This is a genomic window from Alicyclobacillus tolerans (assembly GCF_900142255.1).
GTDB lineage: Bacteria > Bacillota > Bacilli > Alicyclobacillales > Alicyclobacillaceae > Alicyclobacillus_I > Alicyclobacillus_I tolerans.
The window spans coordinates 115,343-168,407 of the sequence record NZ_FRAF01000002.1; the positions used below are offsets into that span (position 1 = coordinate 115,343).

The 53,065-nt window shown below is 43.6% G+C and carries 45 protein-coding genes (1 of these 45 only partly in view); 38 read left to right on the forward strand and 7 right to left on the reverse strand.

The genetic code is table 11. The annotated features are described in order from the left end of the window. From BUA75_RS01785 to BUA75_RS01825, 9 genes are all read left to right on the forward strand, one after another. Nucleotides 1-922 carry the 3' portion of a bifunctional cytochrome P450/NADPH--P450 reductase gene (locus tag BUA75_RS01785; protein WP_072872865.1) on the forward strand. It extends 2,261 nt beyond the left edge of the window, so 922 of the gene's 3,183 nt are visible here — the last part of the coding sequence; its start codon lies off the left edge, out of view; its stop codon occupies nucleotides 920-922. 291 nt (nucleotides 923-1,213) lie between these two features. Then, nucleotides 1,214-2,080 (forward strand): inositol monophosphatase family protein, encoded by an 867-nt coding sequence (locus tag BUA75_RS01790; protein WP_242650226.1) that lies wholly within the window; start codon nucleotides 1,214-1,216, stop codon nucleotides 2,078-2,080. Nucleotides 2,081-2,126: 46 nt separating this feature from the next. Beyond that, nucleotides 2,127-3,647: a nicotinate phosphoribosyltransferase gene (locus BUA75_RS01795; protein ID WP_255567366.1), complete on the forward strand. Its 1,521-nt coding sequence runs from the start codon at nucleotides 2,127-2,129 to the stop codon at nucleotides 3,645-3,647. A gap of 65 nt (nucleotides 3,648-3,712) precedes the next feature. Continuing rightward, a complete protein-coding gene (locus BUA75_RS01800) occupies nucleotides 3,713-4,663 on the forward strand; it encodes a 4-hydroxy-3-methylbut-2-enyl diphosphate reductase (protein WP_072872867.1) in 951 nt (316 codons plus the stop codon). Nucleotides 4,664-4,690: 27 nt separating this feature from the next. Further along, complete coding sequence (locus BUA75_RS01805; RefSeq protein WP_072872868.1) at nucleotides 4,691-5,605, forward strand: proline dehydrogenase family protein; 915 nt, start codon at nucleotides 4,691-4,693, stop codon at nucleotides 5,603-5,605. A 262-nt stretch (nucleotides 5,606-5,867) separates the two neighbouring features. Beyond that, nucleotides 5,868-7,472 (forward strand): APC family permease, encoded by a 1,605-nt coding sequence (locus BUA75_RS01810; protein ID WP_072872869.1) that lies wholly within the window; start codon nucleotides 5,868-5,870, stop codon nucleotides 7,470-7,472. Between the two features lie 167 nt (nucleotides 7,473-7,639). Beyond that, nucleotides 7,640-8,443, forward strand: a complete 804-nt coding sequence (locus BUA75_RS01815) for an enoyl-CoA hydratase/isomerase family protein (RefSeq protein WP_072872921.1) — start codon at nucleotides 7,640-7,642, stop codon at nucleotides 8,441-8,443. A 21-nt stretch (nucleotides 8,444-8,464) separates the two neighbouring features. After that, complete coding sequence (locus BUA75_RS01820) at nucleotides 8,465-9,079, forward strand: flavin reductase family protein (RefSeq protein ID WP_072872870.1); 615 nt, start codon at nucleotides 8,465-8,467, stop codon at nucleotides 9,077-9,079. 47 nt (nucleotides 9,080-9,126) lie between these two features. Continuing rightward, on the forward strand, nucleotides 9,127-10,215 hold the full coding sequence (locus BUA75_RS01825) for a M24 family metallopeptidase (protein WP_072872871.1): 1,089 nt from the start codon (nucleotides 9,127-9,129) through the stop codon (nucleotides 10,213-10,215). A 78-nt stretch (nucleotides 10,216-10,293) separates the two neighbouring features. On the opposite strand, the gene BUA75_RS01830 is transcribed toward BUA75_RS01825, so the two are convergent. From BUA75_RS01830 to BUA75_RS01840, 3 genes are read right to left on the reverse strand one after another with little or no spacing between them, the layout of a single operon-like run. Further along, nucleotides 10,294-10,611: a DUF1811 family protein gene (locus tag BUA75_RS01830; RefSeq protein ID WP_238413509.1), complete on the reverse strand. Its 318-nt coding sequence runs from the start codon at nucleotides 10,609-10,611 to the stop codon at nucleotides 10,294-10,296. 16 nt (nucleotides 10,612-10,627) lie between these two features. Continuing rightward, complete coding sequence (locus BUA75_RS01835) at nucleotides 10,628-11,035, reverse strand: hypothetical protein (protein WP_129583476.1); 408 nt, start codon at nucleotides 11,033-11,035, stop codon at nucleotides 10,628-10,630. 41 nt (nucleotides 11,036-11,076) lie between these two features. Next, nucleotides 11,077-11,406, reverse strand: coding sequence for a YtrH family sporulation protein (locus tag BUA75_RS01840; RefSeq protein ID WP_072872874.1), 330 nt, complete (start codon nucleotides 11,404-11,406; stop codon nucleotides 11,077-11,079). A gap of 122 nt (nucleotides 11,407-11,528) precedes the next feature. Between BUA75_RS01840 and BUA75_RS01845 the strand changes: the two genes are divergently transcribed. The 6 genes from BUA75_RS01845 (at nucleotide 11,529) to BUA75_RS01870 (ending at nucleotide 18,154) form a co-directional block, all read left to right on the forward strand. Then, entirely contained in the window at nucleotides 11,529-14,537 is a 3,009-nt protein-coding gene (locus BUA75_RS01845) for a DEAD/DEAH box helicase (RefSeq protein ID WP_072872875.1), read from the forward strand. After that, on the forward strand, nucleotides 14,534-15,265 hold the full coding sequence (locus BUA75_RS01850; protein WP_072872876.1) for a hypothetical protein: 732 nt from the start codon (nucleotides 14,534-14,536) through the stop codon (nucleotides 15,263-15,265). Before BUA75_RS01845 ends, BUA75_RS01850 begins: the two co-directional genes overlap by 4 nt. Before the next feature lie 229 nt (nucleotides 15,266-15,494). After that, nucleotides 15,495-16,526: a phospholipase D-like domain-containing protein gene (locus tag BUA75_RS01855; protein WP_129583477.1), complete on the forward strand. Its 1,032-nt coding sequence runs from the start codon at nucleotides 15,495-15,497 to the stop codon at nucleotides 16,524-16,526. Between the two features lie 66 nt (nucleotides 16,527-16,592). Further along, the gene (locus BUA75_RS01860; protein WP_072872877.1) at nucleotides 16,593-17,129 is read left to right on the forward strand and encodes a phosphatase PAP2 family protein; all 537 of its coding nucleotides are present in this window, start codon (nucleotides 16,593-16,595) and stop codon (nucleotides 17,127-17,129) included. Between the two features lie 105 nt (nucleotides 17,130-17,234). Then, nucleotides 17,235-17,606, forward strand: a complete 372-nt coding sequence (locus BUA75_RS01865) for a cupredoxin domain-containing protein (protein ID WP_072872878.1) — start codon at nucleotides 17,235-17,237, stop codon at nucleotides 17,604-17,606. A gap of 86 nt (nucleotides 17,607-17,692) precedes the next feature. Continuing rightward, nucleotides 17,693-18,154 carry an OsmC family protein gene (locus tag BUA75_RS01870; protein ID WP_072872879.1) on the forward strand — a complete coding sequence of 154 codons (462 nt, stop codon included), beginning with the start codon at nucleotides 17,693-17,695 and terminating at the stop codon, nucleotides 18,152-18,154. A 58-nt stretch (nucleotides 18,155-18,212) separates the two neighbouring features. Here the strand turns inward: BUA75_RS01870 and BUA75_RS01875 are convergent, their stop codons facing one another. Beyond that, complete coding sequence (locus tag BUA75_RS01875) at nucleotides 18,213-18,557, reverse strand: histidine triad nucleotide-binding protein (RefSeq protein WP_072872880.1); 345 nt, start codon at nucleotides 18,555-18,557, stop codon at nucleotides 18,213-18,215. A gap of 290 nt (nucleotides 18,558-18,847) precedes the next feature. Here BUA75_RS01875 and BUA75_RS01880 point away from each other — a divergent pair, with 290 nt between their 5' ends. The 7 genes from BUA75_RS01880 to BUA75_RS01910 all read left to right on the forward strand — a co-directional run bounded on the left by BUA75_RS01880 (nucleotide 18,848) and on the right by BUA75_RS01910 (nucleotide 29,575). Continuing rightward, nucleotides 18,848-21,253 (forward strand): 3-hydroxyacyl-CoA dehydrogenase/enoyl-CoA hydratase family protein, encoded by a 2,406-nt coding sequence (locus BUA75_RS01880; protein WP_072872881.1) that lies wholly within the window; start codon nucleotides 18,848-18,850, stop codon nucleotides 21,251-21,253. Between the two features lie 110 nt (nucleotides 21,254-21,363). Further along, entirely contained in the window at nucleotides 21,364-22,542 is a 1,179-nt protein-coding gene (locus tag BUA75_RS01885; protein ID WP_072872882.1) for an acetyl-CoA C-acetyltransferase, read from the forward strand. 33 nt (nucleotides 22,543-22,575) lie between these two features. Next, the gene (locus tag BUA75_RS01890; protein ID WP_072872883.1) at nucleotides 22,576-24,345 is read left to right on the forward strand and encodes an acyl-CoA dehydrogenase FadE; all 1,770 of its coding nucleotides are present in this window, start codon (nucleotides 22,576-22,578) and stop codon (nucleotides 24,343-24,345) included. Between the two features lie 236 nt (nucleotides 24,346-24,581). After that, nucleotides 24,582-26,111 (forward strand): NADH dehydrogenase subunit 5, encoded by a 1,530-nt coding sequence (locus tag BUA75_RS01895; RefSeq protein WP_423219863.1) that lies wholly within the window; start codon nucleotides 24,582-24,584, stop codon nucleotides 26,109-26,111. Between the two features lie 6 nt (nucleotides 26,112-26,117). Continuing rightward, nucleotides 26,118-28,811: a DUF2309 domain-containing protein gene (locus tag BUA75_RS01900; RefSeq protein WP_072872885.1), complete on the forward strand. Its 2,694-nt coding sequence runs from the start codon at nucleotides 26,118-26,120 to the stop codon at nucleotides 28,809-28,811. Then, on the forward strand, nucleotides 28,804-29,169 hold the full coding sequence (locus tag BUA75_RS01905; RefSeq protein ID WP_072872886.1) for a Na-translocating system protein MpsC family protein: 366 nt from the start codon (nucleotides 28,804-28,806) through the stop codon (nucleotides 29,167-29,169). The genes BUA75_RS01900 and BUA75_RS01905 overlap by 8 nt, the downstream gene beginning before the upstream one ends. 88 nt (nucleotides 29,170-29,257) lie before the next feature. Further along, on the forward strand, nucleotides 29,258-29,575 hold the full coding sequence (locus BUA75_RS01910) for a MazG-like family protein (protein WP_238413506.1): 318 nt from the start codon (nucleotides 29,258-29,260) through the stop codon (nucleotides 29,573-29,575). A gap of 113 nt (nucleotides 29,576-29,688) precedes the next feature. On the opposite strand, the gene BUA75_RS01915 is transcribed toward BUA75_RS01910, so the two are convergent. Next, on the reverse strand, nucleotides 29,689-30,582 hold the full coding sequence (locus BUA75_RS01915) for a deoxyribonuclease IV (protein ID WP_238413505.1): 894 nt from the start codon (nucleotides 30,580-30,582) through the stop codon (nucleotides 29,689-29,691). A 151-nt stretch (nucleotides 30,583-30,733) separates the two neighbouring features. Here BUA75_RS01915 and BUA75_RS01920 point away from each other — a divergent pair, with 151 nt between their 5' ends. The 4 genes from BUA75_RS01920 (at nucleotide 30,734) to BUA75_RS01935 (ending at nucleotide 38,235) form a co-directional block, all read left to right on the forward strand. Continuing rightward, the gene (locus BUA75_RS01920; RefSeq protein WP_072872888.1) at nucleotides 30,734-32,761 is read left to right on the forward strand and encodes a peptidoglycan D,D-transpeptidase FtsI family protein; all 2,028 of its coding nucleotides are present in this window, start codon (nucleotides 30,734-30,736) and stop codon (nucleotides 32,759-32,761) included. 62 nt (nucleotides 32,762-32,823) lie between these two features. Further along, on the forward strand, nucleotides 32,824-33,453 hold the full coding sequence (locus BUA75_RS01925) for a TetR/AcrR family transcriptional regulator (RefSeq protein ID WP_072872889.1): 630 nt from the start codon (nucleotides 32,824-32,826) through the stop codon (nucleotides 33,451-33,453). A 124-nt stretch (nucleotides 33,454-33,577) separates the two neighbouring features. After that, a complete protein-coding gene (icmF, locus tag BUA75_RS01930) occupies nucleotides 33,578-36,874 on the forward strand; it encodes a fused isobutyryl-CoA mutase/GTPase IcmF (protein ID WP_072872923.1) in 3,297 nt (1,098 codons plus the stop codon). A 68-nt stretch (nucleotides 36,875-36,942) separates the two neighbouring features. After that, the gene (locus tag BUA75_RS01935) at nucleotides 36,943-38,235 is read left to right on the forward strand and encodes an MFS transporter (RefSeq protein WP_072872890.1); all 1,293 of its coding nucleotides are present in this window, start codon (nucleotides 36,943-36,945) and stop codon (nucleotides 38,233-38,235) included. 97 nt (nucleotides 38,236-38,332) lie between these two features. Here BUA75_RS01935 and fdxA read toward each other — a convergent pair whose 3' ends face one another. Next, the gene (gene fdxA, locus BUA75_RS01940) at nucleotides 38,333-38,569 is read right to left on the reverse strand and encodes a 4Fe-4S ferredoxin (protein WP_072872891.1); all 237 of its coding nucleotides are present in this window, start codon (nucleotides 38,567-38,569) and stop codon (nucleotides 38,333-38,335) included. A gap of 532 nt (nucleotides 38,570-39,101) precedes the next feature. Here fdxA and yfmF point away from each other — a divergent pair. Next, entirely contained in the window at nucleotides 39,102-40,400 is a 1,299-nt protein-coding gene (yfmF, locus tag BUA75_RS01950) for an EF-P 5-aminopentanol modification-associated protein YfmF (protein WP_072872893.1), read from the forward strand. Continuing rightward, on the forward strand, nucleotides 40,397-41,677 hold the full coding sequence (gene yfmH, locus BUA75_RS01955) for an EF-P 5-aminopentanol modification-associated protein YfmH (protein WP_072872894.1): 1,281 nt from the start codon (nucleotides 40,397-40,399) through the stop codon (nucleotides 41,675-41,677). Before yfmF ends, yfmH begins: the two co-directional genes overlap by 4 nt. A 31-nt stretch (nucleotides 41,678-41,708) precedes the next feature. On the opposite strand, the gene BUA75_RS01960 is transcribed toward yfmH, so the two are convergent. Continuing rightward, the gene (locus BUA75_RS01960; protein WP_072872895.1) at nucleotides 41,709-42,470 is read right to left on the reverse strand and encodes a tRNA threonylcarbamoyladenosine dehydratase; all 762 of its coding nucleotides are present in this window, start codon (nucleotides 42,468-42,470) and stop codon (nucleotides 41,709-41,711) included. 224 nt (nucleotides 42,471-42,694) lie between these two features. Here BUA75_RS01960 and BUA75_RS01965 point away from each other — a divergent pair, with 224 nt between their 5' ends. The 10 genes from BUA75_RS01965 to BUA75_RS02010 all read left to right on the forward strand — a co-directional run bounded on the left by BUA75_RS01965 (nucleotide 42,695) and on the right by BUA75_RS02010 (nucleotide 52,612). Then, nucleotides 42,695-44,311 carry a DHA2 family efflux MFS transporter permease subunit gene (locus BUA75_RS01965; RefSeq protein WP_083574008.1) on the forward strand — a complete coding sequence of 539 codons (1,617 nt, stop codon included), beginning with the start codon at nucleotides 42,695-42,697 and terminating at the stop codon, nucleotides 44,309-44,311. Nucleotides 44,312-44,435: 124 nt separating this feature from the next. After that, nucleotides 44,436-45,362, forward strand: coding sequence for an MBL fold metallo-hydrolase (locus BUA75_RS01970; protein WP_072872896.1), 927 nt, complete (start codon nucleotides 44,436-44,438; stop codon nucleotides 45,360-45,362). 103 nt (nucleotides 45,363-45,465) lie between these two features. After that, nucleotides 45,466-46,548 carry a threonine synthase gene (gene thrC / locus BUA75_RS01975; RefSeq protein ID WP_072872897.1) on the forward strand — a complete coding sequence of 361 codons (1,083 nt, stop codon included), beginning with the start codon at nucleotides 45,466-45,468 and terminating at the stop codon, nucleotides 46,546-46,548. Next, nucleotides 46,548-47,483, forward strand: coding sequence for a homoserine kinase (gene thrB, locus BUA75_RS01980; RefSeq protein WP_072872898.1), 936 nt, complete (start codon nucleotides 46,548-46,550; stop codon nucleotides 47,481-47,483). The genes thrC and thrB overlap by 1 nt, the downstream gene beginning before the upstream one ends. Nucleotides 47,484-47,485: 2 nt before the next feature. After that, nucleotides 47,486-47,941, forward strand: a complete 456-nt coding sequence (locus tag BUA75_RS01985; RefSeq protein WP_072872899.1) for an MgtC/SapB family protein — start codon at nucleotides 47,486-47,488, stop codon at nucleotides 47,939-47,941. Nucleotides 47,942-48,059: 118 nt separating this feature from the next. Continuing rightward, complete coding sequence (locus BUA75_RS01990; protein ID WP_072872900.1) at nucleotides 48,060-49,685, forward strand: long-chain fatty acid--CoA ligase; 1,626 nt, start codon at nucleotides 48,060-48,062, stop codon at nucleotides 49,683-49,685. Nucleotides 49,686-49,808: 123 nt separating this feature from the next. Next, the gene (locus BUA75_RS01995) at nucleotides 49,809-50,897 is read left to right on the forward strand and encodes a phosphotransferase family protein (protein ID WP_072872901.1); all 1,089 of its coding nucleotides are present in this window, start codon (nucleotides 49,809-49,811) and stop codon (nucleotides 50,895-50,897) included. 31 nt (nucleotides 50,898-50,928) lie between these two features. Beyond that, nucleotides 50,929-51,333: a hotdog fold thioesterase gene (locus tag BUA75_RS02000; protein ID WP_072872902.1), complete on the forward strand. Its 405-nt coding sequence runs from the start codon at nucleotides 50,929-50,931 to the stop codon at nucleotides 51,331-51,333. A gap of 34 nt (nucleotides 51,334-51,367) precedes the next feature. Next, nucleotides 51,368-51,793, forward strand: coding sequence for an acyl-CoA thioesterase (locus BUA75_RS02005; protein ID WP_072872903.1), 426 nt, complete (start codon nucleotides 51,368-51,370; stop codon nucleotides 51,791-51,793). Nucleotides 51,794-51,838: 45 nt separating this feature from the next. Next, complete coding sequence (locus BUA75_RS02010) at nucleotides 51,839-52,612, forward strand: SDR family NAD(P)-dependent oxidoreductase (protein ID WP_072872904.1); 774 nt, start codon at nucleotides 51,839-51,841, stop codon at nucleotides 52,610-52,612. Nucleotides 52,613-53,065 lie beyond the last annotated feature (453 nt).

Below are 53,065 nucleotides of genomic sequence, written 5' to 3' on the forward strand. Positions count from 1 at the left end.
GCCAGTTGCTTTGGTCGATCTTCTTCAGAACAGTGTTGAACTTCAAGAAGCGGCGACACGCGCTCAAATCCGTGAAATTGCCTCTTATACGCTATGTCCACCGCATAAACGAGAGTTGGAGAATCTGTTGGAGAAGGGTATTTATGAAGAACAGATTCTCAAAAAACGAGTTACTATGCTCGATTTGCTTGAAAAATATGAGGCTTGTGAAATTCCTTTTGAACGATTTTTAGAACTTTTACCGGCACTCAAACCACGATATTATTCAATATCCAGTTCTCCGCGGATAGATCCTCATCGACTTTCCATTTCCGTGGGTGTGGTTGCAGGCCCAGCATGGAATGGTCAAGGCGAATATTATGGAGTTGCTTCTCATTATCTAGCTGAACGTCAGCCGGGAGAACATGTGGTTGCCTTTATTCGCACGCCAGAATCAGGCTTTCAACTTCCTGAAAACCCTGAGACTCCTATTCTTATGGTGGGAGCGGGGACTGGCATCGCTCCTTACCGGGGATTTTTGCAAGCTCGATCTGTTCTGCAAAAACAAGGTAAATCGTTAGGTTCGGCCCATCTTTACTTTGGATGCAGAAATGAAGCGGATTTTATTTATCGTGAGGAATGGAAAGAGTTTGAAAGGAACGGCCTTGTTAAGCTTCACATGGCATTTTCCCGTAAGGAAGGAATGCCTAAAACATATGTTCAACATTTACTGGCTCAGAACGCTCAAGAAGTGATATCCATTCTGGAAAAGGGTGGACGGCTATATGTTTGTGGAGATGGAAGGAAAATGGCACCTGAAGTAGACCAAGAGATGATTCATAGCTATCAAAAGGTGTATGGTGTTCAGGAAAAAGACGCTGAAAATTGGCTGCAGCAGCTCATGGACAGAGGTCAGTACGTCAAAGATGTATGGGCTAATTAAGTTGGATGTAGCTTATGCACAGTTGGGTTAGCTGGTGAAATCTGCAGAACTTGTAAAAATCATATGTATTTCTGCTTCGCGGGTAGCTTGAGAGATGATGTTCTCGTCGAGTCCCGCTTTTTTCTTTCATATTTAGAAGATGGCAAGGAAAAGATTTTCGTAAACAAACTTTTATCGAATCTGCGGCACAATGTGCTAGGATACAGTAGCGAGAATGAAAAGGACAGGACCTTCGAATGTGTGGATCATCATGAGAAAGGAACATGCAGGGTGCAAAATTCCTCGATTTCTTTGGATACATTACTTTCAACAGCAGCTGGGGCTGCACTGCAAGCTGGACGGATGTTCTCTGTTCGACTGGGCACCGCGCTTGAAATTAGAGAAAAAACTTCATTGTCCGATGTGGTGACAGAAGTAGATAAAGCAGCAGAAGCAGCCATTCGTGCTTGGATAGAAAAACATCATCCAAACCATCAAGTTCTGGGTGAGGAGGGAGTAGAGCCTGGTCGCGAGGCAGCAGCAAAAGCTCTCTTCGAGTTAGCAGACGAACCGCATCTTTGGCTGGTCGATCCGCTTGATGGAACCACCAATTTTGTTTCCGGTATGCCGCTTTCTGTCGTTTCCATTGCCTACGCTTCTCATGGTAAAGTACAAACAGCTTGCATTTACGATCCATATCGTCATGAGATGTTTTTGGCAGCTCGTGGGCAAGGAGTTTATTTAGCAGAAGACACTGCAGTTGAAGCATGGCTTGAGCAGCCACAGAAAGAGTTTCCTGGACGGCGTGTGACAGTATCAGCAACTACAGAATTGCGCCGCGCTGTAGTAGCGACAGGAATGCCTGTACGTATTGCGCCACGCCTTGAGCGGACAAAACGGGTAGCAGAAGTAGCTGTGGAGGCTAAAAGTTTTCGGGCTTTGGGTGCGGCTGCGCTGCATTTAGCTTATGTCGCGGTGGGTCGTATAGATGCGTTTTGGGAGTTTGATTTAAATGTGTGGGATTTGGCAGCCGGAACGTTAATGGTAGAAGAAGCTGGGGGTACCTTGATAAGCTTGGAAGCCAACCCGCACTCTTTACATACTCGCGATATTCTTGTTGCGGGGAAAAGTGCCTTGGCTGAACAAATATACAATATTATCCAAAAACCATTCGATTGACAAAATCTATCTCACATGACATGGAATGAATGAGGAGAGGTGTAAGGTGAAAGAACCTTCGTCACTCGCTGCAAGAAAAGCGACGGAGCGAATTTTGGAAATTTCTCGATTGCCTGTTTATCGAAACCGCCATACAACGCTTTTGACCGATCTCTATCAGCTTACCATGATGTATGGCCATTTTTGTGCTGGGCGACATCAGCAACGAGTTGTTTTTGATATGTTTTATCGCAGTAATCCCTGCAACAATGGATTTGTCATAGCAGCTGGACTTGAACAGGTAGTTTGGTATTTACAGCATGTGCGATTTTCTGAAGAAGATCTGGAATATTTACGTTCATTGCATTTGTTTGGTGATGATTTTATAGAAGCTTTGCGCCATTTTCACTTTACAGGAGATCTTTATGCTGTTCCGGAAGGAACCATCGTTTTTCCTAATGAACCTCTGCTTCGTTTTGAGGGACCGATTTTTGAAGTCCAACTCATTGAGTCAGCTGTACTTACATTTGTCAATCATCAAAGTTTGATAGCAACCAAAGCTCAGCGTATTGTTGATGCCGCTAAAGTCAATCCGGTTGCGCCAAACGCACCTGTGATTGAAATGGGTCTTAGACGTGCCCAAAACCTTGATGCGGCAGTTTTTGGATCGCGCGCAGCTTACATTGGCGGATGCACTTCTACAAGTAATGTTTTGGCGGGACAATCTTTTGACATTCCAGTAGCTGGAACGCAAGGACATAGTTGGATTCAGAGTTTTCCAAGTGAATTGGAAGCGTTTCGCGCCTATGCTCGTACATTTCCAGATGCTACGGTTCTTTTGGTGGATACCTACGATGTGCTCAATAGTGGAGTTCCAAACGCTATTATAGTGGGTCACGAATTGCGCAAAGAAGGCCGTTCACTGAAGGCTATTCGCATTGATAGTGGTGATTTGGCCTACCTTTCCAAACGAGCGCGGCAAATGCTCGACGCTGCTGGATTGACAGATTGCGGTATTGTAGCATCGAGCGATCTCGATGAATGGACGATTCGTGAACTCGCTTTGCAAGGTGCTCAGATTACATCTTACGGTGTTGGTACGAGTTTAATTACTTCGAATAACTGTCCAGCGCTGGGCGGCGTCTATAAATTAGTAGCGCACGAGATGAATGGAAAATTGGAACCGTGCATTAAAGTGTCTGAAAATCCAAGTAAAGTTACCAATCCCGGAAAGAAAAAAGTATTACGGTTACTAAAAGACGGGATGGCGGTTGCTGATTTAATTGCTCTGGACGATGAAGAGCTGAATCCTGAACAGCCGTTGACGCTTTTCCACCCAATTCATACTTACAAACGCAAAACTATAGTGCATTATGAGATAGAAGAATTATTGCAACCTATTGTTATCCAAGGAGAATTAGTATATACACTGCCACGATTGCCAGAAATTCGCAAACGGGTAGAGGATGGACTGTGTCGTTTTTCTTCAGAAACTTTGCGACATCTTAATCCGCACGAATATCATGTTGATCTTTCCCAGCCACTTTGGGATTTAAAGCAGCGTCTACTGCACGAATTGCGGGGTTAATGAATCTATCATGGGTTGATAAGGCTTTCAATTCGCTCATCAGCTTATCATTGGAGGTGAAGAAAATGGAAGTGATTAAAATCAGTCCTCGCGGCTATTGCTATGGCGTTGTGGATGCCATGGTACTCGCCAGACAGGCAGCAGACAATCCTTCCTTGCCAAGGCCAATTTACATTTTGGGAATGATTGTGCACAACGCACACGTCGTGGAAGCATTCTCTAAACTGGGGATTCAAACATTAGATGGTGCGAATCGTATGCAGCTTCTGGAACAAATTTCCGAAGGAACAGTGATTTTTACAGCGCATGGCGTTTCGCCAGAAGTCAAGGAACGTGCTCGAGAGCGTGGGTTGACAGTTTTAGACGCCACGTGTCCGGATGTCACCCGCACACATGATCTGATTCGTGAAAAAACTACGCAGGGCTATGAAATTCTCTATATTGGACGTAAAGGTCATCCTGAACCAGAAGGTGCAATGGGAGTTGCTCCAGGTAAAGTACATCTTATTGAAAGCGAGCAAGACATTGAACGATTGCAAGTAACCGCAAACAAATTAGTGATTACGAACCAGACAACCATGAGTCAGTGGGACACAAAAGCCTTGACTGAGGCGTTACTGCAACGATACCCACAAGCAGAAGTGCATAATGAGATTTGTCTGGCCACACAAACGAGACAGCAGGCAGTGGCAGAGCAGGCTAAAGGAGCAGATCTTTGCCTGGTGGTGGGTGATCCGCGCAGTAATAATTCCAATCGTTTAGCTCAAGTTGCTATAGAAATAGCCCATGTGCCTGCCTATCGAATTGCTGATGTCAGTGAAATTCAACTTTCATGGTTACAGGGAGCCAGGAAGGTGGCGGTTACTGCAGGTGCCTCCACTCCTACGGCAATTACTAAAGAAGTGATTGATTTTCTTGAACGGTTTGATGTTCATGTACCTGAAACGCAACAACCAGAGCACAAGGTTGGATTGGATAAAATTCTTCCAATGGTGCGTAAGGATAAAGACGCCTAAGTTTATTTTCTAGGAGGATTATTTTGAATGGAAGAATTATTGCGTGCATTTTTCCAGGCATTAGTTAAAAATCAATCTGCTAATCGATGGGCACAGCGCTATGGACATAAATTGGGTGCTCAACGGTTTGTGGCTGGAGAACAAATTACAGATGCGATTCGTGTTGTGCGGGAATTAAACATGCGCCATATGACTGCAACACTCGATCATCTAGGTGAATTTGTAGCAGACGAAAAAGAGGCGCGGAAAGCAGCTGACGATTGTCTGCAAGCGCTGGAAGCGATTCACCAACATCAGGTAAAATCCACGCTTTCCTTAAAAATGACGCAACTTGGGTTAGATATATCGCGTGAACTTTGTATGGAGAATATGAGGAAAATACTGGATAAAGCGTTGCTGTATGGTATTGTTGTTAACATAGATATGGAGGACAGCGCGCGTTGTCAAGTAACGCTGGATATTTTTGAAGAGTTATTGTCTGAGTATCCTAATGTCATGACTGTATTGCAGGCGTATCTCTACCGCAGTATGGATGATTTGCTCCGTTTGGCCAGCAAAGGTGCATCTTTACGCATTGTCAAGGGGGCATATAAGGAGCCAGAGTCTGTGGCTTACCCTGAGAAAGCGGATGTAGATGCTAATTATATAAAAATGGTGGAAGCCCATCTACTTTCACCAGGACTGACTGCGATTGCAACCCATGATGAAGCTATAATTGAACACTGTAAATCATTTATTGAACGACACCAGATTTCTAAAGATAAGTATGAATTTCAAATGCTATACGGTATTCGTGTCAATTTACAGCAGCAATTATCCGATGAAGGCCATCCATTGCGCATTTATGTTCCATACGGTGATGACTGGTATGGTTATTTCATGCGGCGTCTGGCGGAACGGCCGGCCAACGTCGGTTTTGTCTTAAAAGGTATGTTTCGTTAATTCGTTCTGTGTAGTTAAAAAATTGGGATTCCCAAAACTTTCTTGATAATTGAATGCACTCAAACATTTGATTTATCTGATAAATTCGCATAGAATTATCACCAAGTCCTATTCGGTTGTTTCACTAAGCGGAACAAGCAAGCGCTTGGCAAACAACCACTACGAAGGCGGGTGATAGCCAGATTAATATAGGTTCAAAAGCTATGAATGTTAGCAAAATATGAACGCTTGTCAAAAGGGTATGTGAGAAAGGGGTGTCTCAATGGCGAGTCAAGGGAAGTTAAAAAAAGCGCTTACTTTGGCTGATTTAACCTTTTTGGGTCTTGGTGCCATAATAGGTTCTGGATGGCTTTTTGCTTCTCAGTCTGGTGCTCAATTGGCTGGTTCAGAAGCTTGGATTGCTTGGGTGTTTGGTGCCATCGCCGTTATGTTTATTGGTTTGGTATACGCTGAGTTGGGTGCTGCGTTGCCACGTACCGGAGGTATTATCCGTTACCCGGAATATACGCACGGTTCACTGGTTGGCTATATTATGGGATTCGCTTCATTGTTAGCGTATTCCAGTGTGGCTGGCATCGAGGCACAGGCTGTGCGTCAGTACGCCACGTATTATCTCCCTGGATTATCAGTAAAAGGCAGCAACAACTATACTCTAGCAGGACTCATTCTTGAGATTGCTTTCCTTGTTCTCTTCTTCTTGCTGAATTATTGGAGTGTGCAAGTTTTTGGTAAGATTAATTCTATTGTGACAGCTTTGAAATTCATTCTTCCGTTACTCACACTCATCATTTTGTTATTCAATATGCATCCGGCGAGTTTTGCGGCTGGCGGAGCAAGTCCTGGAGGAGTAAAAGGCATATTCTCTGCAGTCTCCACTGCAGGTATTGTCTTTGCATTTCTTGGATTCCGTCAAGCGATAGACTTTGCTGGCGAAGCAAAGAATCCGCAACGCAATGTTCCTCTTGCTATCATCTTGGCCATATCTCTTGGCGCTATTATTTATATTTTGTTGCAAGTTTCTTTTGTAGGCGCAATGCCTGCTGCCGATTTGACGAAAGGGTGGGCGGCAGTTAACTTTAATTCACCGTTTGCTAATTTAGCCATGACTCTTGGGTTTGGCTGGCTGGCTTCGCTGCTCTTTATTGACGCCGTTATCTCGCCAGCAGGTACAGGCAACATCTATTTGTCTTCGACAGCTCGTGTTCTCTTTGCATGGTCGCGTAACGGATATTTTTATTCTATCTTTGGTAAATTGAACAAAAAGACAGGATTGCCCAGACCAGCTCTCTGGTTAAGTTTTATCCTCTCCATTGTTTGGATTCTTCCGGGCAACTTTCACTCTTGGCAGGGACTTGTTGGCGCAGTAACTTCGGCAACTGTATTGACTTATGTATTTGGTCCGGTTTCGGCAGCGGCTATGCGGCGTGCTGCACCTGAACTCAAACGTCCATTTAGACTGGGCGGAATGAGTATCATTGCACCACTAGCATTTATTGCAGGTAGCTGGATTGTCTATTGGACAGGATGGACTGTAGACAAATTACTGATCAGCATGACCATTGGCTCTTTGGTGCTGTATCTCGCATTCATGGATAAAGGTCCAGATTCAATAACTCGCTTAAAGAGGGACTGGAAATCCGGCATTTGGGTTATCGTTTACTATTTGTTCCTTGGTGTCATGTCGTATATAGGTTCTTTTGGACCCCTGAAAAAGCCTATTATTCCGGGTCCATGGTGGGATTCAATCGTGGTTGGTGTCGGTTCGCTTGTCTTCTATTACTGGGGTGTAGCTAGCCGTCTGCGTGTTCCAGATTTCTCGACGGACAAAGAAGCAGAAGAAATTGGTGAATTGGCTGTAGAAGTATAATAGATTGAATTCTATTCGTTTCAAAATGTTAGATGCACTTAGGATATGGGGAATGTTGGGCAAGGCATATTGCGAGTATGCAATACGCCTTGCTCTTTTTTTCTGCCTTGTTTCGGTTTATTCTGAGGAATGTGAAAACAGATACATGAAGAGGGAGCGGAGTGGCTATGGAAGAGTTGAACAGTCAGTCAGTGTTACTGGAAGATGATAAGGATGGTGTACGTCTTTTGACGTTAAACCGTCCAGAGACGTATAACGCAGTGAATGGAGATCTTTCTTCTAATCTAATCAATGCTTTGCGGGCAGCTTCTGCCAATGACGCAGTGCGTGTCATCGTTTTGACCGGATCGGGCAAAGGATTTTGTAGTGGACTCGATTTAAGTACCGTTGAGTCCATGCGGCATGGGATAACACGTCATCAGTCTCTCGATCCGTTGGGGTGGGTTGGACATTTAGCGTTGGCGATTCGAGAATGTGACAAGCCAGTGATTGCAGCCATCAATGGTATAGCTGCGGGGGCGGGAATGGCGATGGCACTTGCTTGTGATTTGCGATTTATGGCTACTTCAGCCAAATTGACTACGGGATACATACGGAGAGGACTATCGCCGGATGCAGGGATGAGCTATTTCTTGCCACGTTTGATTGGTTGGACAAGAGCCAGTGAATGGATATTGTCGGGAAGAGACATATCTTCTATGGAAGCGGAACAAGTGGGCTTGGTGAATGAAGTGTTTGCTGATGGTGAGTTTATGTCCAGAGTGATGGCTTACGCTACTAATCTAGCTGAGCATGCGCCCATCGCTATGACATTGAGCAAGCGACTGTTGCACCATGCGGTCGATGCGGATTTGCAGACTCAGTTGCGGGAAGAGTACCAACTCATTCAACGATGTTTTGCTACGGAAGATGTGGCGGAAGGCGTTCGAGCGTTTTTAGAAAAGAGAAAGCCGAATTTTCAAGGTAGATAAAAAGAGAAGGGATTGGAAGGTATGGATTTTAACCCTAGTCAATTATCAGCCATAGAAAATTATCGACTTTTGATTGGTACTATCGTGCCAAGACCCATTGCGTTTGTCTCTACAGTCAGTCAAGATGGTCAACGAAATTTAGCCGCGTTTTCATTTTTTAATGGCGTCTGTCCTAAACCATTCATTGTTTCCTTTGCTCCTATGCGAAAAATGGGGAATTTAGAGAAAAAGGATACTTTGTTGAACATAGAGGAAACGGGCGAATTTGTTATTAACATTGTTTCTGAGTCTTTGGTGGAAAAAATGAATTTGACATCTCCTGAGTATGATTTTGAAGTAGATGAATTTGAAGTCGCGGGGTTAACACCAAGACCCAGCCAACGGGTAAAACCACCGGGTGTAGCAGAAAGTTTGGTGCATATGGAATGTCGCAAAGTAGATATTTTACATTTTGGCGATGAAGAAGGCGCTGGTTCATTAGTCATTGGAGAAGTGATTTTTTTACATGTAGATGACAGCGTCTATGATGGGCGACATATTTTGCTAGAAGCGTTACAGCCTGTAGCAAGGTTGGCGGGGGATGCTTATGCGAGAACGACCGATATTTTTCATCTGCCGCGTCCCAGTTTGAAATAGGCGGAGTATTTGGGTATGAAAAATTTGGTATATTTGGGGGTGCATGAATGACAACTCTCTACGAAACCAGACGTCAAAAACTTTCCCATCAGTTACATCAATGCGGTTATTCGGCGGCTATATTAGCTTCTCCAGCCAATTTATACTATTTTGCTGGCTTTTATGTGGAAGCAGGTGAACGAGTGGTTGCCCTGCTTGTTACGTCAGATGGACATTCATTTTTACTGTTGCACGAAATGTTTGCAGGCGAAGTTGCGGATCATCATGAATATGAAACCTATCGTGATGGAGAGTCTCCTTATTCACGTCTTCTTCATCAGGTGCCAGGCGATACTTTAGCTATAGACGGGCACTGGCGTTCGGCACACTTGTTGCAAATTTTAAAAGAGAACTCTTCATTGCGTCTTTTTTCAGTCGATCCGCTTGTTGAGCCGTTGCGAATGGTGAAATCTTCAGATGAACTGGATTTACTGCGAACAGCAAGCCGTATGGCAGATAAAGTGGTGGAGGAAATTCGATTCTTTTTTCATCCTGAAGCAAGTGAAGCAGAAATTGCACAGAAATTAGCGGAGTTATGGACAAAAGTGGGCTCCATGGGTATGTCTTTTCCACCTATTGTGGCTACTGCCCATCATGGTTCAGCTCCTCATCATGAGCCCGGAACCGCCAAATTGGAACATTCTACACTGATTGTCGATACCGGGGGCATTTATCAGCATTATTGCAGTGATATTACGCGCACTTTTATACTTGGTGAACCAAGTATGGAGATGCGTGAGGTTTATCAAGTGGTTTTAGCGGCTCAGCAGGCTGGTATTGAGGCGGTCCAGCCTGGGAAAAGTCTGGGTTCAGTGGATGATGCTGTGCGGCAGGTCATTGAAAGTGCTGGATATGGTGCGTATTTCACACATCGTACGGGTCATGGAGTGGGTATTGATATTCATGAAGCGCCTTTTGTCATGCAAGGAAATGAACAAATCATTGTTCCAGGAATGGTTATGAGCATAGAACCAGGGATCTATTTACCTGGAAAATTTGGCGTTCGTATCGAAGATTTGGTTGCTGTAAGAGAAGATGCTGTAGAAGTATTGAATCAAGCCTCTAAATCGTTAGAAGCTATGCTGATCAATTTTTAAGTCGGGGCGGGCGGTCAGGTATTTTTTGAAGCAAATAACTCGCTCACGGATCATCTAAGCAACCGTGAGCGAGTTCTTTTACTCTTCTATTTCTTCAAGTCGGGCAATAGGTAGAGCTTCCGTTTCTCCTGTCGATTCGCGAAACCCCCAGGCCATGACTCCTTCCAGGCCTGTCACGGTAAACCATTCATTGATTTCTTCGGCAATTTTATATGTTTTACCTACCTCCACTTGATTTTCTGGAAGCATCTCATACGATTTAGCCAGATACCATTGGGTCATGTAAACTTCATAGGCACTCCAATTTTGTTCATCAAACGCACGTTGTCCTTTTTCTTGCAGCAATTTCATTTCTTTTTGCAATTCTTCTTTCGACATTTCACTAAATAACGCCACTATGTTCACTCCACTATTATGCCGCAGGACTAGCCCGCAACTGCACATAAATGACTTCGCCAAGTACCACCATTGTCACTCGAATTTGGTATTTTCGACCCAGGGCCATAAAAGTTTGCCCATTAAGAATACGCTCGGGAATGGTGGGACTACGCATGAGGATGTCCAATTCCCGGCCAATTAAAAAAGTGAGTTGTTCTTTGGCGTAGCGCGATCCAATCATGGCTACGGCTTCATTGTTGCCTGGAACTGAACATTCCACACGAATGCTCTGTATCAGAGTTTGCGAAGGATTATGCAGTTGAACATACATCCGCGCATTTTCTTCTTTGAGTTCACTGATAATGATGTTAGACTTTGCAGCCTTCAGATACAAGTCATTGATTTCACGACTTTGCATAACAAAGAGTGTTAGAGCCCCCATGAGTAAGCCGAGACAAAACCAAGCGAGGCGTTCTCTTACTTTCAAAGAATATCACTTCCAGCCAGGAAACGTATCAAAAGATACCCTGCTTGGCAACCAAGCAATGCTGCGAATAGATAGGTGGCTTGTCGCATGAGAGGCCCTAGATTCATCCCAAACAAACTGACTTCCAAAACGCGAAGCGTATCCATGGTTCCGCCAAGTGTCGTAACTAGTGCCCAGATTTTTAGTTGTTCAGCGAGATCGAGCATGGTTGTCAAAGGGGGGCGTGAGTGGGTGAGAATCGTGGCTAAACCTCCGCATAGGCTACCTCCTACCACAAGTCCCATGGCTACAAAAAAGTCTATGACCCAGGTGGTGATAATGCTCATTCTAAGGTCAACTCCCGTTTCTTTTAGGCTCATGTATTTATTTTTACGACAGAGAAAAGGGACATAGAATCGTTAAATCGTGGTAAGATGGAATAATCAGCTTTGAAACGAGAGGGTAGAAGATGACGCAAATTGCAACGGATGGCTTGTCCTGGAAATTATATGCTAACCCTGTCACCTATCGATGCGGCAGTAATATCCAGAAGCCAGGAAGCGTTGTCTGGAGGGACGAGTTAACAGGTATTTCACATTCCTGTACACTCGACGATTATTTAAACACCAAGGAAAGGGACGATTCCTGGATTGATGCGTGCCTGCAATTGGCAGAAAGCCTCCTCAAGGATGAGGAAGTTTGTGCTTTTGCAGTACCGGTGACTGCGTCGCTTTTAGATACATTTCAATTAGCGCGACAAATTGCAGCACGTGACGATGCTGTTCCAAATCTCTATTTGCAAGGGCAACCGTTTGTGGGGCTGTGGTTGCCAACATGGCGAAATCCTGTGGCAAGAAGTATTCGTCGCAGGATTATTAGCAGTGTAGCTGTTTTGATGGAATCTAGCCAACCGCTTGTGGATGCAATGCAGTTAGTGGACACCGTGCTTTTGGAGATCATTCGTTGGTTTATACAAAAATTTGCAACTGGAGTTGCAGAGACACCCAATGCTGCTAATCGAACCTATAATTATCGAGTGCTTTATCGAGGCGAACAGGAGATATTGAATGCTTGGCAAGAAGCGCTTTCACAACCTTATCAGAAACTGTTTGCGGCAGATGGCTGGCTGCTTTGCAGAGCGTTGCGCCAAGAAATTGAAGGTTCCGCATGGGGAACCGATGAGCTCGGGGATACTTCAGGGAGTGCTTTTTATCGCTTGGGATTTGCTTTGCGGCCACCTGTTGCGCCCTCGGATATTTGGCAACTGCAATTTGAATGGGTTCATCGGTTTTGGCCTGAAGAAAGAGTATCCATGTCTGAATTATACACTTCACAAAAACGTGAGGGACTGTTTGGAAAAGACTACTTGCAACATCCGGAGACTTGGGTTTGGCAGCAACTTTATCAAGCGGCTCAGATTGATCCTGCAATAGCAAAATCCCTTTCTGAAGCAGTACCTACATGTGCAGAAATTGCCTCACAATATTTACTGGAATGGATTGACCAAATCCTGCCCGCTTTACGTTCCGCTGGCTTTCCTGTGCGTGTGGAAGGGTTGGCTGAGATAGCAAAGGACATACAAATACGCGTACAGGTACAGTCAAGTGTTAAAAAGAAAACAGGCCGTGTAACTGGCGGATCGACCAAATCTGTAGTCCCGGCGCTTCCGTTGGTTGAGTTTGACTGGACAGTAGTTATTGACAATCAAGTCATATCGCGTAAAGAATTCATGAATTTAGTAGAAGAGAAAAAATCACTACTGCAGTTGCAGGGTGTGTGGAAAATTATACCGATTGAAGAGATACTTGAACGGATTCGTTTGGCTGGTTTAGAAACAGATGGAAAAGAAACCGCAAGTACGCTTCAAATGGCGCAAGCCGCCCTATTGCAGGATTCTTTATCAGATGAGCAGATTCAATTTGAGTTTGAATTTGCAGAAGGGGCAAGCACAGCCAGTCGCATATTGAAGATGCTTGTGCAAGCAGGAGATCCACCGCTTCTTCCAACACCTAAATCTTTTGCAGGTAGATTACGAACTTATCAAATAAAAGGTTTTTCTTGGCTCTGCTATCTTCGTAACATTCCTTGTGGAGCCTGTCTTGCGGATGATATGGGTCTAGGCAAAACCATTCAGGTCATTGCTTACTTACAACATATTGCAGAGAGTGGCGATTCTCAGGGAATCCATTTGTTGGTCTGTCCCACATCGCTTCTGCAAAATTGGAAATCCGAATTAAGACGGTTTGCACCAGGATTTCAATTTTATATTCATCATGGACCCACGCGTAGAGAACATCTTGATGCGAGTGAATTGCAAAAGCAAGGGATTCAAATGGTGATTACCACGTATACAGTTTTGGTACGTGATCAAGCAGAATTTGAAAATATTTCATGGGATTCGGTGATTTTGGACGAAGCTCAAAACATCAAAAATTTGCATACCAAACAAGCTCAAGCTGCGGCGCGTTTGCATGCTTATCATCGCATTGCTCTTACTGGCACACCTGTAGAAAATCGCTTGGAAGAACTCTGGTCGCTATTCTCCTTTATTAATCCTGGATATCTCGGATCAAGGCATTGGTTTCTCCAGCAATTTGATTTTTCTGTCCAAGCGAATGAAGCAAACGAGAAGCATCCAGCGGCGGTGCGCTTGCGCCGTTTATTATCACCTGTCCTGTTGCGTAGGCGCAAAAGTGATCCTGCGATTCGTGAAGAGTTGCCGATGAAATGGGAAAGTGTTGAGTATGCCCTGCTGACCACCGAGCAGGCGGCTCTTTACCAAGCTGTGATTGATCAATTATTTGGTCGTTTGCCAAGTGCTGCAGGTATGTCACGACGTGGACAGATCTTAGCGTCTTTAGTTCGGCTCAAACAAATTTGTGATCATCCTGCACTTGTATTAGGTGGGGCAGTCGATGTGAAACGTTCCGGTAAGCTCAAACTTTTGATGGAACGCCTGCAGGAGGTTGCTGAAGAGTCGGAAGCAGCGCTGATTTTCACTCAGTTTAGAGAAATGGGTGAACTGCTTACAACAGCTATTGAACAGCAATTTGGTAAGCGTCCTTTTTTCTTGCACGGTGGATTAAATGCCCGGATGCGCGGTGAGATGGTGGAGCAGTATCAATCGGGGCGCAGTGTTTCTCCCTTTTTCATCCTTTCATTGCGTGCTGGTGGTGTAGGGTTGAATTTAACGCGAGCCAATCATGTATTTCATTTTGACCGATGGTGGAATCCTGCCGTAGAAGATCAAGCGACCGATCGCGTTCATCGGATGGGGCAAACACGGGATGTTCAGGTGCATAAATTAGTTTCGGCAGGTACTCTTGAAGAGCGAATTGATGAGATGCTCAGAAAAAAGCGGGGATTGTCGCAGGCAATAGTCGGTGGCTCAGAGCATTGGCTTACGGAAATGGGCAATCAGGAACTACAAGAACTGTTTCGCCTGGACAACAGCCTGGTTTGGGGGGACGAAGATTGAAAGCCAGACAGGATGGGCAAGCAACCATCGAGCGCCTTTGGAAGCCGCTTTTTGCCGCGATCGATAAAAGCCGGTTGCGCAGAGCCAAAACAGGATTCAAGCAAGGAGAAATTGTCCAATTGCGGTTTTCAAGTGGTGAATGGCTGGGGTCGGTTGCTTTGGCGAGCGGTTATCGGCGCATTGAACAGTTTCATCTACCGGCGCTTGGCGACTGGCGTCCATACGCTTCTCATATGGCCAAGTGGCTTGCTCGACGGCCTGATTGGTATGCTGAATTGCTGAGTGGCGTGTGGGGAGGGGAATGGCTGGATTGGCTTGAGCATGCGGGCTTGCCAGTGGTTCCTAATGAACAGACAGTTCATCTTTGGCGGCAGAAAGCTCATTGTACATGCGAGGATGGGGATCCATTTTGTAGACATGTTTTGGCAGGGTTTTTGTTTATTGTAGAAGAAATGCAAGCGTCTCCTATTGATTCTTTTCGCTTCTTCGGTCTTCATGTACAGGATTTTCAGGATAGTGTTCATCAAGCTATGCACAAACTTTGGCAAGAACAGTTTCCAGACGGGAAAATTCGAGATGGTGACTCTGTACATAGCAGTGCAGAAATTTTAGACAATGTGCCTTGGGAAAATCTGAAATCTGATACACCTTTAGACTTCCTCAAGACATCGCGACGTTTCCGATTACTTTTTGAAAATGCGGAACCTGTCTATTTGAACAAAAAATAAATTTGCCAAAAGTCTCTAGTAACCTTTATGAAATACGGTAGCTTTCATGGCCAACGCTATATATGCGTGAAAGCGCAAGTCATTGAATTGAATGGCCATCTTCTATGCAAAAACTTCTTATAATTTTGTGAAATTATGTAAAATGAAAAGGTGATCAACGATGATTGCCGAACTTATCTTCAGCGCAAATTTAAAGTAGGTCGACCTGCTAGGTGAAGGTGTAGGCTGTTTGGGTCCATTTAAGTTTAGACGCATCGTTCAAACCACTCTATGTATGTTTTTTACGTTATTTCTGGTAGCCTGTGGTACGGAAACGCATCGCTATGAAGAATTTTCGATTCCTCCTGTCACTGAGAAACATTTGACACTTCTCTGGAAGACTGACATACGAAATGTAGCTCTGCAGATGATTGACCATGCCCAACACATATCTTATCTAGACATTTACGAATTGTCCGATCCGGAGATTCTTCAGGCGTTGGCGGAAGCTAAACGCCGTGGAGTCGATGTGCGTGTCGTCATCGATTCCACGGAAAAAAGTTCTCAACAAATGGCTCTCCCTTATCTGGAAAATAACAATGTACCAGTAAAATCGTTACACATTTCTGGTGGCATTTCGCATGTTAAAATGTTGCTCTGTGATGGTGAAGCACTTTTGGGCGGAATGAATTTCGGTCAAACATCTTGGACCAATAATGACGCTTCTGTCTATTTTCCTTATGCTTCTCAGTCTTTTCTTTCACTTTTTCTCTTTGATTGGCAACGGGCAGGTGGCTACCCAGCACAAGCGCCTGTAACGGATTCTTTGCTTATTTACGACCGTTCTATTGAGCCTGCAATGTTAGAGGCTCTGTCTAGTGCTCATCAAATTGTGCAGATAGAAGCGTTTGATTTGTCCAGTAGAGAGATCATTCGCGCTTTAGAAAGTGATTTGTCGCGAGGAGTTCAGGTTGAGATTTTATTGGATCCTAACGAACGATATTCGCGCCGAGCTGCCAGTCAGTTGCGGCAAGCGGGGGCAACGGTTCGTTACTATCGTCCATATCAAGGAGAATTGATGCATGCTAAAATTTTAGATATTGATGATGGCAAGATAATTTTTATTGGCAGTTGCAACTTTAGTTATCAGGCGTTTAATAAAAATCATGAAGTAGATGTACTGCTGGAGGATATGCCAAAGTTTTCTGCGTCCATTCAAGAAAATCTGCTTCATCAAATGGTTCGAGGGAGCGATTCACCACAGCCAGACCATATTTTTTAATTGATTTGTAGTTCTTGATTGTTCATTTAGGAGGGTATTACGCTGCAGGCGGTATTCAATATTGATTTGCCAGTAGCCAAGTGGCTATCTGATAAAGTTGGCCGGATAGCTTGGATAGATGGATGGATGAAAGTTATAGCCAAGTGGAATCCAATGCTGATACTGTTCATTATTTTTTTGCTGAATATGGGGTTTGGATTGTCCAATCGGCCTTGGTTCCATCATTCTCTGTTATCGCTTGATTTGGTAGCTATTCTCAGTGCCGTTCTAGGAAGATTGTTGAATCACCCTATTAGCCATTGGATTAGCCGCAAACGACCGTTTGAAGAACAGTACATGCGTTCTCTGCTGGATCACGACCCTGGAGAATCATTTCCAAGCAATCATGCAACGGGTGCTTTTGCGCTGGTCATACCTTTTATATTTGTTCCAGGATATGCATTGGTTTTATTAGTGCTTGCTATTCTTCTGGCTTTTTCACGGATTTACTGTGGTCTGCACTATGTCAGTGATGTGTGGGCAGGAGCGTTGACAGGGATGGGACTTTCTTTTATTGGCCTGTTTGTGCTCTCTCTGCTGCCGAGTACTACAATCATGCAGTGAGGAAAAAATTGCATGATTGGACATGGAATTGATGACTTTCGTCCAAGCTAACAACATTCCCTAAGATATGTCGGGAATCATGCCGATAAAAGGAGTGTTTGTTGATTGCTACGGACCATCACTTCCATACTTTGTCTTACCTTTCTTTCTACAGCATTCAATCATCCAGCTGTTAAAATGTCTGCGGTGGCGAATTCTGCCTTAGTTCAAGTAGTCATCACGGATAAGCAAATTCGTCCCTCATTCATTCGTGCAGTCGAATCTGAACCATTAAAATTGCATATTGAGAATCGTGGGAAGTCAATTCACAATCTTGTTATCCCGGCTTTCTATATTTTTACGCAAAACCTTCGTCCTGGAGAATCAGTCGATGTGTCATTTTCTCCCGAAAAGACGGGACTATTTGATTACTATTCAGATAAAAACAGCATTCCTGAACCTGCATTGAAAGGAAAGCTGCAAGTGGTGGAGAAGTAGTTGCAGGAATGGAGAAATTTTTCTATGCCCGTATGGCTAGAGAGTTGTGAAGATAAAAGTTTGATAGGCTGCAGGAGGGCATTAAAATGGAAATGAAAGTGCAGGCTAAATGGCTCGGGCAAAGGCATTTTCAAGCGGAAGGTCCGTCTGGAAATACGGTGTATATGGATGCTAGCCGTGAAGACGGTGGTACCGGACAAGGAAATCGGCCAATGGAGCTGCTTTTAATGGGGCTTGTTGGCTGCACTGGGATTGATATGAGTTTAATCTTAGAGCGTATGCGACAACCGGTCAAACAGATGCATATTGAAGCAGTAGGACATCGTCGCGAAGAAAGACCGCAGGCGTTTACGGAAATTCATTTGACCTACTATTTGGAAGGAGACTTGCAACCAGCTAAAGTTTGGCGTGCCATTCATTTAAGTGAAGAAAAATACTGTTCTGCCAGCGCCTCCTTAAACGCAAAGATTGTGCCGCATCTGATGTTGAACGGCAGTGAAATTCCTCCTCTGGATATTGTTGAAGCGGAAGAACACCTCCCGGATTAAAAGCTCGGGAGGTGTTTCGTATTTATCTAACTATGGCGGATGATACAGATTTCATGGGTTAACCTGGCGGCCAACCGAGTTGTCGGCCGCCGAGTAGATGATAATGTAAATGTTCGACGGTCTGTTGTCCGTGGAAACCGATATTGGTTACGATTCGGTAACCTTGTTTGGAAATTCCTTCTTGTTCGGCAATTTTCGGGATAACTTCGGCAATATCAGCGACTGCCTGAGAATTACTGGCGTTAATTTGCTGGGCAGAAGCGATATGCTCTTTTGGAATAATCAAGATATGTACGGGCGCCTGCGGCCGGATATCGCGAAAGGCTAAAACTTTTTCTGTTTCAAAGACTTTCTCGGAAGGGACGTCGCCTGTGATTATTTTGCAAAATAAGCAGTCGGCCATTTGTACCATCCTTTCTGTAATTTTATCTGAGATAAAGCATACCATTAAAACTTGTAAAACTTACAATCAAAGTTCTGTCTATCCATTCAGAAAACAAATTGTAAGCAGAAATTTTTTTCTTTTCAAATCAAACTTCTTTCCATTTAGAACTGTTCATAAGAGTGTAGGCGTGGTAAGATAAGAATAGTTAATCTACCGACTGGTCGGTCCGTAATGTAGGATCGAAAGAAGGGCCGAGTCCTCAGAAAAAGAGGGCGTTATACAGCTCGTAAAGTGAGGAGGCAATCAGCGTGGGTTTCTCAGTTAAAAAAGCTGCAGTTCTAGGTGCTGGCGTAATGGGCGCCGCAATTGCTGCTCATCTGGCCAATGTAGGCATTCCTGTTCTGCTGCTCGATATTCTGCCTAAGGAGTTGACAGAAGAGGAGAAAAAGAAAGGGCTGACACTGTCATCTTGGCAAGTGAGGAATCGTTTTGCCTTAAAGGGATTGGAAACTGCAAAAAAATCCAAGCCAGCAGCCTTTTATACAACAGAAGACTCTCATTTGGTTGAAGTTGGGAACCTAACCGATCATTTGGAGCGTCTTAAAGAGTGTGACTGGGTGATTGAAGCCGTTATAGAAAATTTGGCGATTAAAAAGCAGGTTTTGCAGAGTGTCGCTCAGGTTGTTGGGGATGAGACGATTGTTTCCACGAATACGTCTGGTATTTCCATCGCGGCTATGTCAAGTGACTGTCCTTTGTCTTTTCGACAGCGTTTTCTTGGTACACATTTCTTCAATCCTCCCCGCTATATGAAATTGCTTGAAATTATCCCTGGTCCAGATACGTTGCCAGAAGTTGTAACATATATGACTGAATTCGGAAGTCGGGTTCTGGGCAAAGGCGTGGTTTTGGCCAAAGATACACCCAACTTTATTGCCAATCGGATTGGCACTTATGGGTTGATAGCTACTCTGCAGGCTATGGAGAAGTTTGGCTTTGGTGTGGATGAAGTAGATGCTGTCACTGGTCCGGTGCTAGGGCGCCCTAAAAGTGCTACATTTCGTACTTTAGATTTGGTTGGGCTCGATACTTTTGTTCATGTGGCAAAAAATGTTCAAGAGTCAGTCAGCAATGAGCAAGAAAAAGCAGCATTTGCTCTACCTGACTATATTCTCAACATGGTTGAGAAAGGCTGGATTGGCGAGAAGAGTGGACAAGGTTTTTTTAAGAGGGAGAAAACATCGACTGGTAAAGAGATATTTGCGCTTGATCTCCACACTCTCGAATATCGTCCTCGTAAAAAGGTTAAGTCTTCCTCTTTTGAAGTAGCGAGATCGGCCAAAACACTGCCGGAAAAAATCCGCGCACTCGCTTATGGCAAAGACCAAGTTTCACTTTTTGTTTGGGAAATATTGAAACGAGTTTTACTGTATACAGCAGAAAGACAAGAGGAAATTGCAGATTCCATCCTGGCTGTAGATGAAGCTATGAAATGGGGCTTCAATTGGGAATTAGGCCCTTATGAAACATGGGATATTCTTGGGCTCAAAGAATCGGTAGAACGGATGCGCAGTGAGGGAGAACGCATACCAGAGTTTGTTGAGCAGTTACTCAAGAGCGGATGTACCTCTTTTTATCAGCAAGAAGCTTCACAAAACAACCGATTCTATGTAGGAAATGGTGAGTATCGGCAGATTGAAGAGCAACCTGAGCAAATTTCTCTGCAAAAATTAAAGTTGCAAGGTAAGCTCATTAAGAAAAATACGGGTGCCAGTCTTGTGGATATTGGAGATGGAATAGTATGTCTTGAATTCCATTCATTAAAACAAGCTATTGGAACAGATGTCACCCAGATGATTCGCTTTGCAACTCAGGAAGTGGAACGTAATTGGGATGGTTTGGTCATTGGTAACGAAGCTCCGAATTTCTGTGTTGGCGCCAATTTGATGATGATGCTCATGGAAGCTCAAGATGAAAATTGGGATGATTTGAATCTTGCTGTTCATGAGTTTCAACAGACGCTCTATCAGTTAAAGTATTTGCCCAAACCTGTTGTTGCCGCTCCGTTTGCTTTGGCGCTTGGCGGAGGCGCTGAAGTTTGTTTTCCTGCCGATCGCGTTCAAGCATCAGCCGAAACCTATATGGGACTTGTGGAGGTAGGTGTGGGCCTGATTCCTGGCGGAGGCGGAAATAAAGAATTGTTAATCCGTGCAATCGAGAATGTGCCACAGCAACTGGGAGACCGTTTGGATAATTATGTGCGTACGGTTTTTGAAACCATTGCTCTAGCAAGAGTTTCGACGAGTGCCAAAGAAGCGCGTAAGTTAGGATTCCTTCGTCAGACGGACGGAATTTCTGTCAATCGTGATTATTTATTACATGATGCCAAAGTCATAGCCAGAAGTATGGCGGATGCTGGCTATCAACCTCGCCAAGAGCGGCCCATACCTGTAGTGGGGCAAGCCGGTGCAGCTCTGCTGCGGACGGGAGTTTATGGCATGAAATGGGCTGGGCAGATTTCTGATCACGATGCCAAGATTGCCGACAAATTGATTCATGTTCTGACTGGCGGTGATTTGCCGCGCGGTACATTGGTGTCTGAACAATACTTACTCGATTTGGAGCGAGAAGCATTCCTCAGTTTGATTGGTGAGCCGAAGACACAGGCTCGTATGCAGCACATGTTGCAAACGGGTAAACCGCTGCGCAACTAATTGTTGCAGTTGCTACCTATAGAGCTAGTTGGGCTTTATGCATGCAGTGTAGAGATGCCTGGCTGCTCAGAAATAAACGCAGGAGATTTGCAAAGTGAGGAGGCATTGATATGAGAGAGGCAGTCATTGTAGCGGGAGCACGAACTGCGATTGGCAAGGCGCCTAAAGGGTCACTCAAGAATGTTCGTCCGGATGATTTGGGTGCGGCAGTCGTAAAACGGATTTTGCAAGATACTCAAGGCGTAGCCAATGAAGAAATTGATGATGTGTTGATAGGATGTGCTATTCCAGAAGCTGAACAAGGAATGAACGTTGCGCGCATTATTGCCATCAATGCCGGGTTGCCAACAAGTGTACCAGGCGCGACTGTCAACCGATTCTGTTCTTCAGGTGTTCAGACAATAGCTATGGCAGCCCAGTCGATTATGAGTGGTATGAATGATGTCGTGATTGCTGGCGGCGTCGAGAGTATGAGTTTAGTGCCCATGGGTGGATATAATATTTCGCCTAACCCTCGGTTGGTTCAAGAATTTCCAGAAATTTATATGCCGATGGGACATACAGCTGAGCGTGTTGCGGAGCGGTTTGGTATATCGCGAGAAGATCAGGACGCTTTTGCGCTGCGCAGTCATCAACGAGCCATTGCTGCTATAGACAGCGGCAAGTTTCGAGATGAAATTGTGCCTATTTCAGTAAAGACTTCTCGTGTCAATGATGAAAATAAGTTGATTACAGAAGAATTTGTTTTTAATACCGATGAAGGTCCGCGGCGTGATACTTCACTTGAAGCTCTTGGAAAATTGCGCCCAGCGTTTAGTGTCAGGGGTACAGTTACTGCAGGTAATGCCTCGCAGACGAGTGATGGCGCAGCAGCTGTCCTTATGATGTCAGATACTCGTGCTGCTGAACTCGGTTTGCAGCCTTTAGGTATATTCCGTTCATTTGCTGTCGCTGGTGTTGATCCTGATGTCATGGGGATTGGACCTATTGCAGCTGTTCCTAAAGCGCTCGCGAAAGCGGGGCTTTCACTGCAGGATATCGATTTGATTGAGCTTAACGAAGCGTTTGCTTCGCAAGCTATACAGGTGATTCGCCATCTGGGAATGGACGAAGAACGTGTCAACGTCAATGGAGGAGCTATAGCGCTCGGTCACCCAATGGGCTGCACAGGAGCTCGTTTGACAGTAACTATTTTGAATGAGCTCAAGCGCCGTAAGGGTCGCTATGGATTGGTAACGATGTGTATCGGCGGCGGTATGGGTGCGGCTGCAGTCATAGAGCGCGTATAAAACCATATGAAATAATATAAGGAGGCATGGAACGTGGCTACGGAAGAAAAATTGGCAAAAGGTGCTGCTTTTTTGATAGAAGAAACTCAAGCGGAGAAAATTTTTACACCTGAAGATTTTACTCAAGAACATCAAATGATTGCAGAAACGACACGTTCGTTTGTAGAGGGAGAAATTCTCCCGCACAGTGAGCAGTTAGAGCACCAGGATTGGGATTTAACCGTAAAACTGTTGCACAAAGCAGGTGAACTTGGACTTTTGGCAGCCGATATACCTGAAGAGTATGAGGGTCTTGGAGCTGACAAAGTGACTTCAGCCTTAATAACAGAAGAAATTACCCGCGGTGGTTCTTTTGCCTTAAGTCATGGGGCACATGTCGGCATTGGTACGTTACCGATTGTGTTCTTTGGAAATGAAGATCAGAAACGCAGGTATTTGCCTAAGTTGGCGAGCGGTGAATGGATTGCTGCCTATGCGTTGACAGAACCGGGATCAGGCTCAGATGCACTCGGCGCCAAAACAACAGCTACGCTTTCTGCAGATGGCAAACACTATGTGTTGAATGGTACGAAACAATATATTACCAACTCTGGTTTTGCCAATGTTTTTGTTGTCTATGCCAAAATTGATGGCGAGAAGTTCTCAGCCTTTATTGTAGAGCGAGATTATTCAGGAGTTTCTACAGGGCCGGAAGAGAAAAAAATGGGTATCAAAGCTTCCTCGACGAGACAGTTGATTCTAGAGGATGTACATGTACCTGTAGAGAATTTATTGGGAGAACCTGGTCGTGGTCATGTGATTGCCTTCAATATTTTGAATATTGGTCGTCACAAGCTGGCTGTGGGTGCAGTGGGAGCTATGAAATCGGCTCTTCAAGTTTCTGTGAAGTACGCAAAAGAACGCAAACAATTTGGTACCTCCATTTCGAGTTTTCCGCTCATTCAGCAAAAACTTGCCGATATGAACATCTTGACCTTTGTCACGGAAAGTATGGCCTATCGAACGACTGGTGATATCGATCGGCAGTTAGAGAAACTTGGGAAGACATCAGATGGTCGACAAATTGCTCAGGCGATTGAAGAATATGCTCTTGAATGCTCGGTAAATAAAGTTTTTGCATCGGAAGCATTGGATAAAGTTGTGGATGAAGGTGTGCAAATTCACGGTGGAGCTGGTTTTATTCAGGACTATCCGATTGAACGTATGTATCGCGATTCGCGCATCAACCGTATTTTTGAAGGAACGAATGAAGTTAACCGCATGATTATCCCGAACACTTTACTGCGCAAAGCTATGAAAGGTGAATTGGCGCTTCTTCAAGCTGCTACAGCTTTGCAGTCTGAACTGATGGGAATGATGCCTATCTCTGACGAGGTATCAGAATTAGGTCCTATTCAGCACCAGTTGGCTATGATGAAGAAAATCTTCCTATTTGTAGGCGGGGTGTCTGTTCAGAAATATATGCAGTCCCTGAAAGATGAACAAGAAATACTGGCTTGGTTGGCGGATATTGTTATTGAAATCTATGCTACAGAGAGCGCTTTGCTCAGAACTCAAAAAGAATTGGATAAAGGCGCATCGGCAGAGCAAAAAGTGGATATGACCACCATTTTTGCCCAAGAATCATTTGCCCGTGTAGAACAGTCAGCACGCAATATTCTCGCTTCTATGGAAGAGGGAGATATGCTGCGGACGCAACTCACACTTTTGCGCAAATTGACGCGCGTTCAACCTGTAAATACGCGTGATATTAAGCGCCGCATTGCTCAGCGCGTCATTGATGCGGAGAAATATCTAGCTTAATAATTGTTTTGCTCTTGACGAGAAGTAGGATCATGCATAGAATGATACTGCACAATTGAATATCGTTTTGAGTGCTACTTGGTAGACTTTTCAAAAAACCAATAAGGTTAGTTGATAGTAAACCGACAATTTTCAAAAGGTAATGGTCTTTTAAGGTCATTATCTTTTGGATTGTCGGTTTTTTATTTGAATATCAAAAATTCGCGTGGTTGAACGATTTGCGAAAGGGGCAGAGAATACTGACACCCATGATTTTACACATATGTCCAATCTTATTTTTTGTTTCTCTTCTTTTGCTAATCTGCAGCGGGCTATTCATCTTACATCCTCGTATTCCAATAAAATTTGTGCGTTTTCATGTAGGGTTAAGCGTGCTTCCTCCATTTATTGCACTGTTAAATTTGCTGATTAATTCCACGAATCGAGTATGGGGATTTTGGGAATTGAATGCACTCACCTGGCTGATCGCTGTATTTGTTTTAATGATTGGCTCAGTGGTTCAACGTTTCTCGGTTCGTCAAATGTTAGGAGATAGAAATTACAGGAAGTACTTTACGTACTTAACTCTGATCACTAGTTCAGCCGCTTTAGCTTGGCTCAGTAATGACATTCTTCTTCTGCTCTTATTTTGGGGAATCACTCTTCTTGGTCTAACTTGGCTCATTCGACTTAATCAGGAATGGGTTGCAGCCAAAAACGCTGCTTTGCATACGAGTCGATTATTTGCCTGCAGTTGGTTTCTATTCTTGCTTGCGCTATCTTGGCTGACGTTTTTGACTGGAGAATGGCAGATTTCACTTCAACTCAGTTCAAACCATTTAATCCATCTGATAGCTTGGCAAAAAAACATGCTTGCGCTCTTGTTAGTTTTGGCAGTTATTATTCCGGCAGCCCAAGTGCCCTTTCAACGCTGGTTATTGGATTCTGTAGTAGCTCCTACTCCCATTTCTGCTGTGATGCATGCTGGCGTAGTCAATGCTGGTGCAATCATTCTGACGCGTTTTTCGCCTGTTTTCATGGGAGAATGGTCTTCGATACTACTCATTGCGGTTTCTAGCGTATCTGTGCTTATGGGAACAGGAACCATGTTGGTACATGTGGATTACAAACGACAACTCGTGGGTTCAACCATTGCCCAAATGGGATTTATGTTCATTCAATGTGCATTGGGTGCTTATTTAGCAGCCATTATTCATGCTGTACTGCATGGATTGTTTAAATCAGCCCTTTTCTTGCAAGCCGGTTCAGCAGTTCATCACAAAGATGAAGCAGAAGAGCAGATTAGCAATCAAAATGTATGGAGATGGCGTGTTATTGGAGGAATCATTGGAGTCCTTGCGGGACTTGGTTTTTGGTTCTTCGTTCATCATCGAGGTTACGATTGGATGAGTGCCCTGCTGCTCGGATGGTCAGTCGCCTTTGCGTGGTCACAAATACCGAAGCCAGGGAGTCCGCGAATAACTCGCATATTAGGTTTAACTTTCCTGTTCATAACATTATCGGTATTTGCTTTGGTTTTTGCGGTTTTCTTCGCACTTCTGCATGGGGTTGTTCCTCAAGGTATTCAACCGCCGTCCATGGTGAATTTTATGATTTTGCTTGTTCTATTGCTAAGCAGTGGAGTAGGTGCATGGTTGGCTCGTCATCCGCAATCCAGATTTTATGTAATGATTTATCTGTGGCTGGTTCAATGGAGTGAACCTCATCGCGATTCCGTTGAAAGCCATCCCAAATATCTCACCAATCTGTTGAAATCAAGGGGGTGACGTTACATGGATGGGACTGTGGCATGGTTAGAAAAAGAAAATTTGCAAACAGAAAAGTGCAGTGAGAATTTATATAGCGTGACTTCAATTCAGGAGATTCAACACTACGTGGAAATGGCTAGCCGTGTTATAGCACCGCTTGGACCTATAACTGAATTTGCAGCACGCAATCCTTGGCAGGGACTTGAACATCATTCATTTACAGCCGTTGCCAAGTGGTTGAAAGAAACCCACCATGTTGACATATTACCCAGTGCTGCCTTATTAAAGGATGCAAAAAATCGTGGAGAAATCCATGCATCAATACTCAAAAATACATTAGAGAAATGGTTAGATCATCAATCTTTTCACTTACCTAATGAGTTGGTTAGGAATTTTTGTAATTCTGCATTGGAATTCGACGAGTTACCGCCTCATATTTTGGACGATCCTGATATCAAGATATTGGCTGAGGATCTATCATATCTTCGTTGGCCTGTGAAGATGAATCGGAGAGTACAGTCACTCAGTTTTCAAGTTACAGAAAAATTGGGTGTCCAAATTACAGAAGAATTGAATCGCCAGATGATAAAATGGTGCAAACTTTATTTGGGCAAGGATGAAGCCAAGTGGGCTATGCCGCATTCTCAATATGGGTTTTATCAAGCATGGCGTCGTCTTGCACCATATGACCCTGAACTGACCCGTTCACAGCGACAGCTTGTTAAAAATTGTCCTCACGAAGCAACAGAGGCTTTACAAGAGGCTCTTCTAGCATTGAAAATTCCTAGTCATCAAGTACAGGAATATCTTGAAGCTCATTTACTTTCGTTGCCAGGATGGGCGGGTATGTTGCTTTGGAAATCACAGGAATTCCCTGAATCAAACTTACTGCTTATCGATTATTTAGCTATCCGAATTTCTCTGGAACGAATTTTATTGCAACCTTATCTGCCTCTATCTTTGGAAACTACGGAAGAATATTTTGATCTTGCTTATTGTATGGCAGCTTGGTACATGTGGGCGAATTTTCCTATTCAAGCCTGGAAATCACTGTCTATCTCAGAACAACGTGAATATATGAAACTCGCCTATTGCTTTAATGATTTAGTGCGCAGACAAATGGGCTTACAGGCGTGGGAGAAAACATACGAAGAACGTTTAAAAATGAAAATCTTGCCTATGTCTGATGAAGCGATTATAGAGGAGAAAAGTATGGCGCAATGGGCATTTTGCATCGATACACGTTCAGAACCGTTTCGCCGAGCTTTGGAAAAAGCGGGTCCATTTGAAACGATAGGTGTTGCTGGCTTTTTTGGATTGCCTATTGAAACTTACGAACTTGACTGTCATCACGGCCACGCTTCATTACCGGTCATACTGAAACCAAAACATCGAATTATGGAAATGGCTTCTCCAGATGAATGGGCTCGTTATAAAAGCCGTAAACAAGCAAAGCAACTGTTTGCGCGGATCTTTAAAAATATGAAACAAAATATGTTAGCTAGTTTATTGCTTCCGGAATTGAGTGGTCCGTGGCTTAGTGTCAATATGTTAGCACGCAGTTTTTTTCCAAACGGGGCAGGACGTTTATGGAAAAAAGTTCATCATCATTGGATGTCCAAACCTTCGACTCGACTTTCATTGGACTTTATGCAAGACGAGTCAAAATTGCCGATGGGATTAACAGATAAAGAAAAGGTTAATTATGTCAGACAATCCCTACAACTCATGAGTCTGACAGATAATTTTTCTCCACTGATTGTTATTTGTGGACATGGAAGCCGGAGTACAAACAATCCTTATGCTTCCGCTTTAGATTGTGGCGCATGTGGGGGGGCTTCGGGAAGTTTTAACGCTCGTGTATTGGCCATGCTTTGTAATCAATCCAACGTAAGGGAAAGATTGGCCACTGAAGGTATCTGCATTCCGGAGCATACTGTGTTTGTTGCCGCAGAACACATCACTACATTCAATGAAATACGCTGGTTGTACGTTCCTGAATTGACAGATGAAGCTGAGCGGGCATTTCATCGAATTCAGGAAGTCCTTCCGAAAGTTAGTGAAATCGTAAATAAAGAACAGATCGCCCGTTTGCCGAATCTAAATTTTTATTCTGCCAATAGCCAAAAAATGATGCAACGTTTCTCGGAAGACTGGAGTGAAGTGCGGCCAGAATGGGGGCTAGCTCAAAATGCTGCTTTTATCATTGGAACCAGAAAATTGACTAAAGCAGGTAATTTTGGTGGAAGAGTATTTTTGCATACTTATGATTGGCAACAAGATAAAGATGGAACTATCCTGTCCAACATTATTGCCGGACCGGCTACTGTAGCTCAATGGATCAATCTCCAATACTACGCCTCGACAGTCGCACCTCATTATTACGGGAGCGGCAATAAAGCTACACAAACAGTGACAGCTAATTTTGGAGTTATGCAAGGTAATGCGAGTGATTTATTGACCGGTTTACCCTGGCAATCTGTCATGAAATCCGATTATAATCCATATCACGCTCCCTTGCGGCTATTGGTTGTCATAGAAGCACCTTATCACTATGTTGAAAACTTATTGATTCAAGATGTTACATTTCGTCAAAAAATTGAAAACGGATGGATTCGACTTGCGTCTATAGATGAAAAAGGACATTGGATAAATTGGTTTAATTCTATTCATGAAGCCAGCGCAGAATTTGCAGCAAAGGAAGGACTATATGAATAAATCAAAAGGTATGGTGGAGTCAGAAATCAGTAGAGCTTTGACACAGTGGGAAAAAGATTATCTAGGTCGTGGATCATTGACGGTTAAGTCAGACATCTTAAGGGATATGGTCATTGTGACCTTGCGTGGCATACTCACACCTGCAGAATATACTTTATGCAGCGATAAGGAAGGTATTTTATCTATTAAACGTATACGCACCAGCTTGGTGGAGTCGGGCATAGAGGAACTGAAAGAAATTATCTTAAGAATTACGGGACAAGAGGTAGTGTGTTTTCATACGGATATTAGCACGCGGACGGGAGAACGGGTCATGTTGTTTCGCTTGGCAAATGATATGTCCAGCCTATTCTCCTAATAGGTTCAGTCAGTCCAGCTTACATATGAAAAGAGAGCCATGTTACAATGCAAGAGATACCTGATTATTCACTTGGCGAGGCAGTGAGGTGCTCACGTTGGAAACCAAGACAGTATCGTTGCCCAGGCTGAATGGATTATCACCTACGCTTGAATCTACAATGTTAAAAATCATGGAGGAAGTAGGCGAGTTGGCGCAGGTAATTGGGAAATTCCGCGGCCTGTCTGGAGAACGAGCAGTTTTAGAAGAAGCGCAGATTGCGCGAGCCATTGTTTCTGAACTTTTAGATGTTGCTCAGACTGCAACATCTATGATGTTTGTAATTGAAGATATGTACGGTATCGATATGGAAGATGAGGTTTACAAGCATGTCGATAAATTGCGGCGTAAAGGGTATCTTGCTTAAACCCAAACGTAAGCCTCCCCGTTCAATGATATAGACAACGGGGAGGCTTTGTCTCAGTTAGCCAACCAAGAGGCGGGGATTTCTATATAAAAAAACTTTATTCTCGATCCGATTTAATTCTCGCCTTCACCAGAATTTAAGTTACCAGAAGCTTGATAAAATTCTTCTGGTCCTCGAGGTCTATCAAGTAACATATCTATTTCGGTACGGTAAAGTCCGTTTGGTGTTTCAAGAATTTGTGGGATACCGCGTAAGACTTCATGATGAACAATTCGATAAAGTGCTTCCAAGCCAATCGAACCTTCCCCAATGTTAGCATGTCTGTCCTTGTGAGAACCAAACGGATTTTTGGAATCATTGATGTGAGCCACTTTAAGACGCGACAATCCGATAACTTGATCAAATTTTTTCAGGAAACCATCGAAATCATTGACAATATCATATCCAAAACTATAGTTGTGACAAGTATCTATACATACCCCGAGCCGTTCATGGTGTTTAACACGGCTAATGATTTCTGAGATTTCTTCTAGTGAATTACCTACTTTGGAGCCGTCGCCGGCCATAGTCTCCAAGCAGATATATAGATTTTCCGAGCCGCTCAGTATACTGTTTAGTCCCTCAGCAATGCGATTGAGTGCGAAATCGACGCCCTCACCGACATGTGATCCCGGATGCATAACGATGTATTGAAAACCGAGATATTCAACTCGCTCAATCTCCTCTTTGAGAACGTTCAATCCGTACTCCCAGGTATCCTCCTTTGGGCTTGCTAGGTTGACCAAATATGAAAGGTGGACTACAGGATCGACAATATGATGCTCACGCATGATTTCCAGGGCTTGATCGCGATGAAAATCAGTGATTGGTCTTGCTTTTCCTCCTCGGTTGCTACGTGTGTAAATCATATAAGTATTCGCATCGTAATGAATGGTTTCATTGACAGCAGCCAGTAGTCCCGTTTTGGCAACGGAAACATTGGCGCCAAGCAATATCGGCTTGTCCAAAAGTTCTGCTCCTCTCGTAACTTATCTTTCTCTAAGCATAGCTGAAATTGAGTCGCGTCAAAAGTCTTACATCTTTTCTGCAGTCTACTCATGAACTTGGTCCTGCGTGGGTATCCTTTGCTTGCAAGTGTCTCATTGGGAGGAGGAGCAGATGTTGGAACAGGAAGACAATCTTCGTCTAAAGAGACTTCCGTTCATCTACCTGCTCGTGTTTCTAGCGATGTTAGGGCTTGTGATTCGACTTGGCGTCTTACAAATTGTCCATCGCCAGGAATACAAGGAAGCTGCCAATCAGGTTCAGTACACAAAAATTCCATTATTACCAAGACGGGGCTATCTTTATGACGCTCACATGCGGTTGCTCGCATATAATCAACCTGTTTATAACTTGGTATATATGCGTGTTGCCAAAATGCCGCCATTGACTCAAAAACAGATTTCCCAATTGGCAAAAGGATTAGGCGTGGCAGCCAAACCTCTCCAAGCTGCAGCAGAAACTGAACATACTTGTGACGATCCGGCTATACTTCTGGAAGCTCTCAATGAGAAACAAATTGCATACGTGTCAGAGCATCAGTCGCAATATCCTGGTTTGAGAATCGTGGAAAGCACGCGTCGCTGTTATCCCTATGGACCTTTAGCAGGACATTTGCTCGGCTATGTTCATCCTCAGTCACCGGAAGAAGTAGCTTATTATCAAAAAAAACATTATCTTTCCAGTCAGCGTGTCGGATTAACAGGTGTTGAGGAATCTTATGAAGCTCTATTGCAGGGAAGTGTAGGATACGAAGTATGGAAAATAAACCCTTTCGGTATTCCTACCCGTTTAATGGGTGTAGATCCGCAACCTCAGGCTGGTCAATCTCTACGATTGACGTTTGACAGTCGTCTACAAGCGGAAGGACAAAACTTGGTGGCTCAGGAAGTACAGCGTGTTCGTCAACAACAAGGTCAGCATTTGGTCGATGCTGAAGCAGTGATGTTAGATGTTCACACTGGCGCTGTGAAGATGATGATTTCATATCCGTATATCGATCCAAATTGGTTTGTCAATCCAATACTCTATAAAAAACATAGCCATTATCTGAATAATCCTATTCTCACACCGGCTATTAATCACAGTCTATCGAGTCCACGTTATCCAGGTTCGACCGTCAAGCCTATCAATATTATAGCCGGACTGATGAATCACGTCATTACACCTTCAACCACCATTTTTGATGAAGGTCATGAAATGGTGGGGACTTATAATGCACATGACTGGAAGTGGAATGGTCATGGCTTAGTTGATGCTAAAAGGGCAATCGAAGTGTCTTGTGATACGTTTATGTACGATTTAGGTATGTGGCTTGCAGAATGGCATGATCATCAACCAGCAGGAGAGAAGTTTTCTTATTGGTACACACATGAGAGAATTCTTGGACTCCAGAAACTGTTTGATTGGGAGTGGAAGTTCGGACTCGGACCTAAAACGGGTATAGATTTACCTGGGGAAGTAACTGGCCGATTTTATACAGATGATGTGATTCATCACGATATAGCACCCTATGATGTGGTGGGTATGGATAAGGCAATTGCCAAAGGGAAATTTTTGCCGAATCACGGTCTGCTCTACGATAATGCTTTTGCGGCCATTGGTCAAATGCAGGAGTTCACACCCTTACAGTTAGCTGTGAGCGCTATGATGATTGCAAATGGAGGTGAATTTATCACGCCTCACATAGTTGATGCAATTCTCACGCCAGATGGTAAGAAAGTGGTTCAAACCGTAGCAGTACAGCGACATTCTTTGCATATCCCAAAAACGTATATGCGTGTTGTGCAGGAAGGCATGGAGGCTGCGACAACCCATAAAGAAGGTACAGCTACTCGTTTCTTTGTTGGTTCGGCTTATAAGGTTGCAGGAAAAACAGGAACAGCAGAAATCAGTCAGTTTGGAAAAAAAACAGATATTTCACTGTTCGTAGGTTACGCCCCTGCTATCCATCCACAAGTAGCGATTGCTGTGATGGTACCGGGTTCGGCAGGAACCAGTGATGCTGCTGTACCGCTTGCCAAAAAATTGTTGGATGCATACTTCTGTCTCTCTGCTCCTCATGGCTCAAACCATTCGTTAGCGAACGATGCAACGGAATGGTTGCAAAGTTTTGCATATCGAACAACAGAAGAGGCGAATTAAAAGTTGCCGATACTTCAAGAAAAGGCTTACAATTAGATTGATGAGCGAGCGCTCAGTCGGAGGTGACTACGCTGGCCTTACAAATTGGTACACAAGTCAAAGATCCAGAAAGAGTGAGGCTGCGCCGTGAACAAATTGTTCATGCAGCTGTAGAGTTGTTTATTCAAAAAGGATTTCATCGTACGACTACTCGTGAAATTGCCAAAGCAAGCGGTTTATCCAATGGAGCCCTTTACGAATACGTGGAAACCAAAGAAGATATTCTCTTTCTTGTCTGCCGCCATATTCATCAGGAGGTGCGTAATAGATTAGCAGATTGTTTGCGTCTTCCTGGTTGTGGTGCGGAGAAATTACGTCAAGCTCTCTACAGTTTTTGTGAAGTGATGGTTGCTATGCAGGATGAAATCTTGTTGATCTATCAAGAATCTAAAGCCTTGCCAAAGGTTTATCTGCGTGAAGTACTCGCTGAAGAACAAATGGTTGTAGGTATTTTTGAAAAGTTACTGTACGAAGGAATTGAAGACGGTTCGATTCAACTTCCGGCTGATCGCGTTTCGATTCTGGCGCAAGATGCCGTTGCTATGGGTGAGATGATTGCCTTTCGCCGATGGGCGTTGCGAGCGTTTGAAGGACCAACTTTGTTGGCAACGCAAGTCGATCTTATATTGCGTGCTGCAGGTGTATCTCCGTAGGCGGGAGTTTATCAAATGGTACCATTTTCCGTTCTTTTCGTAATGTGGACAGCATCAGTAAACAGCTTACGCTTTGGAAAGGGTGTTGACTGTGGTAATGGATTCAACTCAACTGAAGGAAAGTATGCGTCAGGAGGATATCGATCAGGCTGCTGTTGCCAAACAGGAAACGGAGCCCTATCGGCCGCACAATCCTGTGCGATTTGTTACTGCATCAAGCCTGTTTGATGGGCATGATGCTTCCATCAATATTATGCGTAGAATTCTTCAATCCTCTGGAGCAGAGGTCATTCATCTTGGCCATAACCGTTCTGCTTTGGAAATTGTCAATGCTGCTATCCAGGAGGATGCGCAGGGAATTGCCGTATCTTCATATCAAGGCGGACACATGGAATTTTTTCGCTACATCATTGATCTTCTGCGTGAGAAAGATGCTGGTCATATTCGTGTGTATGGCGGTGGTGGCGGTGTCATTGTGCCACAAGAAATCGAGGCTCTTGAAGCGTATGGCGTAGCGAAAATCTTTTCTCCCGAAGACGGTCGGCGCATGGGCTTACAAGGCATGATCAATCTGATGCTTCGTGAGTGTGATAAACCACCGGTACGGAATGTGCAGAAAATTTTAGAAAGTCAACCCAATCCTTCTCAACCGAAAGTGGTGGCTGAATGGGTGACACTCGCGGAGTCAGACGTTGCCAGTGGTTTTTCCAGTGAAGTTCGGGAACGTCTTCTACAACGTTCGAATCATGCACCTGTACTTGGTATCACGGGTACTGGTGGCGCAGGAAAATCGTCACTCACCGATGAACTCGTTCTTCGCTATCTTGCCGACTTTCCGAATCAAACAATTGCAATTTTCTCCATCGATCCGTCCAAACAACGCACTGGCGGGGCGTTGCTTGGCGATCGGATTCGCATGAATAGTATCGATCATCCGCGCGTCTTCATGCGTTCCTTAGCCACTCGTTCTTCGCAGTCAGAATTGTCGTCGGCCATTCAAGATGCCATTTTGGTTGCGCGTGCTGCTGGTTACGATTTTATTATTGTGGAAACAAGCGGTATTGGCCAAGGCGACGCGCAAATTGTAGATGTTGCCGATCTGTCACTCTACGTTATGACCAGTGAGTTTGGGGCTCCTTCACAGCTGGAAAAAATCGAAATGCTTGATTATGCCGATCTCGTTACTATCAATAAGTTTGAACGCCGAGGATCAGAAGATGCTCTTCGACATGTTCGTAAACAAATACAACGGAATCGCAATCTGTTTGATCAATCCCTGGATGAGATGCCTGTGTACGGAACAATTGCAAGTCAATTTCGAGATCCAGGAACGGATCGGCTCTACCTGGCTATTTTAGATCATTTGCGTAAAAAGATGGGTGTTCAATGGGAATCGCGGCTTTTTAAAAATCCCGCTCAGATACAGAAGAAAAGTCTGATCGCTAATGATCGAGCTCATTATTTGCTCGAAATATCGCGGACGGTTAAGGAATACCGAAAGTTTGTTGAAAATCAAGTGGATTTGGCTCGAAAAGCCTATCAATTACAGGGTGCTAAACGTGTGATGGAAAATTCACAAACGGATATGGAGCAGCAGACTGTGGCCCATTTGGATGTGGCTTTTCAGCGTATTTATCACTCGTTGCATCCTCAGACGAGACAAATTCTTGAACAGTGGGAAGAGAAAAAGCAAAAATATCAAGCGGATGAGCTGGTCAGCAAGATAAGAGACCGTGAAATACGGACACCTTTAGTGACAGTTTCTCTCTCCGGTACGCGGGTTCCTAAAGTTTGTTTGCCGCGTTATGAAGATTGGGGAGAAATTGTTCGCTGGTCACTGATGGAAAATGTTCCAGGAGAATTTCCTTTTACGGCTGGCGTCTTTCCATTGAAGCGTACAGAGGAAGATCCGAAACGACAATTTGCAGGTGAAGGTACGCCCAGCCGCACCAATCGAAGGTTTCATTATTTGTCTAAGAATGATGCAGCCAAAAGGCTTTCGACAGCTTTTGATTCAGTCACGCTATATGGTGAAGATCCGGCGGAAAGGCCAGATATATATGGCAAAATTGGCGAGAGTGGCGTAAGTGTCTGCACGTTGGATGATATGAAGCAATTGTATGACGGATTTGATCTCTGTCATCCCATGACGAGTGTCTCTATGACCATTAATGGTCCTGCTCCCATTTTACTTGCGATGTATATGAACACCGCGATCGATCAACAAATAGATATTTTCAGAAATCGCGAGTGTCGCGAACCTAGCCAGGAAGAAATTTGCCAGATTCGGGAAAAGACGTTGCAGACAGTCCGAGGTACGGTACAGGCTGACATTTTAAAAGAAGACCAGGGACAGAATACTTGCATTTTCTCAACTGAATTTGCTTTAAAAATGATGGGTGATATTCAGGAGTATTTTATTGAGCATCAGGTTCGTAACTATTACTCTGTCTCAATCAGTGGTTATCACATTGCAGAAGCTGGAGCCAATCCGATTACACAATTAGCGTTGACACTTTCAAATGCTTTTACGTATGTGGAGTATTATTTAAGTCGCGGTATGAAGATTGACGATTTTGCACCCAACCTATCGTTTTTCTTCTCGAATGGAATGGATCCGGAATATACGGTCATTGGCCGTGTTGCAAGGCGCATTTGGTCAATTGTTATGCGGGAACGCTATGGAGCCAACGATCGCAGTCAAAAATTGAAGTATCATATTCAAACCTCAGGCCGATCTCTGCACGCCCAAGAGATTGATTTTAATGATATTCGTACGACGTTGCAAGCATTGTTGGCGATTTACGATAATTGTAATTCGTTGCATACCAACGCTTACGACGAGGCCATTACGACTCCCACAGAAGAATCGGTTCGTCGAGCCATGGCCATTCAATTGATCATTTCTCGTGAGTTCGGACTTACTAAAAATGAAAATCCACTTCAAGGTTCATTCATTGTTGAAGAACTCACTGATTTAGTGGAGTCCGCAGTATTAGAAGAATTTGAACGGTTGAACGATCGCGGTGGCGTTTTGGGGGCTATGGAAACACAGTATCAAAGAAGCAAAATACAAGAAGAATCTATGTACTACGAACATCTCAAGCATTCTGGAAAACTACCGATTATTGGGGTTAATACATTCCTCAATCCGAATGCTCTGAAAGAGTCTTATCAAATTCCGGAAATTGAATTGGCTCGCGCGACAGCAGAAGAGAAACGGGAACAGATTGAAAGGCTGAAGCAGTTTCAGGAAGAACATCGTGATGATTGTGTTTTGGCATTGGAGCGTTTGAAAGAGGTTGCGAGAAGTGGTGGCAACATCTTTGCGGAGCTGATGGAAACCGTACGCGTTGCGAGTTTAGGACAAATTACACAGGCTTTGTATGAAGTGGGAGGACGTTATCGAAGAAACATGTAATTCAATAAAAAAGGGTACTCTAGTCAGCGTGCCAATGGTATTCGGTATGCTGTCTGGAGGTTTTGCCTGTGTTCAACTGGACTCGAAAATTGACATTTCAATTGCAGCCCGCCGCATGGTGGCTTTTGGCCATCGGCGGTCTTTTTGGCTTGGCTGTTGGGCTTTCCAACACATTTGTGAATATCTTTATTTGGAAGATCGATCGAAATTATACCAGTACAGCTTGGTACAATTTATGGATGTATGTGTGTATTCCAATTGCGTTTGTAGCAGCGTCTTGGTTAGCTAAAAAATTCCGTGTGGTCATTCCTTTACGAATAGGTATTGCAGGACATGCGCTTTTTTACTGTTTGGTGCTTTTTTGGGGACAACAGTTAGCTCGATATCCCATTGTACTTGGTATTGGGATGGGTTTAGCCGCAGGATTTTACTGGTTTTCATTTAACGTCCTCTCCATCCACTTTACCTCAGATGCTCATCGATCGAATTTTATGGGAATGAATGGAGTGTTTGCAGCAATTGCAGGGATGATTGCCCCACCAGTAGCTGGTTTTTTAATTAGTCGTGAAGATCTCTTGTGGGGAGGACTGACAGGATTTCATCTGGTATTTGGTTTATCTATTGCTTTATTTGCGGCAGGAACAGTAATAAGTTGGAAAATAAATACGGAGTGCTTGGAAAATTCTTTTATGTTCAATCAAGCCTTGCAAAGTCTTAAAATACGCTCTTGGCGGATGAAAGTCTTCGGCTGCTTATTTTATGGAATGCGTGAAGGATTGTTTTTGTTTTTAATTGGGTTATTGTTCTTTATAGCCACGGGAAGCGAATTCACTTTAGGAGAATTCTTGTTTTTGCAATCGGGTCTTGCCTTTGTAGCTAATTTTGTTTCCGGAAAGCTTGCACAAAAACGTCGTCGTATTCTCTTGATGGGTAGTGGTGCATTAGGCATGTTTGCGGCCGCAACGATTTTTCTTTTGCCTGTCAATGCCATGCATTTATGGATATATGGAGCATTACTGTCTGCCACATTACCATTTTTTCTCGTTCCAATGCAATCGCTCATCTATGCAGAAATGGATGAGATGGAGGAGAAAGAGAAACTATTTCGACATCAACACATTATCACCAGGGAAATTTTTGAAAATACAGGTAGGGTACTAGGAATTGTGAGTTTTTTACTTCTCCTCATAGGGGGTCACCAAGTTCATCGAATTGCCATGCTAGCCTTTGGATTAGGATGTGTGCAGTTAGGAACCTGGATACTCTTTAAGTGGAGTGAGCCGTTACGAGTCAAGCATGTTTCCGATCATAAACTAGCTTCCATTAGAGGTTTTACCAAATCAAAATATCGACAGCCGTAAGAAAAATATGGGTTACAAAATGATCCGGGCACTTGCCACTTGTAGCAAAGTGCCCGGGATAAGTTCCATGGTAAGTGAATCAAAGCGGAAAATAAGATTATTTTTGGAAAAAGGCGCGATTCTTTTCAATAAATGTTTTTTCTTCTTCTGGTACAAAGTCTTCTTGGTAAATGGCTGAAACGGGGCACACGGCCTCACACGCGCCACAGTCAATACAAGTGTCTGGATCGATATAGTATTGGTCTTCTCCCTCATGAATGCAATCTACTGGACAGGTTTCCACACAGTCCGCAGCTTTTTCATCAATACAGGGCGACGTGATAACAAAGGCCACGCGTACTCCTCCTTAAAGATGGGTGACTGGAAAGAATGCTCATGAATGGACTCTTTCCGAGTATACAGTCCAAGAACTGATTTGGTATTCGCTACAATGATACCTGAGAGATTCAGGCTTTTCAATATATCTTTTAAACCAGGTCTATCTTGAAAGCGTAAACCATAGAACGTGTTATAAAGCAATTGTTGACTATCTAAAACAATCCTTGAGCGAAAGGATGAACAGCCATGTTTCGTTGCCCTGCTTGTGGTGAATATATGGAGGCTCTAACGAAATTTCATTGTCTGTCTCATCATGGAATGAATCGTTCAGAATTTATAGCAAAGTATGGTCGAATTCAATATATATTCCATTTTCCTTCAAAAGAACTTGAGCATTGGCTGCAGGAAACAACCACGGTTCGTCAATCTTTAGAAAATTTTTCGCGTAAACTCTTCTCAAAGTAAAAGTTTTCTCTCTCTATATATTGATAAGTAAACGGATTAAAGATCATACTGATTTTGAAGTCAGGTTTTGAGGGGGAAAACAGATGCCTACAGTGCAGCATTTTGGAGATAAAAGACTTCGAATGCATGCCCTACATACGGAAAAGTTTTACACTCGTCATTACAGCATAAAATTGACCATACCACTCGACGCAAAATTTATAACTTCTACTGCTGTTTTGCCTTATCTGTGGTTAGAAGGTAGTAAAAGCTATCCCAGTGCCAGAAAAATTATGCAGTTGATAGATTCGCTATATGGAACTGTTCTTCATAGTTCCGTCAGTAAACGAGGCGGATTGCAGGTTGTGGAGATATCAGCTGCAATGCCCTATATTCATGGTAATCAAGAAAATCGTGCAGCCATGAACCAACTGGAAAAACTTCTAATGGAATTGTTGATGGCTCCGGCAACCAATGAAGATGGAAGTTTTTTATCCACACATGTGAGCAAAGTCATTGAACTTCAAAAAAATAGAATTCGCAATCTTCATGACGATAAAACCACTTATGCTTTTGAGCAAGCGATGGAAAGAGCAAGTCGACCACTGCCTGCTTCCTTGCCTCGTCTTGGTTATTTAGATGAACTTGAGAATGATATGGCGCCATTGCTGTATACAGCCTATCGTCGCTTGCTTGAAAATGCAAAAATCGATATTTATGTATCAGGGAAATTATATCAAGTCGAAGATATGTGGATAGATTTTCAACAGAAACTAGAAAGTCAATTGTCCATGACGAATTTTTTAAATCCGTTGGTCGAGCCCATTCAAAAAAGTCATATGGAAAATAGAGCAGAATTGAGGGATATTGAATATCAGCGTGTAAATCAAGCCAAACTCAATTTAGTTTATTGTTCGGGCATAGGATACGCGCATCCTCTTTATCCTGCGGCACTTGTTATGAACGGCATACTCGGTAAATTTCCACATTCCAAGTTGTTTGTAGAGGTCCGTGAAAAGCGTTCTCTAGCTTACTATGCATCCAGTCAGTATGACAGCATGACTGGTTTTGTTGTTTTGTATGCAGGTGTTCAACCCGGTAAAGTGGGGGAGGCTCGCCTGGTCATGGAAGAACAGGTAGAGGCGATACAAAAAGGGAAAATTTCTGATCAAGAAATTCAATTCACAAAATCGGGACTGCTGAACCAATATAAACAACTGGAAGATCAGCCAGCCAGTTGGACAGAAATTGATTTTAATGGACAATTGACGGGGCAGAAACTCACCATGGAGGATTTACAAAAGAAAATTTCTGATGTGACAGTGGAAGATATTAAAAAGGTAGCTGAGCATTTGGTGTTTCAACAGGAGTTTTTGCTAACCGCCAGGAGGGAACAAGTATGAAGCGTACAGAAGTAAAGTCGCTGAATCTTGAAATATATTCACATCAGCTTTCCAACGGATTGCGTTTGGTTTGTATTCCGCGCCCTGGATATCAACAGGTGTATGCCCTTTTTTCCACTGCCTATGGCTCATGTGATAACAGTTTTCGAACAGAAAGTGAGTCGGAGATTCGCAAGGTTCCCGATGGCATAGCCCATTTTCTAGAACACAAAATGTTTGAAGAGCCAGATGAGGATGTGTTTTCTCGCTTTGCGAAATACGGTGCTTCTGCCAATGCATTTACTACGTATTTGCAAACTTCCTATCTCTTTTCTTGTACGGATTCTGTTCAAGAAAATCTTAATGTGCTTTTGGATTTTGTCCAACATCCGTATTTTACGGATGCCAATGTAGAGAAAGAAAAGGGTATTATCTCAGAAGAAATTCGCATGTATGATGATCATCCGGATTGGCGTTGCTATAGTGAATTAATGAAAGCAATGTACGAAAAAAATCCTGTTCGTATTGATATCGCTGGAACAGTGGAATCCATTCAAGAAATTACTAAGGATACGCTTTACGATTGTTATCATACCTTCTATCATCCAGAAAATATGCTACTCGTTGTTGTGGGAGGGATTGATCCACAGCAAACACTCGATTGGGTAGATCAAAATCAGCAAAAGAAGAGTTTTCCTGCATTTTCACCTATTGTTCGTCAGTACCCGAAAGAACCTGAAACTGTTTATCAGCAACAGGTTCTCCATTCTCTAGATGTCGTCCGTCCAAAATGTCTTCTCGGGTTAAAAGATTTTCCTGTCACAGACGGAGAAAATATGCTCAGACAAGATTGGTTGACAGGCATAGTTTTGGACGGATTGTTTGGAAAAGCCAGTGTATTTTATGAAACGTTTTCTCAATCAGGATTAATTGACCAAACTTTTTCTTGGGAGTATGAAGTTACAAAGAATTACGCACACGCTATGATTGGTGGAAACACTGAAAGTCCGCAAGAACTACAAAAAGCGATTGTAGAAACCATTGAACGTGCCTTGAGTGACGGTATTGAGGCAGAAACGTTTGAACGAAGCAGAAAGAAACTTCTTGGCAGAATCTATACCTCATATGACAGTCTCGCCAGTCTAGCCAGAGATATGACTTCCTATGGCCTACAATCTATTCTTCCGTTCCATGCTATTGATGTATGTTCTTCATTTACTTGTGAACAAGCTGAGCAACGCCTCAAGGAACTTTATTCAAAAGAACGAGTTTCTTGTTCTATTGTCAAGTCCCTGTGAGATGCTTATATAGACCAAAAGGAATGGACTATTATTCACAGGTTCCAATGCCAAGCAAATCATGAACTACGACGCTTGCCAATATCAGTCCTGCGACGGAAGGAACATAAGAAACAGAAGCGGGAGGCATTTTCATTTTACGAGCGGGCGCATTTTCTTCTGTCTCGGGAGATACAATGTTTTTTCGCACATCTTCACGCGGTGTTTTCGGCGATTCCAGGGAGCAGACGGTCTTGATACCGCGTTCAATTCCATATTTCCTTAATTCTCGTCGCAGGACTTTGGCTATCGGATCCACGCGTGTTTTGGAAAGATCCATAACGCGGAATTGCGTCGGATCAATTTTATTGGCAGCTCCCATTGAGGAAACAATAGGTATCTTGCGTTCATAGCATTCTTTAATTAAGAGTATCTTTGCCGAGACAGTATCAATGGCGTCAATAACGTAGTCTAGTGGATATTGAAAAAGCGTATCCTTTGTTTCTTCTAAGAAAAAAATGCGATGTGCGATGACACGACAATCAGGCTGAATATCTGCAATCCTTTTCTTCATAATCTCAACTTTGGCCTGTCCAATGGTCGAATGAAGGGCAGGGATCTGGCGATTAATGTTGGTCACATCTACTTCATCGCGATCGATCAAGATCAATTGTCCAATACCTATGCGTGCGAGAGCTTCCATCGCAAAGGATCCAACCCCGCCAGCTCCGAGTACAGCTACGGAACTATTGCGCAGGCGTTCGACACCTTCAGGTCCAAAGACTAGTTCTGTTCTAGAAAACTGCGTAAGCACAAAGTACCTCCTCCATACATTGCCTGACTCACATTTACCTTCTGTTCAGTATAATTTGTATCTAATTGGGAAGCAAAAAGAAAAGGGTCGATGGTGGTTATGACAGAACCGTGAACTTCAGGTAAAGATTTTAGTTCAGACATTGAAATATTGAGGAACTTGAAGTACGCTTAGGAACGTCAAAGTATGATGGTTGAGCCGGATATTGGCAGGAGGGAACAGAGTTGCAAAAAGCGCAGTACTCCGATTATGAGATCCATCGGATAAAGGCTCCATGGTTACAAATGGCCATTATTATTCTTGGGGTCTTTATGGCGGTTTTGGACACGAGTGTCGTCAATGTCGCCATTCCGACCATGGAGACAGAATTGAGCGCGTCCACGGCACAAATTCAATGGGTGCTGACGGCTTATATGCTAGTTCTCGGCGTTTTGGTGCCTATTTCTGGTTGGCTGACAGATAAATTTGGCCCTAAAAAGCTGTTTATATTCTCGCTGATTGCATTCACAATCGGTTCGGCACTTTCGGGAGCCGCTTGGAATTTAAGCAGTATTATTTTTTTTCGGGTTATTCAAGCTGTTGGTGGAGGATTTATGATGCCGGTTTCCATGGCTATGGTCTATCGGATTTTCCCTCCCGACAGACGCGGAGTCGTTATGGGAACACTCGGTATTGCTATGATGGCTGCACCAGCATTTGGACCCGCACTATCAGGTTATCTGGTTGAATACGCAAGCTGGCGCTGGATATTTTATATCAACGTCCCCATTGGTATAGTTGGTACCATATTAGGAGTTATCTTCATGCATGAGTTTCCGCATGAGGCTAAAGGCAAGTTGGATGTTTTAGGATTTGCTTTATCAACAGTCGGTTTTTTTCTCTTGTTGTATGGATTTAATGAAGTCCCTAATGACGGATGGGGTTCTAAAACCGTTATTCTCTGCTTGCTGTTTGGTATTATCAGTTTGATCGCGCTTGTTTTTGTAGAATTAAATGTTGAAAATCCAGTAATAAATTTGCGGGTTTTAAACAGTTATATGTTTAGTATGAGTCTTGTGATTTCTTCCATTATCGGTATAGCGCTGTTTTCTGGTATTTTTCTTTTGCCTCTTTATTTGCAGAATATCATGGGATTTTCAGCTCTCAAGACAGGATTATTCATGACGCCTGCTGCATTGGTATCAGCAGCTTTTATGCCCATCAGCGGTAGATTAATGGATCGCATTGGAGCGCGTCCACTTGGTATTATTGGCATTGCGATTGTAACCATAGCCACTTACGGATTCAGTTCATTAACCACCGATTCTACGCAGACGACTATCCAGTGGCTCTATATCTTCCGATCTCTTGGCATGTCATTGACCATGATGCCTGTCATGACGGCCGGCATGAATACAGTAAATGTTCGACTGGTCTCGCAAGCATCAGCCATGAGCAACACAGTTCGTCAAGTCAGTTCATCACTGGGAATTGCCATTCTAACGAGTTACATGACGAATCGCTCTAAAATGCATCAATACCATATGGCTGCACAGGTAACGAGTAATTCTCCAGCTGGAAATATGCTGTATCAAATTCAGCAGATGATGCAGTTACATGGTATGTCCTTAGCTGCTGCCAAAAGTGCGGCAGTACAAATGATGAATGAACTGATTCAAAGACAGGCTTTTGTTGCAGGACTTAATGATACGTTCTTCATATCCACAATTTTACTTGCCATTTCATGGGTACTTGTTCTATTCTATGGAAGTAAGAAAGAACGTGAAATTCGCCTTGGGCGCAGGCAAGCACAAAAACTAAAACCTGCTGAAAACTCAGGAAATCAGCTGTTGCTCGAATAGAAATCTTGTTTTGTATATTGGATTGTGAGAGCGCCGCACCTCTTGTAAAGGATGCGGCGCTCATGTCATAGTGGTAATGTGTGTTGAACCTGATACGGTAAGTCGGAACCTGTTTTGGAGCTGAATGATCTTCATGCTGTTCCTTTTTTTAGCGATTTTCATTGTGGCGCTTCTCTTAGTGAGTTGGATTTTCTGGCAATATATTTCTTGGAGACGTCGCTTGCCCAGCCCGGATTATCGAAATTTAGACAAATCACCTCAACCAGAATTATGGAATCATACAGCCCATTTGGCTTGGCTTGGACATTCCACTTTACTCTTACGTCTCCATAAATCCACAATTTTGACGGATCCCGTTCTCTATGAACGAGTGGGTGTGCGAATTGGTCCTTGGGTTATCGGCCCAAAACGTTACACACCACTTGCGTTGCCGCTCTCCCGTTTGCCTAAACCCGATCTTGTACTTCTCTCACATGCTCATTTGGATCACTGGGATGTCCGCAGTTTGCGTGCTGTACTTTCACCAGACACCACAGTGGTTGTACCACAAGGGACAGCTCAATTGATTCGTCGAATTGGAAAAGGAAAAGTCATTGAATTAGCTGTACAAGAGACGGTCTCCTTAGAAGAAGGTTTACAAATTACAGCGATTCCCGTAAAACACTGGGGCAATCGGTATCCTTGGAATCGTCATTATGGATTTTGTGGTTACTTGATTCGGCTGAAAGATCGTTCAGTGTTTTTTGCAGGTGATACTGCACATGTCTCAACTTTTTCGGCATTACGTGATGTCGGCGAACTTGATGTTGCCTGCATACCCATTGGAGCCTATAATCCTGCTCATTTTCAGGGAGCACACTGCACACCTGAGCAAGCTTGGGATATGTTTTTGCAAACAGGCGCTCGATATATGGTTCCTATTCATTGGGGAACTTTTGTTCTTTCACAGGAGCCGGTTGATGAACCTATGACTCGTCTCTTACAAGAAGCGGGATCGGAAGAAGGACGAATTGTCATTCGTAATATTGGTGAAGAATTTAGCTGGTCATAGGATTTTATTTTCTGTTACAATGCATGTCAATCCAGAATCAAACTAAAGTAGTGGAATTGTAAGTTTACTGGCTGTTCAAAATAAATAAAGGAGAGAATAGAACATGTCGCAAGGAACCTTTCCACACGTATTTTGGCCAGGTCTTTTGCAGGCGTATAGTGAATGGCTCCCTATTAATGAGAAAACTCCTCAGCTTTCACTGAATGAAGGCAATACCCCGTTAATTTATTCGAATCAATTGAGTGAATATACTGGAATGCAAGTCTATTTGAAATATGAAGGTGCGAATCCTACGGGTTCTTTTAAAGATCGGGGAATGGTTCTAGCAGTCGCTAAAGCTAAAGAAGCCGGCGCAGACACAGTCATTTGTGCATCAACAGGCAACACGTCTGCTTCTGCTGCCGCCTATGCAGCTAGAGCTGGTATGAAAGCTGTCATTGTTATACCCGATAAATACGTGGCCCTAGGGAAATTGGCCCAAGCCATGATGTATGGCGCTCGAATTGTGGCAATACGAGGAAATTTTGATGAAGCATTGGAAATCGTTCGTCATTTGGCTGATGAAGCTGGCATGACTGTAGTAAACTCTGTGAATCCATTTCGCTTAGAAGGTCAGCAAACTGCTGCGTTTGAAATTTGCGACGCTCTTCAAAAAGCGCCGGATATTCTATGTGTTCCGGTTGGGAATGCAGGAAATATTTCTGCTTATTGGAAAGGTTTTAAGACTTACCATGACCATCAACGAATTCACCATTTACCTCGCATGCTAGGTTTTGAAGCTGAGGGAGCGGCAGCGATTGTTCAAGGACATCCTATCCCCAATCCCGAAACATTTGCCACAGCTATTCGCATCGGTAATCCAGCTTCTGCGCATCTTGCTGTGCAGGCAAGTCAAGAGTCTCACGGAGGTATCTTCGCAGTAAGTGATGAAGAAATTCGTATAGCCTATCGTTTGATTGCCAGAGAAGGTATTTTTGCTGAACCGGGCAGCGCCGCATCTGTAGCCGGGCTATTGCAACAAACGAAAATAGGGAATTTAGAAAAGGGGCAGACCGTTGTCTGTGTATTGACGGGCAATGGACTTAAAGATCCGAATACAGCTATTGAGTTGACGGCTTCCAAACCCATTGTGGTGGAGAACAATACACAAGAAGTACTAAAGGCCCTAAAAGGAGAGTCGGTGTGATGAGGCGTTGGACGGTTTGTGTACCGGCTACTACTGCCAATCTTGGGCCAGGTTTTGATTGTCTTGGGTTAGCGTTTCAAATGTATAATCAAGTTATCTTAAGTGAATCGGACAGTTTTTCCATCACGATAGGTGGAGAGGTTCGTCAGGCCTTGCCAAACAGCCGGGAGAACGTAGTAGTTCAAGCTATGGACAAGCTGTTTAGGTATGCTGGTTACGCTCATCTCGCTGAAGGATTTTCTTTGCATATTGATTGCAGTATTCCTATTGCTTCTGGTCTTGGCAGTAGTGCGGCTGCAGTTGTGTCTGGTTTGCTTTTAGCCAACGCATGGCTGGAGAGACATAGTGTCGAACCTTTGTCGAAGCAAAAGTTGCTAGAACTTGCAACAGAAATGGAAGGACACCCAGACAATGTGGCGCCTGCACTGTTTGGGGGTTCGATTCTTAGTTGGTGGGACGATCTCGGTTTGCGACATTTGCGTGTACCTGTGCCTGATACGTTACGATTTGTAGCGGCTATCCCATATTTTCCTTTGTTAACAGAAAAAGCAAGACAGGTTGTTCCTCTAACTTACAGTCGTCAGGATGTCATTTTTAATGTGGCCCAGACAGCTCGTCTCATTCTTTCTCTTTCAACGAATCGACTGGAGTTTCTGCGTGGTGGATTTGCTGACAAAATACACGAGCCCTATCGTCAAAAGTTGATTCCAGGTTACGCTGAGGTTAAAAAAGCAGCGTTGCAGGCAGGTGCCTTGACCACAACACTGAGTGGTGCAGGCCCAACTCTTCTAGCTTGGTGCTTAACCTCGGCAGATGCTCAGGAAGTAGCCGATCAAATGACAATGACGTGGCAAAATCTCGGTATCTCCTGTGTCGCACATATTCTTTACCCAGAATTAGACGCTCCGGTTGTGCAAATGGAGAAAGGGGAATAAAGATGTTTGTTTTCCACTGGGAACTTTATTTGCGGTTGGTAATTGCACTACTTTTCGGTTTTTTTGTTGGTTTGGAGCGGGCAAGGCGCGGAAAAACGGCTGGAATTCGTACCCATTCGCTGGTGGCCCTAGGGTCAGCGTTGGTTATGGTCATCTCCAGTGCTCAGCCGAATGGGCCCAATAAAGACATGATGCGTCTAGCTGCACAAGTGGTGAGTGGCATTGGTTTTCTTGGTGCCGGTGTCATTTGGATGGATCGGCAAAATGTTAAACGTGGCCTCACGACAGCTGCCAATTTGTGGGTAACTGCTGCTGCAGGTTTAGCAATAGGCTACGGTATGTATGGTGTCATGTTGGTTACAGCTTTTCTCATATACGTTGCCGTCAATTCACACGATTGGGCAGTACGTTTCAATCTTATTCCGAAAGAAGCACAAAAAGAGTCTGATGAAAGTTAAAGTTGCCAGATTGTCATTTTGATTCGGCTGAATTTTTGATCATTTTTCGTAGGAATCATGATAGGATAAGAAGAAAGCGCTTACTGATAATCTCGATCATAGGGAGGTCAAACGTTTTATGATGGACTATCCGCTTTTATTAAAATCTATTCTTTATCGTACTTATACGATTTTTCCGGAAAAAGAAATTGTGTCCAGAACTGCGGATGGAATTTTTCGATATACTTACCGAGATTTACATCACCGTGTTTGCCAGTTAGCTAATGCTTTAGATCAGTTAGGTATTGAAACTGGGGTTAAAGTCGGTAGTTTTGCTTGGAATCATTATCGACATCTTGAACTTTACTATGCAGTACCATGTTCCCAACGTGTTTTGCACACCATCAATATTCGACTTTTTCGGGACCAGTTAATACATGTCATTAACCACGCTGAAGATGAGTATATTTTCGTCGATGAAGACTTAATTCCCACCATGGAAGATATTCAAGATGAATTGCCAACCGTTAAAGCGTTTATTGTCATGACTGATAAAGATCATTTGCCACAAACAAAATTACGTGGTGCTTTAGAATACGAGTCACTTTTGAAAGGTCAATCCACGCAATATGAATTTCCTGATTTTTCCGAACAAGAAACAGCGATTCTCGGATATACGTCAGCGACGACCGGCATGCCGAAAGGAGTGGAATATTCGCATCGTGGCTTGTTTTTGCATTGTCTAACCAATTTGGCAGGCTGGATAGGTACAGATGAATCAGATGTTGTTATGCCAGTAGTGCCAATGTTTCACGTCAATGCATGGTGTCGACCGTATACGGATGCTTGGGCTGGGGCTAAACAGGTATATCCTGGCGTGCGACCAACTCCACAGGATTTGGTCGAGCTCATGCATCATGAACGCGTGACCATGAGTTTTGGTGTACCAACAGTTTGGATGGGAGTTCTTGGTGTTTTGCGCGCGAATCCAAATAAATATGATATGAGTAGTATTCGTTTTCTTATCTCAGGTGGGTCGGCTTTACCTTCTTCGTTAGCTCAGACTTTCGAAGAAGAGTTTGGTATCATGGTTTATCAAGGTTATGGGCAAACGGAAACATCACCCGTCACTTTTTCAGGTTATCCAAAGAAAGCAGAGAGAGAACTGACGGGTAGCGAGAAATATCGTTATCGTGCGAAAACCGGTTTACTGTTGCCTTGCTTGGAAATGCGTTTGGTAGATGAAATGGGCAACGATGTTGCGCGTGACGGTAAGCAAATGGGAGAATTATTGTTGCGTGGGCCCTGGATTTTAGGTCGATATTATAAAGATGAAGAACGTAGTCGAGAGGCGTTTCTAGATGGATGGTTTCGCACTGGGGATATTGCTACAATAGATGAACGTGGATATCTGCAAGTGGTTGATCGTACCCGAGATTTAATTAAATCTGGTGGTGAATGGATTTCTTCTGTTGATTTAGAGAATGCATTGATGAGTCATCCTGCAGTCTCGGAAGCTGCTGTAATTGCCATACCGCATGAAAAATGGCAAGAGAGACCACTTGCCTGTGTAGTGAAACGGGAAGGTATGGAAGTGAGCAAAGAAGAGTTGCTTCAATATCTTTCGGAACGAGTTGCAAAATGGTGGATTCCGGACGATCTCGTTTTCATTAGTGAGATACCCAAAACAAGTGTCGGTAAATTTTCAAAAAAGACGTTGCGAGAACTGTTTGAAGCAGGTCAGTTAATTGCTGCAGCGAATTAAATAAAAGGTCGCAACTCAAACAAACTCATATTTGTGCGCCAAATCCCAAATCGAGTTAAGGATGGTGCGTACCTAGCTGTTGGACCTGGTCTTAATCAAGACCAGGTCCGAAAAGTGAGGGGGATGTTTCTTTTGGATAAATTGTCATCTCCAGTGCCAGGTACAATAGCTATGCGTCCAGGTGAAGAATTGGATGTTCAACGTATCCGTAACTGGCTCATTCAACAAGACGGTAAGCAGTCGTATGCTCATCTTCAAATTTATCAATTTCCATCGGGCGCTTCTAATCTAACCTATCTACTGCAAAACGACGATTGGTTTGCGGTTTTGCGCAGGCCGCCATTTGGACCTCTTCCGCCGAAAGCGCATGATATGGTTCGTGAATTTGAATTTTTGCACGCGTTACACCCGCATTTCCCGTTGGCTCCACAGCCGTATTGGCTTGAACATAGTGGAGAAGTACTGGGTGTTCCTTTCTATGTGATGGAATTTCGTAAAGGTGTTACCATTGATAGAAAATTTCCTGTTGATTGGCCAACCCATGAAGAGATTGGACAGCAATTGTCCAAATCGCTTGTGGATGCACTTGTTGATTTACATAGTATTGATGCTAGTGATGAGAGTCTCGCACATTTTGGACATCCCCAGGGATTTTTGGAGAGACAGGTCAAAGGTTGGATTGAACGATATGAGAGAGCAAAGACAGATGATTATAGCGATGCTTCTACATTAATGGACTGGCTGAGCCATTCGCTGCCCGCTTCGGAGTCTTTCACAATGATTCACAATGATTACAAATTAAATAATTTATTGGTGTCTTATAACGATGGTTTGATTCGAGTAACGGGTATTGTTGATTGGGAAATGGCCACTATTGGTGATCCACTTTTAGATTTGGCAGTAGCTCTCAGTTATTGGGTAGATGCTGACGATCCAATTGAAATGCAACAGTGGCTTCCAACTGTCACTACTCAGAAGGGATTTTTTTCACGTCAACAACTTATAGAGGCCTATGCCAAAAAGAGTGGCAGAAATGTAGCTAATCTTCCTTATTACCAAATTTTTGCTTATTTTAAACTTGCCGTCATCCTTCAGCAGATTTATGCTCGGTACAAAAAAGGAGCAACTCGAGATGAACGGTTTCGTTCTTTTGGTGCCGCAGTTGCATTTTTGATACAACATGCTGCTCATTTGGCCAAACAGGCAGGATAAATCACATTCAGTAAACAAAGGGGACCCATACATGCATATTCCGGAACATACACTCATGTCTCATTTAGGTATGGAGTTGATTGAGTTATCAAAAGAGAAAGTGGTCATGCGCATGCCAGTCGATGAGCGCACCCATCAGCCGTATGGTATTCTTCATGGAGGAGCTTCTGTTGCTCTGGCAGAAACTGTAGCTTCCATTGGTACACAGGAGAATGTGGATAGTGAAACACAGCAAGCTGTAGGTATCGAAATTAATGCGAATCATATGAAATCGGTACACGAAGGTTCTGTAACGGCAGTTGGTATACCTTTGCATCGGGGTAGAACGACCATGGTTTGGGATGTCCGATTATATGACGACAACGGAACTTTAATTTGCATATCTCGTTGCACGGTGGGTATTATTCAACGCCGACATGAAAGAAGAACCTCATGATTCATGAGTTAAAGGGTTGGAAAGGGGCAAATCCATGCTGCATTATGAACATGTTATTCGCTTCAGTGATTGTGACGGATTAGGACATGTCAACAACGCGGTCTATTTTACCATGATGGAAGAAGCCCGTCGGGAAGTATTTGCTTGGTTTAATCCATCTCTTTCATTGGACTCATGGAATCTGATTGTCGCTTCGGCAAGATGTGATTTTCTAGCTCAGATGACTTATGGTGAAACCATTCATGTCTATACATGGGTGGGCAAACTTGGCAATAGTAGTTTTGTACTAGAACACGCTTTACAATCTGCGAATCAGATCTGGGTCGCGAGAGGACAAGCAACCTTGTTACATTATGATTATTCGAAAAAAGCAGCTATGCGCATACCGGAAGATGTTCGGCGTCACCTTCAGGAACATCTCGATGCACCCATAGATGCTCCTTCGCTGCACGAATCTTAATAAATTTTGTGTGAGATATCCTTGTTTCCATAGAAGGTGAAAAGAATGGATCAAACCTGTTTTTCTTTGCAAAATAAAAGGATTTTGGTCACAGGAGCGAGTCGAGGCATTGGCCGTGCACTTGCTGTTGGACTTAGTGAATTTGGTGCAAATTTAGTGTTAATGGGAAGGGATTCAAACGCTCTGTCCGAAACGGAAACGTTGATTAGACAGAGTGCACCCCATGCTGAAGTTGAGAAAATCATCTGTGATATACGTGATTTGGAACAGTTATCTCTGCAATTGGATCAAATTTGTCAAACAGGCCAGATTCATGGACTGGTTAATAATGCTGGTATGAATATTCGTAAGCCTGCGCTTGATGTAACGCCAGAAACGTGGCAAGCTGTATTGGATACTGATTTGAGCGGCGCTTTTTTTGTAGCACAGTCTGTAGGACGGGCCATGCTTCGTCAGGGTGGTGGCTCTATAGTCAATATCTCATCAGTGGGAGGACATGTCGCTTTACGTACTGGCGTTGCATATGCGGCTGCTAAAGCAGGGGTTATTCAAATGACCAAAGTACTTGCGCTTGAATGGTCTGGACAAGGTGTTCGTGTCAATGGTATTGGTCCTTGGTATTTTCGAACACCTCTTACTGAACACTTGCTCAATGATGAAAATTATTACTCGGAAATTATTGCTCGTACACCTATGCGTAGGGTGGGAGAGCTGCATGAGTTGATAGGCCCAACAGTATTTCTCTTGTCGGAAGCTTCTAGTTACGTTACTGGACAGACATTATTTGTGGATGGAGGCATGACGATTTACGGGTTTTAGATGGTTTGGCATACGTTTGAGTGAAAAGAAAAATTGTAAAAATAAAATAATCGACATCCTTTTATCGTTCTTCGCCCCATACGGGGCGGGGCGTTTTTTTATGTTCTGCATATTCCGGAATCTCTTGGACAGGGATTCCGTTAAGTCTTGGACGTTAATTCCGAAAACTCTCGGCCCTCTATTCCAATAACTCTTGGACACCAATTCCGAAAAGTCTTGGACAGATAATATCCTCGTTCAAGGCCTTCCCACTTCGCTCCTCCAAATCGTCTGTGTGGGCTACCAAGTCAAGCAGGGAACTTACCCCTTTTGTCGGATTTTGTTGTATCCGCGAAAGGAGGCACTGTCTTGGCTGAATGGAGGTTGCCCATGCCAAAGCTCAAGGAAATCTTACGTCTGTACCATGAAGGAGGAATGAGTCGTCGAGCTATCGCCGCCAGTCTAGATATCTCA

Excerpts from the sequence above, each read along its gene's own strand:
- BUA75_RS01800 (WP_072872867.1), top strand. The coding sequence starts at position 3,713 with ATGGAAGTGATTAAAATCAGTCCTCGCGGCTATTGCTATGGCGTTGTG.
- BUA75_RS01805 (WP_072872868.1), top strand. The coding sequence starts at position 4,691 with ATGGAAGAATTATTGCGTGCATTTTTCCAGGCATTAGTTAAAAATCAA.
- BUA75_RS01810 (WP_072872869.1), top strand. The coding sequence starts at position 5,868 with ATGGCGAGTCAAGGGAAGTTAAAAAAAGCGCTTACTTTGGCTGATTTA.
- BUA75_RS01815 (WP_072872921.1), top strand. The coding sequence starts at position 7,640 with ATGGAAGAGTTGAACAGTCAGTCAGTGTTACTGGAAGATGATAAGGAT.
- BUA75_RS01820 (WP_072872870.1), top strand. The coding sequence starts at position 8,465 with ATGGATTTTAACCCTAGTCAATTATCAGCCATAGAAAATTATCGACTT.
- BUA75_RS01825 (WP_072872871.1), top strand. The coding sequence starts at position 9,127 with ATGACAACTCTCTACGAAACCAGACGTCAAAAACTTTCCCATCAGTTA.
- BUA75_RS01835 (WP_129583476.1), bottom strand. The coding sequence starts at position 11,035 with ATGGGGGCTCTAACACTCTTTGTTATGCAAAGTCGTGAAATCAATGAC.
- BUA75_RS01840 (WP_072872874.1), bottom strand. The coding sequence starts at position 11,406 with ATGAGCATTATCACCACCTGGGTCATAGACTTTTTTGTAGCCATGGGA.
- BUA75_RS01845 (WP_072872875.1), top strand. The coding sequence starts at position 11,529 with ATGACGCAAATTGCAACGGATGGCTTGTCCTGGAAATTATATGCTAAC.
- BUA75_RS01870 (WP_072872879.1), top strand. The coding sequence starts at position 17,693 with ATGGAAATGAAAGTGCAGGCTAAATGGCTCGGGCAAAGGCATTTTCAA.
- BUA75_RS01875 (WP_072872880.1), bottom strand. The coding sequence starts at position 18,557 with ATGGCCGACTGCTTATTTTGCAAAATAATCACAGGCGACGTCCCTTCC.
- BUA75_RS01885 (WP_072872882.1), top strand. The coding sequence starts at position 21,364 with ATGAGAGAGGCAGTCATTGTAGCGGGAGCACGAACTGCGATTGGCAAG.
- BUA75_RS01900 (WP_072872885.1), top strand. The coding sequence starts at position 26,118 with ATGGATGGGACTGTGGCATGGTTAGAAAAAGAAAATTTGCAAACAGAA.
- BUA75_RS01905 (WP_072872886.1), top strand. The coding sequence starts at position 28,804 with ATGAATAAATCAAAAGGTATGGTGGAGTCAGAAATCAGTAGAGCTTTG.
- BUA75_RS01920 (WP_072872888.1), top strand. The coding sequence starts at position 30,734 with ATGTTGGAACAGGAAGACAATCTTCGTCTAAAGAGACTTCCGTTCATC.
- icmF (WP_072872923.1), top strand. The coding sequence starts at position 33,578 with ATGCGTCAGGAGGATATCGATCAGGCTGCTGTTGCCAAACAGGAAACG.
- yfmF (WP_072872893.1), top strand. The coding sequence starts at position 39,102 with ATGCCTACAGTGCAGCATTTTGGAGATAAAAGACTTCGAATGCATGCC.
- yfmH (WP_072872894.1), top strand. The coding sequence starts at position 40,397 with ATGAAGCGTACAGAAGTAAAGTCGCTGAATCTTGAAATATATTCACAT.
- BUA75_RS01970 (WP_072872896.1), top strand. The coding sequence starts at position 44,436 with ATGATCTTCATGCTGTTCCTTTTTTTAGCGATTTTCATTGTGGCGCTT.
- thrC (WP_072872897.1), top strand. The coding sequence starts at position 45,466 with ATGTCGCAAGGAACCTTTCCACACGTATTTTGGCCAGGTCTTTTGCAG.
- thrB (WP_072872898.1), top strand. The coding sequence starts at position 46,548 with ATGAGGCGTTGGACGGTTTGTGTACCGGCTACTACTGCCAATCTTGGG.
- BUA75_RS01985 (WP_072872899.1), top strand. The coding sequence starts at position 47,486 with ATGTTTGTTTTCCACTGGGAACTTTATTTGCGGTTGGTAATTGCACTA.
- BUA75_RS01990 (WP_072872900.1), top strand. The coding sequence starts at position 48,060 with ATGATGGACTATCCGCTTTTATTAAAATCTATTCTTTATCGTACTTAT.
- BUA75_RS01995 (WP_072872901.1), top strand. The coding sequence starts at position 49,809 with ATGTTTCTTTTGGATAAATTGTCATCTCCAGTGCCAGGTACAATAGCT.
- BUA75_RS02000 (WP_072872902.1), top strand. The coding sequence starts at position 50,929 with ATGCATATTCCGGAACATACACTCATGTCTCATTTAGGTATGGAGTTG.
- BUA75_RS02005 (WP_072872903.1), top strand. The coding sequence starts at position 51,368 with ATGCTGCATTATGAACATGTTATTCGCTTCAGTGATTGTGACGGATTA.
- BUA75_RS02010 (WP_072872904.1), top strand. The coding sequence starts at position 51,839 with ATGGATCAAACCTGTTTTTCTTTGCAAAATAAAAGGATTTTGGTCACA.